Raw genomic sequence first — 57,671 nt, forward strand, 5'->3', positions numbered from 1 at the left:
GAAGGCGGGACCGATGACTGGGGTGAAGTCGTAACAAGGTAGCCGTATCGGAAGGTGCGGCTGGATCACCTCCTTTCTAAGGAAAAAGTAGAGAAAAGAAATGTGTTTTACTGTTTAGCTATCAAGGCAACTGAATAATGATATTTCTGGTAGCCGATGCGGTTGGGGGACACACCCGTTCCCATCCCGAACACGACGGTTAAGACCCAAGCGGCCGATGGTACTGCACTGGAGACGGTGTGGGAGAGCAGGTGGGCTGCCAGATCAAATGGAGATGTAGCTCAGTTGGGAGAGCACCTGCCTTGCAAGCAGGGGATCGAGAGTTCGAATCTCTTCATCTCCATGAAATCGCAAGATTTCAAGATGGGCTTATAGCTCAGCTGGTTAGAGCGCACGCCTGATAAGCGTGAGGTCGGTGGTTCGAGTCTACTTAAGCCCATTGGCTTAGTGATAAAACATCAGTCAGCATTGTACCTTGAAAACTGCATACATGAAATTTGATTAAGTTAATCAAATATCCTTAAACGCAAAGTATTAAGAAATTAATGCAAACGCAAAGATAGGAAGACATCGATTTATCTGTTATGAACAGAGTAATCAAACACATGTCGGAAGATACGAGAGTATCGGTACAGACAGAGAATCAAGAGACCGCATCACCTACGCTAGGGTGATGAAGCGAAAGGTCAAGCAATAAGGGCACAGGGCGGATGCCTTGGCACTAAGAGCCGATGAAAGACGTGATAAGCTGCGAAAAGCTTCGGGGAGGAGCAAATATCCCGTGATCCGGAGATTTCTGAATGGGGAAACCCGCATGAGAAGACCTCATGCATCCATACGCCAATCCATAACGTATGGAAGGGAACCCGGGGAACTGAAACATCTAAGTACCCGGAGGAAAAGAAAGAAACATCGATTCCGTAAGTAGCGGCGAGCGAACGCGGAGGAGCCTAAACCGGTGTGCGTGCATGCCGGGGTCATGGACTGCATTTAAGATTCAGCGAAGTTAACAGAACGGTTTTGGGAAAGCCGGCCACAGAGGGTGAAAGCCCCGTACGTGAAAGCCAAGCTGACTGAGCAGGATCCGGAGTACCACGAGACACGAGGAACCTTGTGGGAAGTAAGGGGGACCACCCCCTAAGGCTAAATACTACTTAGTGACCGATAGCGCATAGTACTGTGAAGGAAAGGTGAAAAGGACCCCGGGAGGGGAGTGAAAGAGAACCTGAAACCCTGTGTCTACAAGCTGTGGAAGTGCTTTATATGCACAACCGCGTACTTTTTGTAGAACGGTCCGGCGAGTTACGCTTACTGGCAAGGTTAAGCACTTCAGGTGTGGAGCCGTAGGGAAACCAAGTCTTAAGAGGGCCAGAGTCAGTAGGAGTAGACCCGAAACCGGGTGATCTATCCATGTCCAGGTTGAAGCTGCCGTAAGAGGTAGTGGAGGACCGAACCCACATCCGTTGAAAAGGGTGGGGATGAGGTGTGGATAGGGGAGAAATTCCAATCGAACCCGGAGATAGCTGGTTCTCCTCGAAATAGCTTTAGGGCTAGCCTCGGTGTGAGTCTTGCGGAGGTAGAGCACTGAATTTCCTAGGGGGCGTCAAAGCCTACCGAAGAATATCAAACTCCGAATGCCGTGTAGATATCACCGGGAGTCAGACTGCACGAGATAAGTTGGGCGGTCAAAAGGGAAAGAGCCCAGACCTACAGTTAAGGTCCCAAAGTGCGCGTTAAGTGGAAAAGGATGTGGGATTTCGAAGACAACCAGGATGTTGGCTCAGAAGCAGCCATACATTCAAAGAGTGCGTAATAGCTCACTGGTCGAGAGGTCCTGCGCCGAAAATGTCCGGGGCTGAAACGCGCCACCGAAACTAAGGAATCCGAAAGGATTGGTAGAGGAGCATTGTATATGGGAAGAAGCAGTACCGTAAGGAGCTGTGGACTGTATAGAAGAGAGAATGCCGGAATGAGTAGCGAGATAGAGGTGGGAATCCTCTAGGCCGAATATCCAAGGTTTCCAGGGTAAAGCTGATCTGCCCTGGGTGAGTCGGGACCTAAGGTGAGGGCGAGAGCCGTAGCCGATGGACAACAGGTTGATATTCCTGTACTGCAGTATAACAGAACTGTGGGGACACGTAAGGAGAGCGGGAGCCGGGAATGGAAAGTCCGGTACAAGCGAGGTACCAGTATGGTAGGAAAATCCGCCATGCAATGGGAAGACGTGATGTGGAGCGAATTTTAGTAGCGAAGCCCGTGAGCCATGCGTCAAGAAAAGCCGCTATTGTTTATACTGTACCCGTACCGTAAACCGACACAGGTGGATGAGGAGAGAATCCTAAGGCCGGCGGAAGAAGTATTGCCAAGGAACTCGGCAAAATGGCCCCGTAACTTAGGGAGAAGGGGTGCCTGCGAGAGCAGGCCGCAGAGAATAGGCTCAAGCAACTGTTTAGCAAAAACACAGGTCTATGCGAAACCGAAAGGTGAGGTATATGGGCTGACGCCTGCCCGGTGCTGGAAGGTTAAGAGGAGAGGTTAGACGTAAGTCGAAGCTTTGAATTTAAGCCCCAGTAAACGGCGGCCGTAACTATAACGGTCCTAAGGTAGCGAAATTCCTTGTCGGGTAAGTTCCGACCCGCACGAAAGGCGTAATGATTTGAGCGCTGTCTCGGCAATACATCCGGTGAAATTGAAGTGCCAGTGAAGATGCTGGCTACCCGCGCCAGGACGGAAAGACCCCATGGAGCTTTACTCCAGTTTGGCACTGGGGTCCGGTGTTGCATGTACAGGATAGGTGGGAGGCTGAGAAACGGTAACGTCAGTTGCCGCGGAGCCGCTGTTGGGATACCACCCTTGTGATATTGGGCTTCTAACCAGCCGCCGTGATCCGGCGGTGGGACAATGCCAGGCGGGGAGTTTGACTGGGGCGGTCGCCTCCGAAAGGGTATCGGAGGCGCCCAAAGGTTCCCTCAGAATGGACGGAAACCATTCGAAGAGTGCAAAGGCAGAAGGGAGCTTGACTGCGACACCGACGGGTGGAGCAGGTACGAAAGTAGGGCTTAGTGATCCGGTGGTATTAAGTGGGAATGCCATCGCTCAACGGATAAAAGCTACCCTGGGGATAACAGGCTTATCACTCCCAAGAGTTCACATCGACGGAGTGGTTTGGCACCTCGATGTCGGCTCATCGCATCCTGGGGCTGTAGTAGGTCCCAAGGGTTGGGCTGTTCGCCCATTAAAGCGGTACGCGAGCTGGGTTCAGAACGTCGTGAGACAGTTCGGTCCCTATCCGGCGTGGGCGTAGGATATCTGAGAGGAGCTGTCCTTAGTACGAGAGGACCGGGATGGACGGACCGCTGGTGGACCGGTTGGCTTGCCAAAGCCATGGCCGGGTAGCCAAGTCCGGAAGGGATAAACGCTGAAGGCATCTAAGCGTGAAGCCCCCCTCAAGATGAGATATCCCATTCTTAAAGAAGTAAACCCCCTTGAAGACGACGAGGTAGATAGGGCAGGGGTGGAAGTGTGGTAACACATGGAGCTGACTGTTACTAATCGGGTGAGGGCTTGACCAAGAAACGCAGGTTAAGAATTGATTCAAAGAGTTTGATTAACGATCAACAAGCATGTATGTAGTTTTTAAGGTACAAACCTTAAAATGGCCCAGTGGCTCAGTTGGTTAGAGCGCCGCCCTGTCACGGCGGAGGTCGAGAGTTCGAGTCTCTTCTGGGTCGTTACAGCTAAGCTGTAATGAATTGAATATGGGATCTTAGCTCAGCTGGGAGAGCATCTGCCTTACAAGCAGAGGGTCATAGGTTCGAGCCCTATAGGTCCCATAGATTATGGATGGATTCCCGAGTGGCCAAAGGGGGCAGACTGTAAATCTGTTGGCACCGCCTTCGAAGGTTCGAATCCTTCTCCATCCACTTAAATGCCGATGTGGCTCAATTGGCAGAGCAGCTGATTTGTAATCAGCAGGTTATCGGTTCGAGTCCGATCATCGGCTTTTAACATTTAATAACGCGGGGTGGAGCAGTCTGGAAGCTCGTCGGGCTCATAACCCGAAGGTCATAGGTTCAAATCCTGTCCCCGCTACTTATGCCCAGATAGCTCAGTTGGTAGAGCAGAGGACTGAAAATCCTCGTGTCGCTGGTTCGATTCCGGCTCTGGGCATGTTTTAATGTAAAGTATACGAACAGCTGGTTAGAAAAAGCCTGAGCATGTTTTAATGTAAAACATACAAACGGCTGGTTAGAAAAAGCCTGAGCATCAATTAATTTAATATGGGGTATTAGCTCAGTCGGTAGAGCACTTGACTTTTAATCAAGTTGTCCGGGGTTCGAATCCCCGATGCCTCACTAATTTTAAGAGCACTGTCAAACTGACAGTGCTTTTTTCATGTCCGGAAAGTCACGTGGAATACCATCCTACACATTGTATGAAAACACCCGTTAAAACTCCACGCTATAGAGTATACAGATTTAAAAAAGTATCTGCTACAATAGAGTCAGTTAAGAAAAAGGCAGCGTGTTTCGGGGGAGTCATAGTTGTACGTTTTGTGGGAAAGAATACTTCAGGAGGTGTAGCAAATGATTATTATTGGCGAAAAGATCAATGGTTCCATTCCTTCTGTGGCAGAGGCCATTGCAAAAAGAGATGCGGAATTTATCAAAGACCGTGCAAGAAAACAGGCAGAGGCCGGAGCAACATTTATCGATTGTTGCGCATCTGTTCCGGAAGAAGAGGAAGTTGAAACACTGAAATGGATGATCGACTGTATTCAGGAAGTAACAGATCTTCCGATTTCTGTGGACAGCCCGAGTGCGGATGTACTTGTACAGGCGTATAAATTCTGTAAGAGACCGGGACTTTTCAATTCTGTATCCGGTGAAGGTGACAAGATTGATAAGATTTTTCCTGTTATGGCACGGGAAGAGAATAAGAAATGGGAAGTTATTGCTCTTCTCAGTGACGATACCGGAATCCCGAAGAATGCAGCAGACAGACTTCGCGTATTCGATAAGATAATGGAGAAAGCTAAGGAATATGGAATCTCCCCATCCAGGATCCATATTGATCCGCTGGTAGAGATGCTTTGTACATCAGAGAATGGAATTGAGACAAATATTGAAGTTATCACTTCTGTTCGTGAGCAGTATCCGTCCATTCATATTACAGCAGCGATCAGCAATATTTCTTTCAACCTGCCGGTTCGTAAGCTGATCAATCTTGGATTCATGGTACTGGCTATGAATGCCGGTCTGGACAGTGGAATCCTTGACCCGACAAACAGAGACATGCTTGGTCTTATTTATGCAACAGAAGCTCTTCTTGGAGAAGATGACTACTGTATGGAATACATCGGAGCATACAGAGACGGTCTGATCGGTCCGGTAAAGAAATAATGAATGTATTTAAGAAACCTGCCGGGTTGCGGAGCCTGACAGAATAATCTTAGATAACATATATGGGAAGCACCAATGTACGAAAAAAGATAGCAGTCCCTAAGAAAAAATTTAATGAGTGCAAAATCAATTTCAGGAGGTAAAGTATTATGAGTAAAATGGATGAAGTTTTTGATCTGGTAGTAAGAGGAAAAGCTAAACTGATCGGCGCAGCAGTTCAGGAAGCACTTGATGAGGGGAATGCAGCACCAGATGTTCTTGATAACATGATCAAGGCTATGGGTGTTGTAGGTGAAAGATTTAAAAATAATGAGATATTCGTTCCTGAGATGCTGGTAGCAGCAAGAGCTATGAAGAAAGGTGTAGATGTTCTGAAACCGCACCTTGCAGGCGGAAGCGCAGGCGTAGCTGGAAAAATGATCATTGGAACAGTAGCAGGCGATCTTCATGATATCGGTAAAAACCTGGTAGCTATGATGATCGAGAGTGCCGGATTCGAAGTAATTGATCTTGGTGTAGATGTTCCGATCGAGAAATTCGTTGAAGCAGTACGTGAGAATCCGGATGTTAAAGTTGTAGGTGTATCTGCACTTCTGACAACAACTATGCCGGCTATGAAAGATACGGTTGAAGCTCTTAATAAAGAAGACTTCCGTAAAGATATCAAGATCATGGTTGGCGGAGCTCCTATCACTCAGGAATTCGCAGATGAGATTGGCGCGGACGCTTACACAGCAGACGCAGCAACAGCAGCTCAGGTTGCAAAACAGCTTGTAGCATAATGTAAATATAGATGAAATAATAGTAACGGTCATAAAAATGATCCGCAGAGACTATGAAAATAAAGATAGTTTCTGCGGATTTTTTATAATTAAGATATGTTCGCAGGGGTTACTGTTCACTGGCAATGTTCCGCGAGGTGTTTTTTGTGAGCGAAGGTCACAGAAAACCCGAGACATACTGCGCGAATTTATGCAATTAGCATAAATTCTGTGCATCGCGAAGCGTGTTACTGAGAACGGAGTGAACAGTAACTCGCAGGGCTTATCAGTAATATCTTGCGACGTGTTTTTATGGGAAAAGGTTGTAGATATATATTGGAAGACGGATGTATAAGTTAAGACTTTACTTAATGAAGACAAATGGTTAAACTGGTAATAGTGAGAAAATCAGAGCAGTAAAGAAAACTAAAACAGTAGAATACCTGTCTGAAAATATGGGTAGAAATATAAAGTACAGGGGTGGCGGATTTGAATACATATAAGGTGTTTTTTACAAAAGAAAAAAAAGAAGTTTCGGTGCAGGAAGGTACAACTGTACTGGAAGCTGAGAGGATAGCAGGGTTATCCCCGGATGCACCATGCGGGGGTGCCGGAAAATGTGGAAAATGTACCGTAAAGATCAACGGCTCTGTGGAAAAAGCCTGCCAGATAAAGATTACGGCAGATCTTGAGGTAGAAACAATTGAGCAGGCATCGGAACACAGGATTCTTGTAAAAGGAACAGAGAGAGCAGTAGCTTTTCAGCCGGAGCTGGAGATCCTGGACATTGAGATACAGTCATGTAAAGTTGGGGAAAACAGCTCAGACTGGAAAAGACTTTGTGAAGCTGTAAATAAGAAACTCCGGGAAAAAGGCAGCAAGGCAGACCGGGTGTTCCAGTCGAAGCTGGAAATACTTCCGGTAATCAGCCATCTTATGAAGGAAAAAGGAGGAATAGCCAGAGCAATTGTAAGCGGTGATGAAATTCTGGAGCTGAAAGAACAGGACGATAAACCGGTACTGATGGCTGCGTTTGATATTGGAACAACAACCGTAGCCGGGTATCTTCTGGATGGAAGAACAGGAGAACAGCTGGCAACAGCAAGTGCTTTGAATGTACAGACAGAATATGGTGCGGATGTTATCATGCGTGCCAATTATTCTCTGGAGCATGGTGCAGAGGAACTTTCTGCGTGTATCAGAGTGCTTTTGAAAAAACTGATCCGTACACTTTGTAAAGAAACGGGAAAAGAGCCGGAGGATATCTATCAGGTCAGTGTTGTGGGAAATACCTGTATGCATCACCTTTTCCTGGGAATCGTTCCGGATTCTCTTGTTCATGCACCATATAATCCGGCGATCAGTCATGGCCTTACATTCCCGGCAGAAAAATTCCGTCTGGGAATCCATCCGGGCGGACAGCTGATCGCGCTGCCTGTCATTGCAGGATTCGTAGGAGCTGATACTGTTGCCTGCCTTCTGGCTGTAAATCTTGAAGAAGAGAAAAAGATGACTCTGATGATCGATATTGGAACAAATGGCGAGATCGTTCTTGGAAATTCAAAACGCCGCATTGCGTGCTCTACTGCGGCAGGTCCGGCTTTTGAGGGAGCAAAGATAGCCTGTGGTATGCGAGGCGCAGAAGGTGCCATTGAGCATGCACATCTTGAAGAAGGAAGACTCGTATGCAAGGTAATTGGAGACGGCAAGCCAACGGGAATCTGCGGCTCCGGACTGATCGATATTATTGCAGGACTTCTGGAAGCAGGAGTGATCGATGAGACAGGAAGACTGATGGAAGGACCGAGAGTTGTTCAGATCGATGACAATACGAAAACAGCATATCTTCTGGCAGGTCCGTCTGAATCAAGTAATGGAAAACCTGTATATTTAAGTCAGAAAGATATACGTGAAGTACAGCTGGCTAAGGGGGCCATTGCTGCGGGAATCGCCCTTCTGGCAGAACAGATGGGAATTACTTTGGAGCAGATCGAGCAGGTTTATATTGCAGGAGCTTTTGGAAACTATATGGATCCGGCAGGAGCATGCAGGATCGGCATGCTTCCGGGAATCCTGAAAGACAGGATCATTCCGGTTGGAAATGCAGCAGGAGAAGGTGCAAAGCTGGCTCTCTTAAATAATGAAGAACTTGAACGCGCGGAGCGTCTTGCCCGCCATACAGAATTTCTGGAGCTGGCAGCACTGCCTGAATTCCAGGATGAATTTGTAGATCAGCTGGAATTTCCGGAAGAATAAGAAAGTCTGTTTTACTCAGTTGGAAACAGATTTTGGCATAGGTTATTAAGTGTAGAATTTATGTGGAGGGAACGATATGGACTTAAAAGAATTACAGCAGCTGGGAAAAGAGATCGGCTTTTTTAAAATAGAGGAAATGGATACCGGGAAGATCAAACTGCTTCCGGAGGTGCGCCAGATGTGCAGCACAGATAAATGCCACATGTATGGACGAAACTGGAGCTGTCCACCTGCATGCGGAACTCTGGAAGAGTGCGGAGAAGATATCTCAGGTTATACAAGAGGCATCATCGTTCAGACAAAAGGCGAGCTGGAAGATGAATTTGACGGAGAAGGCATGATGGAAACAGAGGCACTTCATAAAGAACATTTTGTGGAGATGCACGACAGACTGAAAAAAGAATTTCCAAAGCTTCTTTCTCTTGGAGCAGGATGCTGTACCAGATGCGCCAAATGCAGCTATCCAGACGCACCGTGCCGTTTTCCGGAGAAACGTTTTTCTTCAATGGAGGCATACGGAATGCTGGTGACTCAGGTCTGTCAGGACAGTGGGATAGAATATTATTACGGACCTGGAACGATTACATACACCAGCTGTTTTTTCCTGGAATAAAAAGATTGAAGAGGCATGAACAGGTTAGAGAAATTTTTCGGTTCTATTTCTGCGAAAGGCTGACATAGACTTTTGGTAGCTGTATAGCTGTGGGAAATGCGCATTCCCGGCTTTGTCCATTGCAGATGGCTGCGGTGGGAAGAGCGAACAGTAATCGGAAACCTGAAGTTTTAGTCTTTGGCAGAAAGGCGGTATTTTTATGGGATGTGGAAAATTTCATGAATTTCATGATTGCAGTGAACAGCGTGATCGTATGGAAATGCTGCGGATCTTTCAGGTAGCAGCAGTGTTCTTCGGAATTCTTATGGAAAAAATCTCCCGCGTGCAAACTGCCGGAAGAAAAATGATCGAAAGAGGACAGGCATGGTATGCAGCTGCCTGGGCAGATTGGAGATGTGGGACAGGTTATGGAAGTGTGCGAAATGCGGCAGATGCAGGCACAGGACATAATGGTGTGACTGCATCAGGAACGGAAGTGTGCAGAAATAGATGGGGATATGCCCGCAGGGGACGAAAAACTGTAACGGATAAGGTTGATGTGGGCAATAATCCGAGAGATGGAAATGTGTGTTGGAAGTATTTGAGTAGAGGGCTGTCAAGATGCAAACTGCGGGGAAAAATGCACAGTGATGGCGCAGATCTCGCTGTTTGTTGCAGTTCGCATATTCGGACCCCATATGCCGGCACCTGAGGTGACGATGTTGTGCATGTTTCCCTTTTTCAGGTAGCCGCAGGAATTTTCCCAGACGAGGCCGGTAATGATGTTCAGGGGGAACAGCTGGCCGTCGTGGGTATGACCGCAGAGATCAAGGTCTGCACCTGAAGAAGCTACCTCATCCAGCTCCCCGGGCTGGTGATCCATAAAAATAACAGGGCGTCTCAGATCCAGTGATTTGGTAAGCTGGGAAGGACTCTTACGCGTGTCGTCCATTTTGCGGCAGCGGGAAGGGTCCTTCCGTCCTGTAAGATAAAACCGGTCATCAATAAGAACAGTTTCATCATTGAGAAGCCGGATGTTGGCATCTTTCAGGAACTGTGTCATTCTGGGATCATCGTAGTCCTTATTTGCAGAGCGGAAAGTGAATCCCGCAAGGATCGGTTCATTGAGGTCATGGTTGCCCCAGCAGGCATAAACGCCGTATCTGGACCGGATAGAACGAAGGGTGGAGGCAGTTTTTTCCGGGTTTTTCAGCCCTTCATATTCATTGTCAAAAATATCTCCGGCAATGCACACCAGATCCGGCTTTTGGGCATTAATTGCATTGACAAGAAGTTCAGCATTTTTTTCTCCGATGCTGTAGCCAAAATGAATATCTGCAAGCAGGACGATCTTAAGGGAATCCGTTCCTTCCACCTGCTTATCTACTTTCACATCATAAGTTTTTGTCTTAAGATTCCACTGATTTAAAATTCCATAAACACTGATGCCGATAATAAGAAGTGTGCAAATTGCCCCGGTGAGCACGAAAGTTTTCCGGGTGTAAAGCCAGTCCGGATGCAGCGTATGTTTCAGGATCAGTCTTGCCAGATCTGTTGTGACAATGACGATCAGGATATAAAGAAAAGTGCCCTGAAAATAATTTGCCGTATTTTTCAGAAAACGGTGAAATGCCGGCGGCTTCCGGATCAGAAAGCTGGTGAGCAGTGAGGATGCCAGAAAAATATAAACACCCGCAAAGCACACCCGAAACAGCGGTGTCTGAAACAGATGCGTACAGGCTCCCATCCACAGGATCATCCAGCGGACGATATAAATATTAATGAGAATGTAAAACGGTGCGAGAAAAATAGCAAGCATTAAATTTGGTAAACCTCCGTGATTTTCGTAAATGCAGATGTTCAGGTTGTTACAGAGCAATATCACAGAATGTCTGTGAATACTTGAACTATAGCTACACAAGTATAGCGCAAATAATAATTTTTTGCAAAAGAACATATATTAGGAAAAAGACCGATTATGGTGTTTTTATGAAAAAATATGTGTACTTCCGGTATTTTGTGGTGTTTCTGGTGATCGTCCTGCCGTATTTTATGGGGGCGGTGTTTAATGGGGCTGATATGGTCATGGCGGAGCGCAGGCCGGAAGTGGAGATGTTTCTTCCGATTATTGTGTCTTCCCAGATCGGATCGGATATGAAAAAAGAAACCATAAAAGCGCAGACCGTGATTGCAAGGTCGAATATCCGGAGAATACTCGGGGAAGGGAAAATACTTCCGCAGATACTGCAGGAGAAAACTGACGGCAGAGATTATATTAGAAATATTTTTTCCAAAAAAGACAAAGTCTATCAGCAGGCAGCAGAAGAAACGAGTGGTCAGGTGTTGACGTATCAGGGGGAGCTGAAGTTGCTCCCGTGGCATAAGGTCAGCGGGGGAAAAACACGCAGCGGAAAAGAGGCTTTTCGGGATGAGGCATATACATATCTGAAATCTGTGGACAGCAGTAAGGACAAAAAATCGCCGGATTATATGGAGGTGGTTGAAATTCCCGTGAGTCAGGCCGGGGAGGTGAAGATCCGGGAACGGGACAGTGCGGGCTATGTGACAGAGCTTTCCAGCGGAAAAAATCTCCTGGAGGGAGAGAGTTTTGCTGTGGGTATGGGATTGAAGTCTGCGAATTTCAGTTTGCAGAAAAATGGTGATGTGTACGTTCTGCGGGTGCGGGGCAGCGGTCATGGAGCAGGTTTTTCGCAATTTGGTGGAAATGAGATGGCGAAAGGCGGGAGCAGCGCGGAGGAGATCCTGAAAAAATATTTTCCGGCCATGAAACTGGAAAATTTGTAAAAAGTGAATAGAGAGTCATATTCTGGACACCCTATAGATACAGAAACGATGTACTGGTGAACAGTTATCGGAAATGAACATATCAGACAGAGGTGGAAAGAATATGATGAAAAGTAAAGTTGTGAGAGGAATTATCAACGGCGGAGTTCTGGCAGCAGTGGCAGCTCTTGGGATCACAGTGTATCAGCTGGGAACCAAGCCCCTTACGGAGTCAAAAGATGATTCTGTGCAGATGGAGGAGACAGGACTGGAGGAAGAAATCTCCGATGAGGGAGATGCGGAAGTTTCCGGAAGTGGAAGCACAGAGGAGGCAGATGGTTCGGGAATTGCGGATGGGGATTCGGTGAAGAATGCTGCGGTTGATGCGGACGGCATGGCTGGCAGCAGTGGAACAGGAGATATGGCTGACGGAGGTAGCAGTGCTGAAGGAACTGGTGCGGCAGCTGCAAATGCAAATGAAAGTAACAGTGCTGCGGTTGCCGGTGTGAATGGTTCTGCTGTAAGTAAAGCTGCAGGTAAATTAGCAGATGGTACTGGAGCAGATTCTGCGGAAATTGCATCAGCAGGTAATAATTCAACCGGAAACACCGGAACAGACAGTACTGAAACTTCTGCAGCGGGAATTGCTGCACAGAATCTGAATTTTACCGAGAATTCTCTTATGGAGTGGCCGGTCCGCGGAACGGTTCTGATCGATTATAATATGAACGAAACAGTTTATTATCCAACTCTCGACCAGTACAGGGTAAGTCCGGCGATCGCAGTTCAGGCTGTGGAGGACGCACCGGTTTATGCGGCTGCAGACGGACAGGTGCTTTCTGTTGAGCAGGATGCCTGCACCGGAACGACTGTGACGATGGAACTTGGAAACGGGTATCAGGCTGTGTATGGACAGCTTAAAGATCTTACTGTTGCAGAAGGTGATACAGTAAAAGAAGGTGAAGTGATCGGAAATGTCAGCGAGCCGACAAAATATTATTCCGTGGAAGGCCCGAACCTTTATTTTGCAGTGAAGAAGGATGGAAATCCGGTGGATCCGTTTGAGTATCTGGAGTAAAATTTTTATATGAAAATTATGCGGGATATGGAATCCATCCCGCATAATTGTACTATACCCACATAAAATTTCACGAAGAATCTTTTTTACCGGGATGAAAACGTGTATAATCATAAATATAAATATCTGCACATAACGATAGCATATGACAGACATAAAGGACAGAGGAAGAGGTACATATATATGAATATTAATGAAATAGCCAGACTTGCAGGCGTTTCCAGAGCGACTGTATCCAGATATCTGAATAATGGGTATGTAAGCAGTGAAAAGAAAGCAGTCATCCGGAGAGTGATCGAGGAGACTGGTTATCAGCCGTCCTCCCAGGCACAGACACTTCGTACGAAAAAAACAAGTCTGATCGGTGTCATCCTTCCAAAGATCAATTCCGATACCATAAGCCGTGAAGTTGAAGGAATCAGTGATATTCTTACACGGAGAGGATACCAGCTGATTCTTGCCAATACCAATAATAATGTGGAAGAGGAACTGAAATATCTTTCGCTTTTTAAAGAGCGTCAGGTGGACGGAGTTGTTTTTATTGCCACCATGTTTACAAGGAAGCATAAGCAGATGCTTAAGGATTATAAGGTTCCTATTGTACTTCTGGGACAGCATCTGGACGGATATCCTTGCATTTATCAGGATGATTATAAAGCTGCTTTTCAGGTGACGGAGAAACTTGCGGAGAAAGGCAGCAAGTTTGCCTATATTGGAGTTACAGATAAAGATGTGGCTGTAGGTGCACAGAGAAGAAAAGGATTCGAAGATGCCCTTCGTAAGAAAAAGCTTGAGATTGTGCCTGAGAGGATGAAAGTGGGAAGTTTTACCATGGATTCAGGATATGAGATGGCCAGGGAGCTTTTTGAGGAGGATCCGTCCATTGATTCTCTTGTGTGCGCTACAGATACCATGGCAGTGGGAGCCATGACTTACCTTAAGGAGATAGGACTTCGCATTCCCGAGGATGTGCAGATTGCGGGAATCGGTGATGGAGTTCCGGGCAAGATCGTGGAGCCGAAACTTACTACCATGCATTTTTATTACAAAACAAGTGGGATGGAGGCAGCAGCTATGCTGGCCGACCTTATTGAGAATGATACCGGGATCAGCAAGGAGATCAAGATGGGATGTGAACTTGTGGAACGGGAATCTCACAGATAACAGAATAGTTAAGTCAGGCAGAAGCAGGTTCTTTTTGGAAAGGGATCTGCTTCTTTTTTGTGCCATTGGGGACGGGGATTTTGGTTCTGATATCGGTTCTTATGGAATATGTACAATTTTCAGTATGAAAATTTGTGAGATGTTTCGGATTTACAAATGAGATCGTTGTGGTTATAATACAATCAAGATATGAGAACGATTCCACATTAAAACACAATAAAGAAAATGAAATATATGTGAGAAACTAAATAGAATATTGATAAATGACAAAAAAATATGACAAAAACAATATTTTTAATAGTTAAAAACATATGGAATCAATCTCATAAAAACATAAATAATGGATCACAAAAAAGACAGAGATAACGATCATATCTGAATTATAACGATATGCATCATATGATCCACAAAAAAAGGAAAAGTAAAAAGAGTCTGCTGATTAAAAATCAGACAGCGACGGAAAAGGAGGAAGGACATGGATTACAGAAAGACCGCACAGGAAATCTATGATCATGTAGGAAAGAAAGAAAACATCATTTCTGCAGCCCACTGTGCAACAAGACTTCGTCTGGTCATTGCAGATAATGACAAGGCAGACAAGGAATACGTGGAGAATATCGACGGAGTAAAAGGTGTATTCTTCGCACAGGGACAGATGCAGATCATTCTTGGAACAGGAGTTGTAAACAAGGTTTATGATGAGTTCATCCAGATCGCCGGGGTTTCCGAGAGCAGCAAGGAAGAGCTGAAGCAGGTGGCAGCATCCAAGGCCAATCCAGTACAGAGACTCATTAAGACGCTTGGAGATATTTTTGTCCCGATCATCCCGGCTATCGTAGCCAGCGGATTCCTGATGGGAATCATGGAAGCTTTGAACTTCATGGTAAACAATGGCTTCCTGAACATTAATACCAACGGTTCCATTTATGTATTTGCACAGCTTTTCAGTAATACAGCATACACATTCCTGCCGATCCTCATCGCTTACAGTGGTGCAAAAGTATTCGGCGCCAACCCTTACCTTGGTGCGGTTATCGGTATGATCATGATTCATCCGAATCTGCAGAACGCCTGGACAGTTGCCACGGAAGGCGTACAGGCCACACAGAAAGTATGGTTCGGACTTTACTCCATTGACATGGTTGGATATCAGGGACATGTAATCCCGGTTATCATTGCAGTCTGGGTACTGGCACAGATTGAGAAGAGACTTCATAAAGTCGTACCTGCAATGTTCGATCTTTTTGTAACACCGCTTGTCAGCGTTTTTGTAACCGGCTATCTTACACTTTCCATTATCGGACCGATCTTCGTAACAGTTGAGAACGGACTTCTGGATGGAATCCAGTGGCTGATCGCTCTGCCATTCGGAATCGGAAGCTTTATCATGGGTGCTTTTTATGCACCGACAGTTGTTGCAGGTGTTCATCATATGTACACCATCATTGACCTTGGACAGCTCGCTAAATTCGGCGTTACCTACTGGCTGCCGCTTGCATCTGCAGCCAATATTGCACAGGGTGGTGCGGCTCTTGCCGTAGGCCTGAAATCAAAGAACCAGAAGGTCAAATCCATGGCTGTTCCGTCTGCATTAAGCGCATGTATGGGAATCACAGAGCCGGCTATCTTCGGTGTAAATCTTCGCTTTGGAAAGCCGTTTATCATGGGCTGCCTGGGTGGTGCATGCGGAGCCCTTTTTGCTTCCATCACCAGTCTTGGTGCTACAGGAACAGGCGTTACCGGTATCTTCGGAATCCTGCTGTGCCTGAATAATCCGGTTTCTTATATACTCATGTTTGCCATCGCATTTGGTGTGGCTTTTGTACTCACATGGATGTTCGGATATAAGGACGAGGTACAGGAAACAGCTGAGAAAAATATTGAAACAGAGAAAAAGGCAGGTGCTCCGGCAGAGAATGCTGAGATGAAATCTGCGGAGGAAAAAACAGCTGAGAGCGGTGTGCAGACTCTCTACAGCCCGCTTGAGGGAACTGCGATCCCGCTTTCAGAAGTAAAAGATGCGACCTTTGCATCAGAAGTCCTTGGAAAGGGCATGGCAGTGATTCCGTCCAAAGGTGAGGTGAAAGCACCTTGCGACGCAACAGTTTCTACAATTTTTGACACAAAACATGCGATCGGCCTTGCAACAGACAGCGGTCTGGAACTGCTGATCCATATCGGAGTTGATACCGTTGAGCTTGGCGGTAAATTCTACACAGCACATGTAAAAGACGGCGACCAGGTCAAAAAAGGCCAGACACTGATCACTTTTGACATGGAGGAGATCAGGAAGGCTGGTTACGATGTGACCACACCGCTGATCGTAACAAATACAGATGATTACGAAGAAGTAAAAATGCTTACAGAAGGAACAGTAAACAACGGTTCTGAGGTACTGGAGGTAAAATAATGAGTTCTCTGACAAAAGTGCTTGCGGAGGAAGTAAGAAAAATCGAGAAAACGGCAGCAGTAGGAATGGCGATGCAGAAGAGCCGCCTGACACATCATCTGATGCCGCCGACCGGATGGCTGAACGATCCAAATGGATTATGCTGGTATAAGGGAAGATATCACGTGTTTTTTCAGTATTCTCCTTTTGAAGCCAACGGCGGCCTGAAATTCTGGGGACATTATTCCAGTGAGGACATGATCAACTGGAGATATGAGGGTGTTCCGCTTCTGCCTGACAGTGTTTATGACTGTCATGGTGTTTACTCAGGCTCTGCACTTGCAGAGGAGGATAAACTTCATCTTTTTTATACAGGGAATGTGAAGATGGATGGAGATTATGATTACATTAACAACGGACGTTGTTCCAGCACTCTCCACGTGGAGAGTGAGGACGGCATCCGTTTTGGAACAAAAGAAGAGGCTATTTCCTGGACGGATTATCCGGAGAATTACACCTGCCATATCCGCGACCCGAAGGTGTGGAAGGACGGAGAAGAGTACCATATGATTCTGGGAGGCCGCCAGAAAGGCGACAAAGGTGCAGTTCTTTTTTATAAATCTGAGGATCTGAAGAACTGGACATTTGATCGTGACCTTACTACAGAGAATACATTCGGATACATGTGGGAATGCCCGGATTTCTTTATTCTGGGTGACCAGGAGGTGCTTTCAGTTTCTCCCCAGGGACTGACAAGAGAGGAGTACCGTTTCCAGAATATTTACCAGTCCGGATATTTTATCCTGAAGGATGGTAAGCCGGAGGAAAAAGATTTCCGGGAATGGGATTATGGCTTTGATTTCTATGCACCACAGACATTCCAGGATGGAAAAGGCAGAAGGATCATCATCGGCTGGATGGGAATGCCGGATGCTGATGAAGAGTATGTGAATCCAACTGCTGAGACAGAAGGCTGGCAGCATTGTCTTACTGTTCCGCGGGAAGTTACTTATAAGAATGCAATGCTTTATCAGTATCCGGTGGAAGAACTGAACGGACTTAGAATGGATGGGATTTCTGTCAGAGGTTCTGATGTGGAGCTTCCGGTTAATGGACCATTTGATCTGGATATTAAGGTCAAAGGTGAGCAGGGCAAGATAAGCCTTGGGGAAAACCTTTTCCTGAATTATCAGGACGGAAATATTTCATTAGCTCTCTCCGAAAAAGCTGGCGCAGGGCGAAAAGTGCGTAAGGCGCATATTCCATCCGGTAAGGTTGAAGCTCTCAGAATCCTTGCAGATACCACAGCAGTAGAGATCTATGTGAATGGCGGAGAAATTGTTTTTTCTACCAGATATTATCCGGAGACGGATGAGCAGACTGTGAAGGTGGAAGCTGCGGAAGTTGACGGAGAGATTTATAAACTGAAGAATTGTGTGATGGAGTAGGTTCTTTTGTTTCACAATTCATATTCACAGAAATAAAAAATGAACGTATAATAAAGCAGGTGGGAAAATCCGCAGCCGGAATCCCAGCCTGCTTTATCTTTGTTATAAGTGAAATACATGAATTGTGCCGGCTGCTTGAGTATAGAAGGATGGCTGCTGAAGAAATGCTGGCGGCTGTCTTTACATAGAATATTTTCACAAAAGAGGAGACTGCTATGAACTACACATACATCGTGCAGTGTGCAGACGGCACGCTCTACACCGGCTGGACAAACTGCCTTGCCAGGCGGATGAAAGCGCACAATGAAGGCAAGGCAGGTGCCAAATATACCCGGGCCAAGAGACCGGTGAAGCTGGTGTACTACGAAGGCTTTGCCACAAAGGAAGAGGCTATGAGCAGGGAGTACCGGATCAAGCAGCTGACCAGGGAGAAGAAGCTGGAGCTGATGAGGTTTTGAATTTTGATAAACATTTTGATATTTTAAAAGACTTCAAATGTGTGGAGCATTATGCAGCGTAATTGAAAGATAAGGATATCTTTTTTTGATGTTTTGTGGTTGAAGGGTTTTTGCAGAATTTGTCGAAATGTTTTGAGTGCATATTTGCCCATATTGTGCTAAGGTAAAAAAAACATTTCATTTCTATTCTGTTCAGCGACAGGAATGAACTGCTGAAGCTTTACAATTGAAAGCTGTTATGTTGAATATCAATAAAGGCCATAACCGGAAACTGATGGAAACCTGCAGAACGCTTCACGACTACGCAGAATACACTTCCCGGGTACGTGAATATGCTGCGAGGATGCCACTGGATGAAGCTGTGGAGCGGGCGATCACGGAGTGTATAAGTGAGGGGATACTGGCAGATTTTCTGAGAAAGAATCGTGCGGAGGCGAAAAAAGTGAGTATATACGAATATGATGAAGAGAGGCATATGAGACAGACGAGAGAAGAGGGCGTTGAGGAAGGCTATGCCAATGGACTGCCCCAGGGAATTGAGCAAACAGCGGTTAATTTGATTAAAACGAGACTTCTTACAGATGAACAAATTAAAGAAGTGACCGGTTTAAGCCAGTCTCAGATAGACACTTTGCGAAAAAACGAAAATACTCAATAATCACATCATTGTATAAAACCAACCATATAGCTAAAAAATACATCAAAAAACAATCACATCAAAAAAATCTCTTCCAGAGCGCTTAACCATTTAAATTCCTGCCATACAGCGAATATAAATGTCTAAGCTACCTCTGGAAGAGATCGCATCTTTACATTTCTGATCAATGAATCCCCATTCCGGCAACAAAGAAATACATTACAACGAAATGGCACATACTTCCCAGCATTACGAAAATATGAAATACCTCATGAGATCCAAAATTTTTATGTCTGGCATTGAAGATTGGCAGCTTCAGTGCGTAGATGACACCTCCGATGGTATAGATGATGCCACCGGCCAGGAGCCAGCCGAACCCTGCGCGGGGCAGGTTGTGGAAGATCGGGACGAAGGCCAGAACACAGAGCCAGCCCATTCCGATGTAGATCACAGAAGAGAGCCATTTCGGGCAGTTGATCCAACAGCCCTTAAGGATCATTCCGATGATGGCAACAGTCCATACAAGTGCACAGAGGATATAGCCGGTACGGCCGTGAAGGACGATTAAGCATACCGGGGTATAGCTGCCTGCGATCATGACGAAGATCATCATGTGATCCATTTTTTTCAGGCGGCGGTTTACTTTAGCGGTGGAGTCTACGGAATGATAAAGAGTGCTTGCCAGATAAAGAAGGATCATGGTCAGGATGAAAACACTCACTGCAAAAACATGAAGCATATCAGCGCTTCTGGCAGCTTTCACGATCAGCGGAGTGGCTCCGGCAGCTGCAAGAAGCATGGCGATTCCGTGTGTAATCGCGCTTCCCGGGTCTTTTAATTTAAATTTCATGATATAACACCTCCTGGATACAGAAAAATAATGTAGAAATCGATAAAACAACATATAGTATTCAAAACTACATAGCAAGTATACGAATACTATACCACTCTTGTTCGAAAATGCAACCCCTTTTTCGTAAAATTTTATATGGATTTAACGTAAGCTTGCCTTGAAGTAAACATTCAGCCAGTATACTTATTCAGGATAATCCATTGTGCGAACGGCTGACCTTTGCATCTATTTATCAGAGTAATCTGGATGAGTTTTATATGGTAAGAGTAGGTTCGCTGGTCGATCAGATGTTTCTTTCCAAGGATATTCGTGAAAATAAAACAAATATGACACCAAAGGAACAGCTGGAAGCGGTCCTCTCAGGAACCAGAAAATTAAATCGAAAAAGAGATGTGATTTATGAGGAGATTATGGACAGCCTGAAGGAATATGGCGTTCAGATGTTTAATTTCCATAAGATTGGAAATGTGGAATATTATACGCAGATCGGAACCGGAAACTACAATGAGAAAACGGCCCGTCTGTATACAGATCTTTCTCTGATGACTGCTGATCCGAAAATCGGAACAGAAGCAGCGCAGGTATTCCAGGCTCTGGCCATGGGAGAAACTGTTGAAGATATGGATCATCTGCTTGTGGCACCGAAATGCCTGCAGAATAAGGTGCTGGCAATGATCGATGCAGAAATCGAGCATACAAAGGCCGGAGAACCGTCTTATATCGGACTGAAGATGAATTCCCAGGAGGTGTTTTTGCAGCAGGCATATGCGAATACAGCAGCCGAAGGAAAAGAGCAGTGATAACCAGGCAGAAAATTGCAAAATCCACTCCTGACGGAATACAGGTTTTCTTTGATAATATAACTGTCATGTGATAAGATAAAAGCAGTATTTTGTATAAAAACAGTTACCGGTCACAAATATTAACTGGAAACATGTGAACTGGAAGGGAGTAGTTTATGGCACACAAAAGAGTAGTGCTCTGTTTGTTAGGAACTGTTTTGGCAGCATCCATGTTGAGTGGATGTACCGGAAAGAAGTCAGACCCTGTTACAATTACCGTATGGACATATTATAATGGAGATCAGCTTGACACATTTAATAATCTGACAGAGAAATTTAATGAAACAGTTGGTAAGAAACAGGGAATTACGGTAGATAGCAAGAGCCTTGGAACGGTAGAAGACCTGGAAAAAAATGTTCTGGCAGCAGCAGACGGAGAGGTTGGAGCTTCCGAAGTTCCGAATATTTTTTCTGCATATGCTGATACAGCATATACCATGGATCAGAAGGATATGCTGGTAGATATTTCTGATTATCTTACAGATAAGGAAAAAGAACAATATGTAGAGGGGTATCTGAAAGAAGGAGACTTCTCAGATGATGGAAGTATTAAGATATTTCCGGTCGCGAAATCGACAGAGCTGCTTTTTCTCAATGATACAGACTGGCAGAAATTTGCGGCAGATACAGGTGCGGAATATGATGATCTGAAGTCAATAGAAGGACTTGTTGAAACTGCAGAGAAATATTACAAATGGACAGATGAACAGACTCCTGATCATCCAAACGACGGAAAGGCGCTGTTTGGCCGTGATGCAATGGCCAATTACATTCTGGTAGGAGCCCAGGAACTTGGCTGTGATATTTTTGAAGTCAAAGATGAAAAAATGACTCTGAATTTTGACAAGGATGTAATCCGTACTTTGTGGGATAATTATTATGTTCCATATATCAGGGGATATTTTTCCGCGTCAGGACGTTTCCGCAGTGATGATGTAAAAACCGGAAATGTACTTGGCTATGTTGGTTCAACATCCAGTGCCACATTCTTCCCGACGGAAGTAACAAATGACAGTGGAGATTCTTATGATATTTCACTGAAAGTACTTCCAAGTCCTAAATTTAAGGACGGCGATGATTACGCTGTACAGCAGGGGGCCGGGATGGTTGTGACCAGGGGCTCTGATGAAGAGATTAAAGCCAGCGTGGAATTTCTGAAGTGGTTCACAAAACCGGAGAACAATATTGATTTTTCCGTTGGTTCCGGCTATCTTCCGGTAACAAATGAAGCCAACAGCATTGATAAGATCAAATCTGTTGAGTCTGATATCAGCAGCTCTATGGAAGAGATCCTTACGAAATCTGTAGATGAGATCAATAATAACAACCTGTATTATATGCATGCATTCGAGAATGGAAATGATGCAAGAACTGTCCTTCAGGAAGCGTTCGAAGATGTTGCACAGCAGGATCGCGCAACGGTAGAAGAACGTCTGGCAGAAGGACAGAGTGCACAGGAGGCAGAAGCTGAGTTTCTGTCGGATGATTATTTTGAAAACTGGTATCAGAATGTCCTTTCAGAGCTTCAGGCGTATGAAGGCTAACGCAGACTGAAGTCTCAGGAAGGAGGAACTGCTGATCATGAAAAAAAAGGAGAAATCCATTTTTCGTACGATCCTGACAGCTATGTTGATGGTTCTGGGAATCGAGATACTGCTTCTGGTGGCTGCTTTAGGCATCAGTCATGTGAGCAGTCAGCTGGATCAGAATGCAGTTGATATTCTGAAAAAACAGGTGGATAACAGAAGCAGTTATCTGGAGAGCATTCTGTCTTCAGATCAGAATCTTTCAAATCTTTCAGAACGGATCAATGAAGTGACGGAGGAGCTGATTGATTCCGGTGAGATAGATATTCAGAATATCGGAACAAATAAAGAAGATTATCTGCCGTTGATGAAGTGTATTAATGATTCAATGATCAGTACTATGAGGCGGAGAGCAGTTACAGGAATTTTTGTAGCCTTTAACACAGAGGATCTGGACGAAAAAGGCCAGAAAGATGTGATTCCTGCTTTGTATATAAGAGATCTGGATCCGGATTCCCTGCCAGCGCGGAGGAATACAGATCTTCTGATGGAGAGATCGCCGGTTGAGCTGGTTAAGACGATGGGAATCTCCACGGATAAGGGATGGAAATCGAATCTGGCTCTTTCGGATGAAAGTACGAAAAGGATCATGTATCCTGTTTTTCAGGCTGCATATAAAGACCATGGTCAGCTTGAGGCATCAGATTATGGACACTGGTCAACAGAAGAATATACACTGGATGGAGATAACCGTCCAGCGATCGCTTACTCTGTTCCACTGATCCTTTCGGATGGAACTGTTTATGGCGTTCTTGGAGTTGAGCTTCTCTCGGAATATCTGAATACACAGATACCTTATGAGGAACTGCAGAATGAAGGAGAAGGCACTTATATTCTGGCGTATACGAAGTCATCATTAAAAGATGACGGGATCGTTATCTCAGGAATCGGAGGAATCAATGGAAAAAATCTTTCCGATGAAGAAGTATTGAGAAACAGTGAATTGACATTGCACAAAAACAGCTACGGAGAGTATCAGCTGGATCTGACGGGAAAAAGATATTATATATCCATGAAACCGATCCAGCTGTACAATCGGAACGCTCCTTTTTCAGATGAGCAGTGGGTTCTGCTGGGGGTTGTAGAAAACAGTCAGCTGTTCTCTTTCTCAAGACATGTGCTTCGGATACTGATTTTTACCGTTTTAATGACTGTAGTGGTGGGTGTTCTCAGCAGCCTGATCGTCAGTCTCCGTCTGGCACGGCCTGTGCGGAAGCTCTCTTCGGAAGTTGAAGAAGCACAGAAAAATAACAGTACATCGCTGAAGTTTTCCAATACGGGAATCCGGGAGCTGGATCAGTTTGCAGGTGCGATCACGCAGCTGAACAAAGATATGGTAACAGTATCTACGAAATTCCTGCGCATTATGGAAATGGCCAGTGTGGAGCTTGGCGGATTTGAGGTCCGTACCGATACCAAGAGCGTTTATGTGACAGATAATTTCTTTTCCATGCTTGGAATGGAACGTGATCCAGACGAAATTCTTGATGCGGACAGCTTTGTGAAGATCGTGAAAAATTTTGAAAGTGAATGTTCTTATATAACGGGCAGCGATAACGCAAAAGTATATTGTGTGAAGTATGATGACGGAGACGTCCGTTATGTCCGAATGGAGATCAACAAAGAAATGAACCGGTGTATCGGTCTTGTGGAAGATGTGACGAAAGTTACCAGAGAGCGTATGAGCATTGAATATGAGAGAGATTATGATACGCTGACCGGACTTTACAACAGACGTGCTTTCCAGAGAGAAAGTGAGAAGTTGTTCCGCGAGCATCCGGAGAAGCTGAAACATGCGGCGTTTGTGATGATTGATATGGATAATCTGAAATATACGAATGATAATTTCGGACATGATTTTGGTGACAGATACATTTACGAGGCTGGAAAAGGCTTTGCAGATTATACACCACAGGGAACTATTTGTTCCAGAATCTCCGGCGATGAGTTCAATCTTCTTTTCTATGGTTACGACAGTCAGGATGAGATCCGCAAGGTGATCGCTGAAGTAAAAGCTGCTATTGACAGAAAATGTATAATGCTTCCAAGCGGAAGAAAACTTAAGTTAAGCATTTCAGGCGGCATTTGCTGGTATCCGGAGAACACAAAAGATCTGAAACTGATGAAGAAATATGCAGATTTTGCAATGTATCAGGTTAAGCGCTCTGCGAAAGGCAATATTCAGGAGTTTGATCCGGATGTTTATAACAGGAATGCCAGTGAGGAACAGCAGAGGAAACAGTTCCGGCAGCTGATCCGAAGAGAGGAACTTCGGTATTACTATCAGCCAATTGTATCTGCAGTTACCGGAAAGGTCTATGCACTGGAAGCACTGATGCATATTGATCTGCCAGCACTGAAATCACCGGAAGATGTAGTAAAACTTGCCAGAGAAGAGAAATGTCTCCATGAGCTTGAGCGAATTACGTTTTTCCGGGCAGCAGAAGGTTATGTTCAGCTGAGAGAGAATGGTGATGTAAGAGGCGATGAACTTCTGTTTATCAACTCTATTGCCAGTGAGTGCATGAGCAATGATGAATGCAGGGAATTTAACCGGAAATATGGCGATCTTCAGCCACAGCTGGTTCTGGAGATCACAGAGCAGGAATCCTTGAATAAGAAAGGAAATATGCCGGGCTTCCTTGGTGCGATTGCATTGGATGATTATGGAAGTGGCTACAACAGCGAGAAGAGTCTGCTTACTATTTCACCGCAGTATATTAAGGTGGATATGGCAATCATCCGCGATATTGATACAGATCCGGATAAACAGCAGATCGTAGTAAATATTGTAAATTATGCGCATCAGCGAGGAATGTATATCGTAGCAGAAGGCATTGAAACTCCGGCAGAGCTTGAGAAGGTTCTGGAGCTTGGAGTGGATCTGCTTCAGGGCTATTATCTGGCAAGGCCGGCAGCAGTGCCGGGAGAGATCAATTCCGAAGCAATAAAAATTATTAAGAACAGAAGTCGGGAAGTGTGATACTTCCCGGCTTTTTTTATCTGTTTGACAATACATATTTCTCCCATTTTTTCACATAATAACCATACAGATAAACAAACGGCTGCGGCAAATATAAAATTACTGTACAGCAGCGATCAGATAAGAAAAATGCAGGAGGAAAAAGACAAGATGAAAGCAACAGGAATTGTTCGTCGGATCGACGACCTGGGCCGGGTGGTGATCCCGAAGGAGATACGAAAGACACTTAAGATCAAAGAAGGAACACCTCTGGAGATCTTTACAGACAGGGAGGGGCAGATCATTCTGAAAAAATATTCACCTATTGGTGAGCTGAATAATTTTGCAGAAGAATATGCGGAGGCACTGGTGCAGACAACCGGGCTGACAGCCTGTATTACAGACAGGGATGTAGTGGTGGCAGCGGCAGGAAGCGGAAGCAGGGAGCTTGATGGAAAAGAAATCAGCATGGAGCTGGACGAGGTGATCTCCGGGAGGGAGACACGTCTTATTAATGGAAGCAGCCGTGAAGATGTGTCGGTAACTCTCGGGCACAAGGACAGCTTTACCGGAAAAATGATCCAGCCGATCTTATGTGCAAGTGATGCCATAGGATCTGTGATACTTCTTGGAAAATCTGATAAGAATGTACTGGGCGAAAAAGAACGTGCGCTGGTAAAGACAGCTGCGAGTTTCCTGGGAAGACAGATGGAACAGTGAAATTCTTATGGCGGCGGAGTACACCTCTGGGGAAAGTTATGATATTCTTCCAGAGTCAGGTTAGTGATCGTCAGCCAGGACGCCAGCGGTTTTGTCACATAGCGGATGTGCCAGGGTTCGTAAGGCATGCCGGTGATCTCTTCTTTATTTTCAGGATACCGGAGAATAAAGCCATAGAGAGAAGCATTACGCTTCAGCCATCGCCCTTCTCCGGTGGAAGCGAATTTTTCGCACAGTTCCATATGGAGGGACGGACAGGAAACGTCAAGGGCCAGTCCGCTCTGGTGCTCGCTTGCACCTGGAACAGCTACAAATCTGCTCCCTGTAAAAAGCTCCTTTTGTCTTTGAAAAGAGCGGTAGCCGGAGACTGCCCACAGATTCAGGCCGGACTTATGGCAGGCATGGAAGAGCTGGGAAGCCGCCTTTGCAGCCTGGTATTCCAGAAGACGTTTCGGATCTCCCGGTGCAGCCTCAAAAGGCAGCCCGATATCAATAAGATGCTCCGGCACAAAAGCTTCCGGCAGCGGATGTTCCCTGCTGATCAGCCGGGTATAAAAATCTCTGTGCATAAAAAACCCCCTTTCCTTATCCATAAGCTTATGATAAGAAAAGGGGGTTTATGATTATTTTATCTTAGAGAGCTTTCTCACTCATTTCTTCCAGAAGAGCTTTTTTCATGTCGTAAAGTGACTGGGAAAGATCTACATATACTTTCTGCGGATTTACAAAACGTCTGGATTCATCCCAAAGAGTATTCTGCTCTTTCTTGCAGTAGTCACGGAGTTCCATGACAGATGGAGATGTGTAAACGCTCTTTCCACCTTTGATAACCGGAACAAGAAGCTCGCGGAGTTCGTAGGTTCCGCCGAGAACTTTAGTTTTCTTCCAGGTGTCAACCGGGTCGAAGATGACCATGGTCTCTTCAGGATCAAATTCTTCATCTGCAAGGCAGATCAGGTCAGCTTTGATCTTGCCGGTTTTCTTGCTGTAGATACGGTATACAGTTTTGTTGCCGGGGTTGGTAACTTTCTCTGTGTTCTCGGAAAGTTTGATCTTCGGTACGAAGGTATCGCTGTCAGCGTCCTTTACTGCGGCAAGCTTGTATACGCCGCCGAAAGCAGGATTGTCGTCTGCTGTGATCAGTTTCGTTCCAACACCCCAGGAATTGATCTTGGCATCCTGAGCTTTCAGGCTCTCGATCAGATACTCGTCAAGATCGCTGGATGCGGAAATGGTAGCATCATCAAAACCTGCAGCTGCAAGCATCTTATAAGCTTTCTTGGAAAGGTATGCCAGGTCTCCGCTGTCGATGCGGATTCCGTAATTCTTCAGCTGGATGCCTTCCTCACGCATCTCCTCGAATACGCGGATCGCATTTGGAACACCGGATTTCAGCACATCGTAGGTGTCTACCAGAAGTGTGCAGGAATTCGGATAAAGTTTCGCATATGTCTTGAATGCTGTGTACTCATCCGGGAAGCTCATGATCCAGGAATGAGCATGTGTTCCAAGTACCGGAACATTAAACATCTGGCCTGTCAGTACATTGGAAGTACCGGCACATCCGCCGATTATTGCGGCTCTGGCACCAAAGATACCGGCATCAGGACCCTGTGCACGACGAAGACCGAATTCCATGATCGGCTCACCCTTGGCTGCGTGGCATACACGTGCGGCTTTGGTAGCGATCAGGCTCTGGTGGTTCATGATGTTTAAGATAGCAGTCTCAACAAGCTGGGCCTCCATGATCGGCGCGATAACCTTGACCATAGGCTCTCTCGGAAAGATCACGGTTCCTTCCGGGATCGCGTAGATATCACCGGTAAACTTGAAGCTGCTTAAATACTCAAGAAAATCTTCTTCAAAAATCCCAAGGCTTCGCAGATAGGTAATGTCTTCTTCTGTAAAACGAAGGTTTTCGATATATTCGATCATCTGTTCCAGTCCGGCACAGATGGCGAAACCGCCGCCGTTTGGATTATTGCGGTAAAACATATCGAAGATTACGGTCTGGTTGGTCGGGTTTTTGAAATATCCCTGCATCATGGTAAGCTCATAGAGGTCCGTGAGCAGGGTAAGGTTATTTGCTCGCATATTATTCTCCTTTGGATGCCTCCGGATATTGTGACCGGAGGGGAATACACGGTAGTTTCCGTTCTTTTTAATTATAAGGCTTATTATACCACAAAGGAGTGGATTGTAAAATTTTTTTTAAGTCAGAGGGGGTATTTTAAATTCCGGAAAGCCGCATAAAATAAGGCTTTCCGGCACTTTGGAAAAGTTTTTTTGAGAAAAAATAAAAAAAATTGAAAAAAGGGGTTGCAATTTTAAAAAACCTGTTATATAATATCATTCGTCGCAAGCGATAAGGCAAGCGAAAAACAAACACATAGGGCTATCGCCAAACGGTAAGGCAACGGACTCTGACTCCGTCAGTTCAAGGTTCGAATCCTTGTAGCCCTGCTTCTTAAGCACCTCGATTGAGAGGTGCTTTTTTGTGCTATGGGAAATTAATTTACAATGTTTCATGATACAAAAAAGCCCTTCGGGCAGAAAAAACAAGTGCGTTTCCCCATGTCAAGTGGTACAATAAAAACGGGTAATTGTAAAATGATTATCTGTTTTCATAAGTATACAGTAAAGCGGAATGCGAATATCCGCTCTATGTTACGGACATTGCAACTGGAGGAATGAAAGAAAACAATATGAGTTACAGTTTTGAAAGTCGTGTAAGGTTCAGCGAGATCGGAGAAAATGGCTGCCTGGATCTGCCTGGTGTTCTGGATTATTTTCAGGACTGCTGTACATTTGAGTCTGAAAAGACAGGGCTTGGGATGGAAGTATTAAAGGTACAGAAACGTGCCTGGGTGCTTTCTGCGTGGCAGGTAGTAGTGAAGAGATATCCGAAGCTTGGTGAAAATATAAAAGTAATAACTATTCCCTATGGGTTCCGTGGCTTTATCGGGATGCGTAATTTTATCCTGGAGACAGCAGGGGGTGAGAAGCTGGCCTGGGCGAATTCCTACTGGTCTTTTATCAATACAGAAACAGGAGTTCCTGAGAAGCTGACACCGGCAGATACAGAGCCCTATGATCTGGGAGATAAAATCGATATGGATTACGCACCGAGGAAGATCGCACTTCCCAAAGAACGGGAGAAACAGGAAGCTTTTGCAGTGCAGAAGCATCATCTGGATACCAATCATCATGTAAACAACTGTCAGTATATCCGTATGGCAGCTGATTATCTGCCGGAAGCTTTCAGAGTCAGCCAGCTTCGAGTGGAATATAAGAGACAGGCTGTTCTGGGAAATGTGATCGTGCCGGAAGTGTATGCAGCAGATGGGAAAGTGGCAGTTATCCTGAATGCAGAAGATAACGAACCATATGCAGTTGTAGAATTTACGGAATAAGATATGCGTTGCTGTATGGTTATTGTTATGTATTATTTGAAGATACTTTTATTTGATCGATAAAGTAAATTGCGAAGCAGATTTAGAATTTCTGGCTTCTTAAAGGAGGAAACGTTACTATGCTGGAAAAATTAAAAGAGGAAGTTTACAAAGCGAATATGGATCTGCCGAAATACGGGCTTGTAACTTTTACATGGGGAAATGTCAGCGGTATTGACAGAGAGAAAGGTCTTTTTGTTATTAAACCAAGTGGTGTTGAGTACGACAAGCTGACACCGGATGATATGGTTGTTGTAGACCTGGAAGGAAATAAGGTTGAGGGTAAATATAACCCGTCTTCCGATACAGCAACTCACGTAGTTCTCTACCGTGCATTCCCGAATATCGGCGGTATTGTGCATACTCATTCATCATGGGCTACAAGCTGGGCGCAGGCAGGAAGATCGATTCCGTGCTACGGAACTACCCATGCAGATTATATCTACGGTGAAGTTCCATGTGTGCGCAATCTGACCAAGCGTGAGATCGAAGAAGCTTACGAGAAGAATACAGGTGTTCTTATTGCAGATTATTTCAAAAACAGAGATTACGAGGCAGTACCGGCAGTTCTCTGCAAGAACCACGGACCTTTCACCTGGGGAAAAGATGCTCATGAGGCTGTCCACAATGCTGTTGTTCTCGAGGAAGTTGCCAAGATGGCATCCCGCTGTGAGCTGATCAATCCAGATGTGAAGCCTGCACCGCAGGAACTTCAGGACAAGCACTATTACAGAAAACATGGTGCAAATGCTTACTACGGGCAGATCAATAACGAGGATTGACCGACAAAATAATAAAATTTTCAGGAATGCCGCGGATAAAACAGCGGCATTTTTTACTGTCTGTCTCTAATTCTAGCGAATTTTGTCGAAAAATGCCGAAAAAACTGTATTTGCTGACCTTTAACACCGAAAATGTTGAAATATGTGCTAATGTCAAGAATAATGCGCGTTATTAACACATTTTGGAAAAGGTATCGGTATGAAGATTTACGCTTATCATGGGAAGAAAAACGTATCCGGCGAAAAAATACGCCAGGTGAGACATATGAAAAGAATGTCCCAGTCTGCGCTGGCGGCTAAGATGCAGGTAGAGGGAGTTTTGCTGGAGCGTGACAGCATCAGCCGGATCGAAAGCGGAGAGCGTTTTGTGGCAGATTATGAACTGCGGGTGTTTGCGAAGGTTCTGGGAGTGGATGTAAAGTGGCTTTTAAATGAGAATTAACTTGAGAAATAATTAACGCTTGCTATTTATGTCGGAAACTGCTACAGTATAAAGAAAAAAGACGGCTGTTGCTTTTTGCGGAAAGAACAGCCACGGATAAGAAGATAGAGGCGCGGATTTTATCAGTACTTACGGACATGAAGCCCTGGCAGGCTGTCCATGAAGAAAGGAAAATCCGCCGAAGTGCTCTGAACAGCCAGAGGTCAGGGTGCTGGGACGACGCAGAATATGCGGCGTACTGTCACGGGTGTGGAGCGCTATCTAATAAGTTAAATAAGGATTATTTAACAGGAGGTGTTCTAAGAAGAGACAGCCTCCGTTTTTTTGTCCCCGAAAAAGGGAGGAGAAAAATGAGTAAAAAAGCAGGAACAGCATTGTCTCTCATGGCAATGGTATTCATGGGCGCGCTGGCAAGTCCCCTGAATGTGCTGGCAGCGGATGCGGAGGAGACTTATCAGCCTGCTCTGTATGCAACGATCTGGGCACTGCTTCCACCTCTGGTAGCGATCATCCTTGCGCTGATCACAAAAGAGGTATACAGCTCTCTGTTTGTGGGAATTGTAGTAGGAGCATTGCTTTATTCCGGATTTAAATTCGAAGGAACTGTAACACAGATTTTTGAGGGAGGAATCATCAAGGTTCTTTCTGACAGTTACAATGTAGGTATTCTGATCTTTTTGGTAATCCTGGGATCAGTGGTGTGTATGATGAACAAGGCCGGCGGCTCCGCCGCATTCGGAAGATGGGCCAGCCAGAAGATCCATACACGTGTAGGTGCCGAGCTGGCAGCGATTATTCTTGGTATCCTGATCTTTATTGATGACTATTTCAACTGCCTGACAGTAGGAAGCGTTATGCGTCCTGTGACAGACAGACATCACGTATCCAGAGCGAAATTCGCATACCTGATTGATGCAACAGCTGCTCCGGTATGTATTATCGCACCGATCTCATCCTGGGCTGCTGCAGTCAGCGGATTCGTAGAAGGACAGGACGGACTTGCGATTTTTGTAAGAACGATCCCGTATAACTTTTATGCGATTCTTACTATTGTAATGATGGTGGGCATGGTACTGATGAAAACAGAATTCGGTGCTATGAAAACACATGAGATCAACGCTCTGAACGGAGATCTTTATACAACAGCTGCAAGACCTTATGAGAATGCAACAGATGATGAAGCACCAAATCCCCGTGGAAAAGTGATCGATCTTGTGGTTCCGATCGTTGTGCTTGTTATCTGCTGTGTCATCAGCATGATCTATACAGGAGGATTTTTCAGCGGAACAGATTTTGTCACTGCATTTTCACAGAGTGATGCTTCCACAGGTCTTGCAATGGGAAGTGCTTTTGGACTTGTGTTTGCGATCATTTTCTACATGGTTCGCCGTGTGATCAATTTCAGAGACTGTATGGCCTGTATCCCGGATGGTTTCAAAGCCATGGTACCGGCTATCATGATCCTGACTTTTGCATGGACATTGAAAGCTATGACAGATTCACTTGGCGCAGCAGTATTCGTAGAAGAGTCTATGCGTTCTGTTGCCGGTGGTATCGAGGTTATCCTTCCGGCGATCATCTTCCTGGTTGGATGCGGACTTGCTTTTGCAACAGGTACTTCCTGGGGAACATTCGGAATCCTTATCCCGATCGTTGTTGCAGTATTTGAGAAATCCAGTCCTGAGATGATGATCATTTCCATGTCAGCCTGCATGGCAGGTGCAGTTTGCGGAGATCACTGCTCACCGATTTCCGATACAACGATCATGGCTTCCGCCGGAGCTCAGTGTGATCATGTGACACATGTTTCCACACAGCTTCCATATGCGATCGTGGCTGCAGCAGTATCTTTTGTGACTTATATTGTTGCCGGTTTTGTAAAAACTGCATGGATCGCACTTCCGGTCGGAATCGTGCTGATGCTTGTTGTGCTTTTTGTTATTAAGATGATGAATCCTATGCCGATCGAGAAACCGACAGAGTAACAGATATAATAATTTTACGGATATAAGGCAGTAACGGAAAGAAATTTCCGGAGCTGCCTTTTTTGTGCTTTCTATAATATTTTTCTTATGTTATAATGCAGGACAGACAGCAAGTAACAAATAATCATATATAGAATTAAAAAGAACAGGAGAGAGAATGATAGAATTAGGAAAAAAACAGAAACTGCTGGTTGTAAAAACCGTAGATTTCGGAATATATCTTGGAGAAGACAGAAATGCTCCTCAGAACGAGAGAGTGCTTCTTCCGTCCAAACAGGTGCCGGAGGGAACCAAGGCGGGCGATGAGCTGGAAGTTTTTATTTATAAAGATTCCCAGGACAGACTGATCGCCACAACAAGAGAGCCGATGCTCCAGGTTGGACAGACAGCTGTTCTCAAGGTGAAACAGGTCACAAGAATCGGAGCATTCCTCGACTGGGGACTGGAGAAGGATCTTCTTCTTCCGTACCATGAGCAGACCAACAGGGTTCGCGAGGGTGAGGAGTGTCTGGTGGCTCTTTATGTTGATAAGAGCAGCAGACTTTGTGCTACTATGAAAGTGTACCATTATCTTTCTACAAGAACTCCATATGGACCTGGAGATATGGTGAAGGGCCGTGTCTATGAGATCAGTGGAAACTTTGGCGTTTTTGTTGCGATAGATGATAAATATTCCGCACTGATCCCTGCAAGAGAGGCAACCGGTAAATACAGACCGGGAACAGTTCTTGATCTTCGTGTTACTGAAGTGAAGGAAGATGGTAAGATGAATGTCAGCGACCGCCAGAAGGCTTACATCCAGATCAACGAGGATGCAGAGAGCGTACTCAGTGTGATCGAGGAATTTGCAGGCGTGCTTCCTTTTGATGACCATGCTTCACCGGAAGTTATCAAGAGAGAGTTTGGCCTGAGCAAGAATGCGTTCAAGCGCGCAGTTGGCCATCTGATGAAAGAAGGCAAGGTAGAGATCCGCGACAAGAGGATCTATATTAAAAAATAACAAGGTGTTGACCGGCTCCGGATCAGACACGCTCCGGCACGTTCCGAGATAAAGTGCAGGGCGGGTAGGATGCGGAGCTTTTTTTCACAATAAGGAGAGAAAATTTGGAGTTTACACATTTGCATGTCCATACAGAATACAGTCTTCTGGATGGCTCCAACAAAATTAAAGAATACGTGGCCAGGGTGAAGGAACTGGGAATGGACAGCGCGGCGATCACAGACCACGGCGTTATGTATGGTGTGATCGATTTTTACAGGGCTGCCAGAGAAGCCGGAATCAATCCGATCCTGGGCTGCGAGGTTTATGTGGCTCCCGGATCACGTTTTGACAGGGAGGTAGGAAGCGGAGATGACCGTTATTACCATCTTGTGCTTCTGGCTGAGAACAACCAGGGCTACAGTAACCTGATGAAGATCGTATCCAGGGCATTTGTGGAAGGTTTTTATTATAAGCCTCGTGTAGATCTTGAGCTTCTGGAAAAATATCACGAGGGAATCATTGCATTAAGTGCCTGCCTGGCCGGAGAAGTAGCCCGTTACCTTGCACGGGGTATGTACGAGGATGCGAAGGTCGCAGCCCTGCGTTATCAGGATATTTTTGGAAAAGGGAATTTTTTTCTGGAGCTGCAGGATCATGGAATTCCGGAGCAGCAGACTGTAAACCAGCAGCTTCTCCGCATGCACAGAGAGACAGGCATTGATCTGGTTGCTACCAATGATGTGCATTACACCATGGCTGAGGATGCGGAGCCCCATGACGTGCTTCTTTGCCTGCAGACACAGAAGAAACTTACAGATGAGAACAGAATGCGCTATGAGGGCGGTCAGTATTACGTGAAATCTCCGGAAGAGATGGCAAGACTTTTTCCATATGCTCTGGAAGCTCTGGAAAATACTCATAAGATAGCCGAGAGATGTCATGTGGAGATCGAATTCGGTGTGACCAAGCTGCCGAAATATGATGTGCCGGACGGGCTTACTTCCTGGGAATATCTGAACAAGCTTTGCCATGAGGGACTGGAACAACGGTACCATCCGGTAACAGAGGAACTGAAGAAGCGTCTGGATTATGAGCTCACTACCATTAAAAATATGGGATATGTGGATTATTTTCTCATTGTGTGGGATTTCATTAAATATGCCCGGGATAATGACATTATGGTTGGCCCTGGCCGAGGCTCTGCCGCAGGAAGCCTGGTTGCCTACACACTTGGGATTACTCAGCTGGATCCTATCCGTTATGACCTGCTGTTTGAGCGTTTTCTGAATCCGGAACGAGTATCCATGCCTGATATTGATGTTGACTTCTGCTTCGAACGAAGACAGGAGGTTATCGATTATGTAAGACGGAAATACGGCGATGACTGCGTGGTTCAGATCGTTACTTTTGGTACGCTGGCAGCGAGAGGTGTTATCCGCGATGTCGGCCGTGTTCTGGATATGCCTTATGCACAGGTGGATACCATTGCAAAGATGATCCCGCAGGAGCTTAATATCACGATAGATAAGGCGCTGGGGATGAATCCGGAATTTCGTAAAGCTTATGAGGAACAGGAAGATATCCATCGTCTGATCGATCTTGCAAAGCGGCTGGAGGGTCTTCCAAGGCATACTTCCATGCATGCGGCGGGTGTTGTGATCAGCCAGAAGGATGTTTCTGAATATGTGCCGCTTTCCAGGGCACAGGACGGTTCCATTGTCACTCAGTTTACCATGACAACTTTGGAAGAGCTTGGTCTTCTGAAAATGGATTTTCTGGGTCTCCGGACACTGACAGTTATCCAGAATGCAGTAAAAATGGTGGAAAAAGACACGGGTACTCTTCTGGATATGCAGAAGATCGATTATAACGACAAAAAAGTACTGGATTCCCTTGGAACCGGACGTTCTGACGGTGTGTTCCAGCTTGAGAGTGCGGGTATGAAAAACTTCATGAAGGAGCTGAAACCCCAGAGTCTTGAGGATGTGATCGCAGGAATTTCGCTGTACCGTCCGGGGCCTATGGATTTTATTCCTCAGTATATCAGAGGAAAGAACCGCCCGGATACCATCCGTTACGATTGTCCGCAGATGGAGCCGATCCTGAAGCCGACTTATGGATGTATTGTGTATCAGGAGCAGGTTATGCAGATCGTTCGAGAGCTTGCCGGATATACGCTTGGACGAAGTGACCTTGTGCGCCGTGCCATGTCCAAGAAAAAAGCTTCTGTCATGGCAAAAGAGCGTCAGAATTTTGTTTACGGTAATGAAGAAGAAGGGGTTCCGGGATGTATTGCAAACGGAATTTCAGAGGAAATCGCAAACAAGATCTACGATGAGATGACGGATTTTGCAAAGTATGCGTTTAACAAGTCTCATGCTGCAGCTTATGCAGTGGTTTCTTATCAGACTGCGTATCTGAAATATTATTATCCTGTGGAATTCATGGCTGCGCTGATGACATCCGTTGTGGAAATGCCGAACAAGGTTGCAGAGTATATTTCTGTGTGCCGCCAGATGGGAATCCAGATCCTGCCACCGGATATTAACCGTGGTATGTATGGATTTTCTGTTGATAAAGGAGCTATCCGCTATGCACTTTCTGCCATTAAGAGTATTGGCCGTCCGGTTATTGAAGGAATCGTGAGAGAAAGGGAAGAACATGGAGAATATACTTCCCTGAAGACTTTTGTGGAGCGTAATATTAATCAGATCAACAAAAGAGTTGTGGAAAATCTGATCAAGGCTGGAGCACTGGATTGTCTGGAAGGAAACCGAAAGCAGAAGATGTTCGTTTATCCGCAAATCATCGACAGTATTAACCAGGATAAGAAACATTCAATGGCAGGGCAGATGAGTCTTTTTGATATTGTATCAGAAGAAGATAAGAAAGAATTCGAGATCCGTATGCCGCAAATCGCTGAGTATACGAACGATGTGATTCTCGCCTTCGAAAAGGATGTTCTTGGGATTTACCTGAGCGGACATCCTCTGGAACAGTACCGCAGCATGATGGAAAAAATGATTTCCGCAAAAACCTCGGATTTCCAGCCGGATGATGAGACAGGAATTCCGGAGGTTTATGATAACCAGAAGGTTATTGTCGGTGGAATGATCACGGATAAAACGATAAAATATACAAAGAATAATAAGGTAATGGCATTCCTTACACTGGAAGATCTGGTAGGAACTGTGGAGATCGTAGTTTTCCCGCGTGACTACGAAAAATGTCAGATGTTTATCAATGAAGAGGCGAAGCTTTTTATTCAGGGAAGAGTATCTGCCGAGGACGACAAAGCCAGCAAGCTTATTCTGGAAAAAGTCCGCTCTTTTGATGATATGCCGCGTGAATTGTGGATCCAGTTTGACAGCAGGGAAGACTACGCAAAAGCAGAAACCGACCTGGTGGATGATCTGATGGAATCAAAAGGAAACAGCACAGTAGTCATCTATCTGAAGGATGTCAAGGCCATGAAGAAACTTCCTCCTGCATATCAGGTTCATATCGAGGATTCCTGGCTCGATAAAATGTGTGAAAAATATGGAAGTTCCAATGTTAAAATTGTGGAGAGAGTATTGAAAAACTTATAAAAATGCTATAAACTATATCCGAATATGTGTATCACAATAGGTTGTTTCATAAGATGGAGGATAACAATATGGCAGAGAACAAAATCAAAACGATCGGCGTTTTGACCAGTGGCGGTGACGCACCTGGAATGAATGCTGCAATCCGTGCTGTTGTCAGAAGAGGATTAAGCAGCGGACTGAACGTAAAGGGAATCTATAAAGGATACAGCGGTCTCTTAAATGAAGAGATCAGGGACATGACAGCAAAAGATGTTTCCGATACGATTGAACGAGGCGGAACAATTCTTTACACTGCCAGATGTGCAGAGATGAGAACAGAGGAAGGACAGCAGCAGGCTGCAGAAATCTGCAGAAAACATGGAATCGACGGCCTTGTTGTTATCGGTGGAGACGGTTCCTTCGCAGGTGCTCAGAAACTTGCGAACCTTGGAATCAATACCATTGGACTGCCGGGAACTATTGACCTTGATATCGCATGTACTGAGTATACGATCGGTTTCGATACAGCTGTAAACACAGCTATGGAAGCTATTGATAAGGTACGTGATACATCTACATCCCATGAGAGATGCAGTATCATTGAGGTTATGGGACGTAACGCCGGATACCTTGCTGTATGGTGCGGTATCGCCAACGGTGCTGAGGACGTTTTGATCCCGGAGAAATATGATTATGACGAGCAGAAGCTTATTGACAATATCGTTGAGAGCCGTAAGAAAGGCAAGAAACACCACATTATCGTAAATGCTGAGGGTATCGGACATTCCGAAGCCATGGCGAAACGTATCGAGGCTGCAACAGGTATCGAGACACGTGCTACTATCCTCGGACATATGCAGCGTGGTGGAAACCCGACATGTAAGGACCGTGTATATGCGTCTATGATGGGTGCTCTTGCAGTAGATCTTCTTGTTGCCGGAAAACGCAGCCGTGTAGTTGGATACCGTCATGGTGAGTTTGTTGATTTTGACATCAATGAGGCTCTTGCAATGCAGAAGAATGTAGACTCCTACATGTGGGAGGTCTGCAATTCACTTTCTCATAATTACAGAAAATAATATTTATGAACTTAAAAAAAGTTTCAGACGGATTGCATAAACTGAATACGTCACAAATAATTGCCCTCGGCTTTGCGGGGGTGATTTTTGTAGGTGGACTTATTTTGTGGCTGCCGTTCTGCAGTGCACCCGGGCAGGCTGTTACCTTCCCGGATGCTGTTTTTACGGCGGCAACCAGTGTATGTGTGACAGGACTTTCCACAGTTGTTATGGCGACACGGTGGAGTAACATCGGAAAAATCGTCATACTGTGCCTGATACAGATCGGAGGCATTGGCCTGATCGCTCTTGCAAATATGATCTTTATCAGCTTTCGCAGGAAAATTTCCCTCAAAAACCGTCGGATCATCAAAGAATCCTATAACCTGGATCAGATGGGCGGCGTGGTTCCGGTCATGCGGAGTGTAGTAAAATGTGTATTCCTGGCAGAAGGAGTCGGTGCGGTTCTGTATGCAATCTGCTTTGTGCCGGAATTCGGATGGAAAAAAGGTATGACTCATGCTGTGTTTCTGGCAATATCTGCATTCTGCAATGCAGGAATCGACCTTTTCGGGGAAACAAGTCTTGCTGCTTATGTGAGCAGCCCACTGGTGAATCTTACGACAATCGGACTGATCATTGTTTCAGGACTTGGATTTATTGTATGGTGGGATCTCTGGGATAAATTTCGTAAGATCATAAAGAAAGAACTTTCCCCGGGGAGATTTTTTCGGGTGTTGCGTCTTCAGAGCAAACTGGTCCTTACCATGACTGGGATACTGGTATTTGCAGGCGCACTGCTTGTATTTATCTTTGAATCCGGAAATCCGCTTACACTGGCAGACAAGCCACTTGGAACAAAGATCATGGCATCTTTTTTCCAGTCAGTGACAACACGTACAGCTGGATTTTATACGATAGATCAGTCACAGCTGTCCACATCGACAGTGATCATCTCTCTGCTTTGGATGTTTACCGGTGGTTCTCCTATGGGAACAGCCGGTGGTGTGAAGACAACGACTATCGCGGTTCTGATCCTTTCCATTGTAGCGTACCTTCAGGGAAAAAAAGATGTGGAAGTTTACGGTCGGAGGATTCGCGAGAGCTATCTCCGTTCAGCAATGGTTGTTGCCGGAACCAGTTTGCTGATACTTTTTACTATGTCGGTTCTTTTATCAGCAGCAATGCCGGAAGCAGATCTGGCAGATATTTTGTATGAAATCACTTCCGCAGTGGCAACAGTAGGACTTTCCAGAGGACTGACACCGCAGTTAAATGTGACAGGTAAATGGATCGTGATCCTCACTATGTATCTGGGACGTATTGGGCCGCTGACTCTGGGAACAGCAGTTGTGGCAAAAGTACGCAACATGCCGGGAAGTACCACTCATCTGGGTGAAGAGGATATTATGATCGGTTAAACAGGAGAAAAGAATGAAGAATAAATCATTTGCTGTGATAGGTCTGGGACAGTTCGGAATGACTCTTGCAGTGACACTTGCTGAGTCAGACTGTGACGTTCTTGCCATTGACGACAAAGAAGAAAATATTGAAGAAATTTCCGAAAAAGTAACCTACGCGGTGAAAGCGGATGTACGTGAGCCGGGGATCCTCAAGGCACTGGGTGTTCAGAACGTGGATGTGGCGATCATTGCAGTTGCGGAAAATCTGGAGGCCAGCATTTCCGCGACCATGCAGGCCAAGGATCTGGGAGTTCCTTTTGTAGTAGCGAAGAGCATGAATTCCCTTCATGGACGTATTCTTGACAAAATCGGTGCAGATAAAATCATCTATCCGGAACAGTCAATGGGGCTGCGTGTAGCCAGAAATCTTATGTCCGGCGGATATCTGGATGTGTTTGAACTTTCCTCGGAATTCAGCATAGCAGAGTTTGCCATTCCGGAATCCTGGATCGGAAAAAGCCTCGTAGAGCTTAATGTCAGGGAGTGTTTTCATATCAATATCATCGGTATCAAGCAGGGTGAGAATGTTACTGTGGATCTGAAACCTTCCGAACCGCTTCCGGAGCATTGTTCCGTAATCGCCATTGGAAAGAATAAAGATCTGAACGCAAGCTCTGAGGGACTGCGTTCGTAAGCAGGCAGCAAAATGAAATGTGAAAATCTGCTTTGCCCGGAATCGGCATTTATGCAGGAAAAACGGATAAGCAGAAATGGAGAAATAAAAACATGATAACCAGCGTATCAAATGCAAAAATAAAAAATGTCATGCAGCTGAACCAGAAAGCGAAAGCCAGAAGAGAGCAGGGACTTTTTGCGGCAGAAGGCAGAAAGATGTTTCTGGAAGCACCGGAAGAATGGGTTTCACAGGTGTTTGTCTCAGAGAGCTTTTCCCAGGATGGGGAGCTGATGGCACAGGTGGAGAAATATCCGTACGAGATCGTAAAGGATTCAGTATTCCGTCAGATGTGTGACACCAAGACACCACAGGGAATTCTGACAGTTCTGAAGCTTCCGGCCTGGAGCGAGGACGATGTACTTGCAGGCGAAAATCCACTTGTGATGGTTCTCGAAGATCTGCAGGATCCGGGAAATGCAGGAACCATTCTTCGAACCGGTGAAGGCGCAGGAGTCAGCGGGGTTTTTCTCACAAAAACATGCGTGGATATCACCAATCCAAAAGTGATTCGTTCCACTATGGGATCCATTTACAGAATGCCTTTTCTATATGTGAAAGATGTGGTATCATTAGAAAAGAAGCTGAAAGAAAATGGAATCCGCAGTTTTGCAGCTCATTTGAAAGGTGAGAATTCCTACGATCAGGAATCCTATAAAGGCGGCACAGCGTTTTTTATCGGAAACGAGGGAAAAGGTCTGACAGACCAGGCGGCAGAAGCAGCAGACTGTCTCATCCGGATTCCGATGTGCGGCAAGGTAGAATCCCTGAATGCTGCCATGGCATCAGGAATCCTGATGTATGAAGCTGCAAGACAGAGAAGAGAATAATTTTTTCAAAAAAGAGAGGAGGGGTTTTATGACACCTTTAGTCTGGCTTGGAATACTGGCAATTTTACTGGTAATTGAGGCGATCACAGTAGGACTTACCACTGTCTGGTTTGCAGGCGGTGCTCTTATTGCGTGCGTTGCGTCGTGGCTTGGGCTTGGGATCGTTGTACAGCTCCTTTTATTTTTCGGAGTTTCCGTGGTGCTTCTGATCTTTACCAGACCTCTGGCGGTCCGCTACATGAACAAGGGCGTGGAGAAGACCAATGCAGAGAGCCTTCTGGGAAAAAGAGCTGTAGTCATACAGCAGATCAACAACCTGGCCCAGACCGGGCAGGTACGGATCAATGATATCGAATGGACTGCCCGTGCGACTGATGATTCAGTTCAGATCCCGGCAGGTGCAGTTGTCGAGATCGAAGAGATCCGCGGCGTGAAGCTGATCGTAAAAGAACTTAGCAAGGAGGGCTAAAATTATGGGTGGAATTATTGTTTTGCTTGTAGTCATTGTTCTTGTTCTGTGGATACTGGCATCCTGCATCCGTATCGTACCGCAGGCCTACGCAGTGGTACTGGAAAGACTGGGTGCTTACAAGGCTACATGGGGAACAGGTATCCATTTCAAGGTTCCGTTTATTGAGCGTGTTGCAAGAAGAGTGAACCTGAAAGAGCAGGTTGTGGATTTCCCACCGCAGCCGGTGATCACAAAAGATAATGTAACCATGCAGATTGACACTGTAGTATTTTTCCAGATTACAGATCCGAAGCTTTATGCATATGGCGTTGAGAATCCGATCATGGCCATCGAGAATCTTTCCGCTACCACACTTCGTAACATCATCGGTGATATGGAGCTGGATGAGACACTGACATCCCGTGAGGTAATCAATACCAGAATGAGAGCTTCCCTTGATGAAGCTACAGATCCATGGGGAATCAAGGTCAACCGTGTTGAGCTTAAGAACATCATTCCTCCGGCAGCGATCCAGGATGCCATGGAGAAACAGATGAAAGCTGAGCGTGAGAGACGAGAGGCTATCCTGAAAGCAGAAGGTGAGAAGCGTTCTACTATCCTTGTGGCAGAAGGAAAGAAACAGTCTGCGATCCTTGACGCGGAGGCTGAGAAACAGGCGGCTATCCTTCATGCTGAAGCACAGAAAGAGCGTATGATAAAAGAAGCAGAAGGTCAGGCACAGGCAGTTCTCAAAGTACAGCAGGCAACTGCAGAGGGACTCCGCATGATAAAAGAAGCAGGTGCAGATGAGTCTGTTCTTACACTGAAAAGCCTGGAGGCACTTACAAAAGTTGCCGACGGCAAAGCAACGAAGATCATCATTCCGTCCGAGATACAGGGCATCGCAGGGTTGGCAACATCCCTGAAGGAAATTATGACAGATAAACCGGCAGAGCAGAAATAAATCTGCAGCCGTGAGGAGGATATATTATGAATCTTAAAGGGAGAAATTTCCTGACACTGAAAGACTTTACACCGGAAGAGATCCTTTACATGATAGATCTTGCAGAAAATCTTAAAGCCAAGAAAAAGGCCGGAGAGCTTCATGAGTATTACAGAGGCAGGAACATTGCCCTGATTTTTGAAAAAACAAGTACGAGAACACGCTGTTCTTTCGAGGTGGCTGCTCATGATCTTGGAATGGGTTCCACTTACCTTGATCCGACAGGTTCCCAGATCGGAAAAAAAGAGAGCATCGCTGACACAGCAAGAGTTCTTGGAAGAATGTACGAGGGAATCGAGTACCGCGGATTCGGCCAGGATATCGTTGAGGAACTTGCAAAACATGCAGGTGTTCCGGTATGGAATGGTCTGACAAATGAGTATCATCCGACACAGATGCTTGCAGATATGCTGACAGTACGTGAGCATTTCGGCAAACTGAAAGGTCTGAAACTTGTATACATGGGTGATGCCCGCTACAACATGGGTAATTCCCTGATGATCGTATGCTCCAAACTTGGTCTTGATTTCGTGGCATGTACCAACAAAAAATACTTCCCGAATGACGAGCTTGTAGCTCAGTGCCAGCAGTGGGCAAAAGAAGCAGGTTCTACTATCACTCTTACAGAAGATGTTGAGGCCGGAACAAAAGATGCAGATATTGTTTACACAGATGTATGGGTATCCATGGGCGAGCCTGACGAAGTATGGACAGAGCGTATCCATGACCTGACACCGTACAAAGTTACCAGACATGTAATGGAGAACGCAGGCGAGAAAGCAATCTTCCTTCACTGTCTGCCGGCATTCCATGACCTTAAGACAAAGATCGGCAAAGAGATGGGCGAGCGTTTCAACCTCACAGATATGGAAGTTACAGATGAGGTATTCGAGTCTCAGCAGTCTAAGGTATTTGACGAAGCTGAGAATCGTATGCACACGATCAAAGCTGTGATCGTTGCAACATTGGGAGAGCCGGAGAAATAATGTCAGATTTATTTAATGAAGAAATAATTTCACAGGCAACACATACAAAATGGGCGGGCAAAACCGTCCATTTTGCAAGAGAAATTGATTCCACCAATCTCTGGGGAAAACGTGTCTGGAAAGAAGAAGGCGCAAAACACGGCGAACTTTTTGTAGCTGAATATCAGTCGGCAGGACGCGGACGTTTCACAAGACGCTGGAGTGCACCGCCGGACAGTGCAATAACCATGAGCATTCTCATCTGTCCGGAATTTTCCCCGATGAAAGCTCCGATGCTGACCCTTGTTATGGGACTTTCCGTTGCGCAGGCAGTGGCAGATCTCGGGCTTGATGTGGGAATTAAATGGCCCAATGACGTAGTTGTTTCCCGCAAAAAGATCTGCGGTATCTTAACAGAGATGACCATGAAGCAGGACAAGATCGGCTGTGCTGTCATTGGTGTCGGGATCAATGTAAATATGGACAGCTTTCCGGAGGAGATGGCTGACAAAGCTACTTCGCTGTATCTGGAAAGCGGACATGTTTTTGACAGGGCTGAAGTAGTCGGGCTTGTGATGAAGCATTTCGAAGAAAATTACGAGAGATTTGTACAGACAGAAGATCTGTCAGGGATGAAGACAGATTATGAAAAGCTGCTGGCAAACCTGAACCAGCCGGTACGTGTACTGAATCAGAATGATCCATATGAGGGAATTGCACGGGGAATCAACGCAGGTGGCGAGCTTCTTGTGGAACGTGCAGATGGAAGCATTGAGGAAGTAAATTCCGGAGAAGTTTCTGTGCGCGGCTTGTACAGCTATGTATAAAACCGGATTATAATGCAGATGAGAGATGCAGGACTGTGCAGAGTGATATTGAAATTGCTGTCAGTTACAGCTTCATCAGAAACTGCAGACAGCTGTGTTCGGAGTGACAGAAGTAAACGCTTTCGGACAGTAATTGTATTTAATGTGTAGAGGAGATTTTATGTATCAGGATAATATTGTGCTTTGCGGAGCAAGCTCTTATGAGCAGAAATACTATTTTAACCAGGATTTTGCATCCCTTCCGGACGCAGTAAAACAGGAGCTGCAGATTATGTGTGTGCTTTTTACAGAGGATGTAGGCGGAATCCTGACACTGGAATATGATGAGAACGGAAATCTGCAGTTTAAGACAGAGGCACTGGAGGCAGACGGCCGTTTTGATGAGATCGGAAGCGCACTGAAGATCAAAGAGATCCAGCGCAATAAGAAAGATCTTCTGGAATCCCTGGAAATGTATTATAAAGTATTTTTCCTCGGGGATATCCCGGATGAGGAACTTAAGAAAAAAGCAGATGCAGTTGAGGACTGATCCATGAAGATGCAGTGGAAGATCGGAAATGTGGAGATGGAGAATCCTTTTGTGCTTGCACCAATGGCAGGGGTGACAGATCTGGCATTCCGAAAACTTTGCAAGGAGCAGGGAGCAGGCCTGATCTGCATGGAAATGGTCAGTGCAAAAGCCATTTCCTATCATAATAAAAATACAGAAGCACTGATGGAAATCGACCCCGGAGAACATCCGGTGTCCATGCAGCTTTTTGGCAGTGAGCCGGAGCTGATGGCTGAAGTGGCAAAAAGCATTGAGGATCGTCCTTTTGACATTCTTGATATCAATATGGGATGCCCGGTTCCGAAGGTAGTAAACAATGGCGAGGGCTCCGCACTTCTGAAAAATCCAAGGCTCATTGAACAGATCGTACGAAGTGTTTCCGGAGCAGTTTCCAAACCTGTGACTGTGAAGGTGCGGATCGGTTTTGACGAGAATACACCTGTTGATGTGGTAGAGATCGCCAAGCGTGTGGAAGATGCCGGAGCAGCGGCCATTGCAGTTCATGGAAGAACAAGGCAGCAGTACTATTCCGGGCAGGCTGACTGGGATGCCATCCGTCGTGTGAAAGAGGCTGTGACGATTCCTGTGATCGGGAACGGAGATATCGTGTCCCCGGAAGCGGCAGAAGAAATGTTTAAAGAGACTGGCTGTGATGCAGTGATGATCGGCCGCGCAGTCCGTGGAAATCCGTGGATATTCCGGGAGCTGAACCACTACTTCCGGACTGGCGAAAAGCTGCCGAAACCCTCTGTGGAGGAAGTCTGTGAGATGATTTTGCGTCATGCGCGAAACCAGATTGAGATCAAGGGAGAATATATCGGGATCCGGGAGATGCGTAAACATGTGGCCTGGTACACAGCAGGTATGCGCCACAGTGCCGGGATTCGGAGAGAATCCAATAATATTGCAAGCTATGAGGAGCTGAAAAAGCTTACAGATATGCTTTTGGAACGATAAGAAAAATGCTTGGAAGAACCGTGTGGAAATCTGGAATTTCCTGCGGTTTTTTCTGCGTTTTCAGAGCTCTTTTTTCGACGTGGAATGCTTGACAATACTGGGGCTTTTCGGTATAATACAGGAATTGTGAATATCCTGAGATTTTTACGCCCTTTTTTAGAAAAAAGAGCTCTTGGGAATGGTAGCAACAGAAATATCCGAAGCTGTATTTTTTCAGAAAAATAGCACGGTTTTGAAAGGAAGTAAGGCAAAATGGAAGAAGCAAAGAAGAACTTACTCACATACGCAGGACTTAGAAAACTGGAAGACGAGCTGCACGATCTGAAAGTTGTTAAGAGAAAAGAAGTTGCAGGAAAGATTAAAGAGGCCAGAGAGCAGGGAGACCTTTCTGAGAACGCTGAGTACGATGCAGCAAAAGATGAGCAGAGAGATATCGAGGCACGTATTGAGGAGATTGAGAAGATCCTTAAGAATGCCGAGGTTGTAGTAGAGGACGAAGTTGATCTTGACAGAATCAGCGTAGGCTGCAAGGTTAAGGTTCATGATTATGAGTTTGAGGAAGACATGGAGCTGAAGATCGTAGGTTCTACAGAGGCTAACAGCCTTGAGGGCAAGATCTCCAACGAGTCTCCGGTAGGCAAGGCACTGATCGGTGCACACACCAACGATATCGTTGAGGTTGAGATGCCGTCCGGAATTATGAAATACAAAGTTCTTGAGATCCAGAGAAACGTATAATATAACTGTGAAACAGTTATTTAATTATGAGCAAGTAGCGAATGTGGATTGCAAATATCCGCTAAACGATTGGTAGATTAAGGAGGCCGACAAGTGGCAGAGCAGAAGAAGCAGGATGTAAACCAGCTGCTTAAGGTACGTCGTGATAAACTGGCAGACCTTCAGGCAAATGGCAGGGACCCGTTTCAGATCACAAAATTTGATCAGACACATCATTCCCTTGAGGTAAAGAATCTCTATGAAGAACATGAGGCAGAGCTTCTCAGAGACCGCAAGGAGCTTGATGTAACAGGTCTTGATGAAGAGCAGGCAAAAGAGGCTCAGAAGAAGGATTATGAAGAAAGAAGAAGCATCATGGATGCAAGCCCGATCCACGTATCGATCGCAGGACGTATGATGTTCAAGCGTGTAATGGGAAAAGCTTCTTTCTGTAATATCCAGGATTTACAGGGTAATATTCAGGTTTATGTGGCAAGAGACGCCATTGGAACTGATTCCTATGCAGATTTTAAGAAATCTGATATCGGTGATATTTTTGGTCTGGAGGGATTTGCTTTCAGAACAAGAACAGGTGAGATCTCCATTCATGCAGAGAAGATGACCCTTCTTTCCAAGAGCTTACAGATCCTTCCTGAGAAATTCCACGGACTGACAGATACAGATACCCGTTATCGTCAGAGATATGTGGATCTTATCATGAACCAGGACAGCAAGAATGTATTCATCAAACGTTCCCAGATCCTTAAGGAAATCCGTAACTTCCTTGCAGGACGTGACTTCATGGAAGTGGAGACACCAATGCTGGTTTCCAACGCAGGTGGTGCCGCTGCAAGACCCTTTGAGACACATTACAATGCACTGAACGAAGACGTTAAGCTTCGTATTTCCCTGGAGCTTTATCTTAAGAGACTGATCGTGGGCGGACTTGAGAGAGTCTACGAGATCGGTCGTGTATTCCGTAACGAGGGTGTTGATACTCGTCACAATCCGGAGTTCACTCTGATGGAGCTTTATCAGGCATATACTGACTATGAGGGAATGATGGAGCTGACAGAGTCCATGTTCCGTTATCTTGCAGAGAAGGTCTGCGGTTCCACAAAGATCTCCTACAACGGTATTGAGATCGACCTTGGAAAGCCGTTCGCACGTCTGACCATGAACGATGCCATCAAGAAATATACAGGAATTGATTTTGACGAAGTAGCAGATGATGAGGCAGCTAAGAAACTTGCGGATGAGCATCATATCGAATATGAGGATCGTCACAAGAAAGGTGATATCATCAACCTCTTCTTTGAGGAATACTGTGAGAAAGAGCTGATCCAGCCGACATTTATCATGGATCATCCGATCGAGATCTCTCCGCTGACCAAGAAGAAACCTTCCGATCCGAACAAGGTAGAGCGTTTCGAGCTCTTTATCAATACATGGGAAATGTGTAACGCATATTCCGAGCTCAACGACCCGATCGATCAGAGAGAGCGTTTCAAAGCACAGGATGCTCTTGCAGACGCAGGTGATGAGGAAGCAAACCATACAGATGAAGACTTCCTGAACGCACTGGAGATCGGTATGCCGCCAACAGGTGGTATCGGATACGGAATCGACCGTCTCGTTATGCTTCTGACAGACAGCCAGGCAATCAGAGACGTACTGCTGTTCCCGACAATGAAGTCACTGGACGCTGATAAGAAAGCTTCCAAGCCAGCAAACAGCACTTCTGAAGCAGCACCGGAGAAAGAAGAAGTAATTGATTTCTCCAAGGTAAAAGTGGAGCCGTTATTTGAGGAATTCGTAGATTTCGATACTTTCAGCAAATCAGATTTCAGAGCTGTAAAGGTAAAAGCATGTGAAGCTGTTAAGAAATCCAAGAAGCTGTTACAGTTCACTCTGGATGACGGAACAGGCACAGATCGTACCATTTTAAGCGGTATTCACGCTTATTACGAGCCAGAAGAACTGGTTGGTAAGACACTGATCGCTATCACAAATCTGCCTCCAAGAGCTATGATGGGAATTGAATCCTGTGGTATGCTGTTATCTGCAATTCATGAGGAAGAGGGAGAAGAAAAACTTCATCTTCTGATGGTTGATAACCATATTCCGGCAGGTGCAAAGCTGTACTAAAATTAAATATTAAATGTCTAAAACCATGATGTCAGACTGCGTTTGACAACAATTTGACAACAAAATTTGGGATAATAATGAATCGTTATGAAGCATGACGAATTTCAGGTGGAAAGACACAGGTTTGAGAATGAAATCAAAATTGATTCACTGGATCAATGATTGATATGCATGACAACAAGAGCACTTCTTAGAGTTTAATCTGAGAGGTGCTTTTTTTCGTACTCAAAAATATATCCCGGCAGTCAACTTCTGTAAAACAGTGAATCTAATTTTGGAGGAAAATATCATGGATAAAAATTATAAACCAATCACAAGTATGAAGGAAGTACCAGAGCAGCTTAGAAAATTACGCCGACAGTATCTACGTTATCAACAGGCAGAGATTATTTACAGTATTTCTCATAAGAAACTTTTTAAACTCGCCAGTGATGCAGGTGCGATTTACAGAATAGATGGAACCGTATTGATCAAGCAATGCAGTGTAGTGGATCATAAAATGAGCAATGATACGTTCACGTTTCTTCTGGAAAACAGGGCGTGCTGACTTTGTGTAAGAAGTACATTTGATAAAACGTGTTACATCATGAGGATCTTATTTATAAGTTTCTGGATCTAAATAAATGGAGAGAAAAGAAAACACGTGGTGAAAAATGATGTTTCGGTGAAACACATGAAATAAAAATGAAACAAATGAAATAGGGTTGACATTTTATACATTGATTCTTATAATTTCAAATATAAAATTGGTAAAAAGATACAACAAACAATGCGAGAATAGCAAAAAAGAATGTGAAATACGTTGAAAAAGGAGGTGATGATATGGGGCAACAATAAGAGATGTTGCAAAAAGAGCAGGAGTATCACCAGCTACGGTTTCAAGATATTTTCATGGGAAAAATGTTGTAACAACGGAAACCTCCAAGAGAATTGAAAAAGCAGTTCGAGAACTTTCATATAAACCTGTATATAAACAAAAGAATCCCGGTGTAATTGCTGTTTTAATTCCAAATCTTAAGCTGGCATATTTCAGTGAGGTTCTAAAGAATTTCCTAGATGCGGTTCCGAAATATGGTTGCAGAATGATATTTATTCCTGTTGTGGGTCAAGATGAGTCTTATAAACAATATTTTAAAGAACTGGATATCACGGGCGTAATTTATCTGGAGGAAAATACAAATCAGGATATGCTCAATTATATAGCGGCTAAGAGTATTAAAATGGTGATGTTTGGTGCAATCAGTGAGGATCAGCGATGCAAAATGATTCATATCAATGATTTGGCAGCAGCACATGAAGGCGCAAGATATCTTCTTGAACTTAAGCATGAGAGAATCTTGATTATATCGGATTATCCTAAGAGTATCAGCTCCGGATTTCAGCGTATTGCAGGATGCAAAAGAGCTTTCGAGGAATATGGATTGGAATTCGATGCAGATCGAGTGAAATATGGTGAGTTGACATATAATAGTGGGTATCGTATAACCACGCAGGCACTTCAACAGGGAATTTCTTTTACAGCAGTATTTGCATTCAGTGATGAAGCCGCATTGGGGGTTATCAGTGCTCTGGCTGAGAGAGGGTTAAGAGTTCCGGAGGATGTTTCCGTTATGGGATTTGACGGGATTAGTTTATCTAGGCAGGTAACTCCCAAGCTAACAACTATCCGTCAGCCTATCAAAAAAATGATAGAGCAGACATTGGATACTTTTCAGAACCAGAAAAGGGAAGAAAACATAGAAATTACATTACCCTACAAACTGGAAGAAGGAGAAACCTGCATTCTCAATCAGAAAATATTAAAAGAATAGAAACAGTTAATAATGATAAAAAAGTACAAATTTGGAGGGAAAACATGAAAAAAAGAATTTGTAAAATGCTGACACTTGTAATGACTGGTTCAATGGTCTTAGGAGTAACTTCACCGGTGTATGCAGAGAAAAAAGATGATGTTACTAAAATTTCTTTTGCAATTTGGGATGAGGTTCAGAAGCCGGTATTTGATGAGATTATTGAGAAATTTGAAACAGAGAATCCTGATATTGATGTAGATTTACAGTTAACTCCTTGGTCACAGTATTGGACAAAGTTGGATGCTGCAATGGGATCAAATAGTGCGGCAGATGTATTTTGGATGAATACATATCTTCCTAAATATGCAGAGGCTGGTGTTTTGGAACCGCTTGATGAATATATTGAAAAAGATGAAATTAATATGGATGATTACGTAAGTGTTTTGAAAGACTCTTATAATTATAAGGATGTTCAATACTGTATACCAAAGGGAATGGACACGGTACAGGTATTTTTCAATAAAGCTATTTTTGAAAAATATGGGGTAGAAGAGCCTCAGACCGGATGGACATGGGAGGATATGACAGATATTGCAAAACAGTTAAAGACTAAAATTACAGAAGCAGGATCTGATGAATATCCGATACTAATGGAACTGGATGCCCAGCCTTCTTTTTTCAACTTTATCAATCAATCAGGAGGCTTTGTGCTCAGTGAAGATATGAAAACAGCAGGTTTTGATCAGAAAGGAACGGTGAAAGCGTTTAGTGATATGGTATCACTTATGGATGAAGGTCTGATGCCAGGAAGCGAAGTGCTTTCGGATACAAAGGGAACAGATTTGTTTCTGTCTCAGAAGGGAGCCATTCTTTTCATGGGATCCTGGAAAACATCTGTTATTGATGAAGCGAGTTTCGCTGATCAGATAGGAACTATTGCTATGCCCGCAAAAGAAGCAGGAAATCAGAGCGTTATTGGCGGATTGGGCTATGCAATCAATGCTAACAGTGAAAACAAGGATGCGTCGTGGAAACTTGTAAAATATCTTTCAGGGGAAGAGGCTAATAAAATGCAGGCAGAAGCGAAGGTAGATGTTCCGGCACTGATTAGTGCCCAGCAGTATTATAAAGCAGATCACATAGATGTAAGTGTAATTTTCGAAGCAGCAGAAACTGGATTTCCATTTCCGACATCTACAAGCGTTGCAGAATGGCTTCCTGCTGTAACTGAGATTTCAGCAAAGATATTTGCAAAAGAATTAACTCCGGAAGAGGGATGTTCACAGATGCAGGAAGTAACACAGAGTGCTTTGGACAGCGAATCATAAGATGGATTGGAAGTGTTGCTAATAATGAAATGAGCAACACTTCCTTTTTTTCAACGAATAAGCTGCAAAAAAGCTGTTCAATTATGAATAAAATAGCGAAGGCAGATTTCGAATCTATGCTTAATTGACAGGAGAGAATATTTGATGAAAAAAAATAAAGTGGATTCACTAAGGCATCGGGAAATAAGGACAGGTTATCTAATGATTGCGCCATTGATGTCAGGAGTCATCGTATTTTTTATCTGGGCATTTTTTCAGAATGTTTATTATAGTTTTACAAATAAGTCAAGCTTTGGTATTCCCAAATTTGTTGGACTTGAGAACTATGTAAAGCTTTTTCATGATGAAGCGTTTTATCAGGCATTTATTAATACGATATTATATGTAGTTATTTGTGTACCGGCAGTTGTGATTCTGGCGATTTTGCTGGCTGTATTATTGAATTCTAAGGTAAAGGGAATTGGTTTTTTCAGAGTATGCATCTTTCTTCCGGCAGTTACTTTACCGGCCGCAATTGGACTTTTGTGGAAATGGTTGATGAATTATAAATTTGGTATTTTCAATGAAATTCTTGGAAAGTTTGGAGTGAATCCAATTGCATGGCTTTCTGATCCTAGAATAGTGTTGTTTTCTATTTCTATTGTATTTATCTGGGCAAGTGTTGCATATCAAGTAATTGTATTGTTAGCCGGATTACAGGGGATTCCGGTGTGTTACAAGGAGGCTGCTGAAATTGATGGAGCGAATGGGATTCAGCGTTTTTTTAAGATTACATTACCGCTGTTATCGCCATCTATATTTTTTGTATGTGTAACAACTGTTATTAATGTATTCCAGATTTTTGATTTTATTTATCTGATGATTCCACAGGGAAGCAGTGGAACTGCAGCATCCAGATCGCTGGTTACATATTTTTTTGAACAATCTTTTGTAAAATTTCATAAGGGATATGGTGCAGCAATCAGTCTGGTGCTGTTTTTTCTGATTTTAGTGATTACAGCAATTCAGATGATCTGTCAGAAGAAATTGGTATTTTATGATGATTAATGAGGATCAGGACGTAGAAAGGAGATTATATAATGAAAAAAAGAAAGTGGCAGGTATATCTGTTACTTGTTCTATGTGCTGCTGTGACAGTATGTCCATTTATATGGATGATTTTGACATCTTTCAAATCCTATGAAGAAAGTATTCAGATACCACCAACAATTTTACCGAAAATTTTTACAGTGGAAAGCTACCAGGAGATTGTAGCCAAGTTTCCGTTTCTTAGTTTTTACATCAATACATTTTTGGTCTTGATTTTTACAATTGTGATTGAGTTACTGATATGTTCTATGGCTGCATATGCGTTTGCCAGATTGAATTTTCCGGGAAGGGATGTAATTTTTATCGTCCTTTTGGCATTACTGATGGTTCCAGGACAGATTTTCCTAGTTCCCAATTATGAGATCATGGTAAAGCTACATTTGGCAGATACGGTAACAGCATTATGGATTCCTAAAATATTCAGTGCTTTTGGTACATTTATGTTATGTGAATTTTTTAAAGGACTTCCGAAGAGTTTAGATGAAGCAGCTATGTTAGATGGATGTGGATTTTTTCAGATTTATTATAAGATTTTATTGCCGTTATTAAAACCTGCATTGTCTTCTTTAGCAATTTTGACAGCAATATCTACATTTAAAGATTTGATGTGGCCGTTAATTGTAAATAATTCTATGGAGAAAATGACATTATCTGCTGGTCTTGCAATGCTTATCGGAGAGCATACAACCTATTATCCGCAGGTCATGGCGGGAGGCATTATTGCGATTCTTCCGATGATAGTACTATTTTTCTTTTTCCAGAAACAGTTCGTAGAAGGAATTGCAACCACAGGAGTAAAACAGTAGTAAGGGGAATGGATTATGGTTGATATTTTAGCAGTTTGTGCACATCCAGATGATTTGGAAGTCTGTGCTGCAGGAATGTTTGCAAAAGCAAAAAAAGAAGGATTAAAAACAGGGCTTGTAATTTTTACCAGAGGGGAAGCGGGAGGTTATGCGGAGCAGAGGGAAAGAGAAGCAGAGGCAAAAAAAGCCGCAGAAATTTTAAAGCTAGATTATTTTGAAATGCTAAATTTTCCGGATGCAGGCGTCTATTTCTGTAAGGAAGCAGTGGATGCTTTGATTCCACATTTGCGAAAGTGTTCTCCAAAATTTGTTTTAACACTTTTGGAGGATGATTATCATCCGGATCATACAGCTGTATCAAGAATTACAAGAGCGGCTTGTTTTACGGCTGGATTGAAAAAGTATTCAGATGATGATACTGACTGGCATTATGATGCGCTGATCTATTTTGGCGCAGATAATAGAAGTAATCGTCGCAGACCAGATATCTACGTAGACATTTCAGACGTAATAGAAATAAAGAAAAATGCTTGCCTGGCACATACATCTCAGAATATTCTTCCATATGCAATGAGTTTATCAGAGGAATATGGAAGAGATGCAAAAACAGAGTTTGCTGAGGGAATTTATTTAGGACATAGCATCACCATTGATAGTATTGCAGATCTTTTGAGAGACTGCAAAAAGATGTAAATAAGATTTTGGGGGAGGGATTAAGAGTGAAAGTTGATTTTTACCAAAAAGCCAAAGAGGCGGAGGAAGAAATTAAAAGATATTATATCCATCTCCATAAGCACCCGGAGTTGTCCGGGCAGGAATATCAGACACAGGAATGGATTCTTAGTCAATTGAAACAATGGGGAGTGGAATGCAGGACATGTGCTGATACGGGTGTATATGCAATAATTCGAAGCGGAAAACCTGGTTATACGATTGCTTTTCGTGCAGATATGGACGCACTTCCAATTCAAGAACAGACAGGACTTTCATGGAGCTCGGAAGAAAATGGTGTTATGCATGCGTGTGGACATGATGCGCATATGACAGTGCTGCTTGGCTGTATTCGGATTTTACATGAAAATCGGGAGCAGCTATATGGAAATATAGTATTTTTATTCCAGCCGTCTGAGGAACATCAGGGTGGTGCTGCCCGTATGATTGTAGATGGAGCAATGAAAACTCCGAAGCCGGATTTGATAGTTGCTTTTCATGTATGGCCACAAAGAGCAGGTACTATTACCTGCATGTCAGGACCTGTAATGGCACAACCGGATGCGTTTTCTATTGAACTAATAGGGAAAGGTGGACATGGAGCAACACCTCACATTTGTAGGAATCCGATTCCAGCAATGGCGGCGTTGATCAATGCAATCGGAAATATTACAGCAAATGATATATCAGCGCAGGAAACAGCAGTTGTAAACATTTGCCGGATTCGATGTGGCGAAAAATATAATATTATTGCAGAAAAAGGATATCTGGAAGGAACAATTCGAACTTATGATACAAAAGTGCGGGAAGAGATTATTCGACGTCTGAAAAAACTGACCACATCTATTGCAGATGCCTGGGAAATAGAGGGATCCTATTATATGGATTCAGGATATCCGGCAACGATCAATAATAAAACGGCAGCTTGCTGGGCAGCTGAGATTTTGAAAAAGGAGATTCCGGAAGTGGAGATTTTAACAGAAGGAGAACCATCTATGCTAGGAGAAGATTTTTCATGTTATGGAACAGTATGTCCATCTCTGTTTCTGAGACTAGGCTGTTGGAAAGAGGATGAAAAACGGCATTTTCCACTACATAGTAGTTGTTTTGAGATTGAAGAATCAATATTGTTGGATGGAATTGCAGCCTTTTGTATTCTGGCATCTGCATTTTCGGAAAAGGGGTTTGAGAGGATAAATGAAAAATACTGAAAGGATGTATAGGGGTAGCAGCAAAAATTGTCAAAAAACGTTTGAAGATTTAAAGGATGGTAGAGAGAGAATAGAAAAAATCTGTCGAGAGTTGTTAAAAAATGAAATTATCGTAGCCCTTGGATGTACAGAACCGGGAACGATTGCTTATGCAGCGGCGTGTGCGAAGGAGATTTTAGGTGCGATTCCGAATCATATGGAGATTTATGTGAGTGGTAATATTTTGAAAAATGTGAAAAGTGTAGTTATTCCAAACACTCAAAATCTTAAAGGGATAGCGGAAGCTGCTTTTTGCGGAATTGTAGGAGGCAATCCGAAACGAAAGTTGGAAGTTTTGAATACTTTGACTATGGCAGACGTTGAAATGGTACGAAAGCTTGTAGCGGAAGAAAATATGTACGATGTGCATCTTTCGAGAGTACAAGAGCCCCTATATGTACGAGTTGAATTGATTAGAGGAGAGCATACCTCTCTGGTGGAAATTCAGAAAAGTCATCTTAATATAACAAAGGTACAAAAAGATGGGAAAGATATTACAAGGCAATATCAATACAGAGAATGTGTTGGAGAGTTTAATGGCAGTGAATATAAGCTGAAATTGAAAGATATTTACAATTTTGCATATGAAACAGAAATTGGCGATTTGGAGAATCTCATGAAATTGCAGATCACCCACAATGGGAGAATAGCAGAAGAAGGAATGAAAAATGATTATGGAGCGAAGGTAGGGAAGAATTACCTGAAATTGCATGAGAAAGAAAAAACAGCCGTATTAGCGGCATACGCAGCAGCAGGAAGTGATGCCAGAATGGGAGGAAGTATTCTTCCGGTAGTTGCTAACAGCGGCAGTGGAAATCAGGGAATTACTATTGCGGTGCCTATAGCTATTTATGCCCAGAAAGAAAATAAAAGTAACGAGATGCTGTATAGAGCATTGATATTTGCAAATTTGCTTTCAATTTATATTAAAAGAGGTATAGGAAAGTTGTCGGCATATTGTGGTGCAGTTAATGCGGGATGTGCTGCGGTTTGTGGAATTGCATATTTGGATCAACAGCCATTATCAGTAATTGAAGACATTATCACAAATACATTGGCAACGATATCAGGAATGTTATGTGACGGAGCAAAGCCATCTTGTGCTGCAAAAATAGCTATGTCAATTGAGACAGGTCTTTTATCCTATGAAATGGCAAAAAATCAATGCCGTTTTATAAGTGGGGAAGGAATTGTTGGAAAAAATGCGGATAAAACTATTGAATATGTTGGCATAATTGGGAAAGATGGCATGAAAGAGATGGATAGTAAAATTCTGGAAATTATGATGGGAAATTAAAGGAGATGATGTTATGAAATTAACAGTTATTGGTGGATGTGGTTCACGAAGCTTGATGTTGGCAAAATGTTTGGCACAGCATGCGGAAGACCTTGACATTACAGATGTTGTATTTATGGATATAGATAAAGAAAGAGTCCGGGTGTTTGGCTCTATGGTGAGAGAGGTATTTTCCAGAATTGCACCTTATGTTCAGTATCTCTGTACAACAAATGAGAAAGAGGCTGTAATGGAGGCAGATTTTGTTATTACAACTATTCGTGCGGGAAAAGAAGAAAGCCGTATTATTGATGAACGGGTAGCACTAAAGAATGGGGTAATAGGGCAGGAAACGACAGGCGTTGGTGGCTTTGCTATGGCACTTCGTTCTATTCCAACATTAACTTATTATTGTAGGTTGATTGGTGAGTATTCTAATCCAAACGTTATGGTATTTAATTTTACAAATCCAGCTGGTCTTGTAACGCAGGCATTAAGAAATCAGGGATATTCGTTTGTGTATGGTATTTGTGATGCACCGTCTGGATTTTTAAGACAGGTAGCAGCTTTGTATGACTTGGAATATTCTGATTTAAAGGTGCAGCTTATAGGATTGAACCATTTATCTTATT

Annotated in this window: 46 protein-coding genes, 10 tRNA genes, 3 rRNA genes, 2 pseudogenes and 1 riboswitch (1 of these 62 running past the window's edge); of the genes and pseudogenes, 57 read left to right on the forward strand and 4 right to left on the reverse strand. The window is 44.3% G+C overall.

Features of this window, described 5'->3' with window-relative positions; all coding sequences use genetic code 11:
• From AC04Q4_RS12685 to AC04Q4_RS12765, 17 genes are all read left to right on the forward strand, one after another.
• Positions 1 to 76: ribosomal RNA gene (locus AC04Q4_RS12685) — 16S ribosomal RNA — on the forward strand; the annotation flags it as partial.
• 69 nt (positions 77 to 145) lie between these two features.
• Positions 146 to 265 (forward strand): 5S ribosomal RNA (gene rrf, locus AC04Q4_RS12690).
• A gap of 5 nt (positions 266 to 270) precedes the next feature.
• Positions 271 to 343, forward strand: a tRNA-Ala gene (locus AC04Q4_RS12695).
• Between the two features lie 22 nt (positions 344 to 365).
• Positions 366 to 439 (forward strand) — tRNA-Ile (locus AC04Q4_RS12700).
• 245 nt (positions 440 to 684) lie between these two features.
• A 23S ribosomal RNA gene (locus AC04Q4_RS12705) occupies positions 685 to 3,572 on the forward strand.
• An 85-nt stretch (positions 3,573 to 3,657) separates the two neighbouring features.
• Positions 3,658 to 3,731: transfer RNA gene (locus AC04Q4_RS12710), tRNA-Asp, on the forward strand.
• Positions 3,732 to 3,760: 29 nt separating this feature from the next.
• Positions 3,761 to 3,833 (forward strand) — tRNA-Val (locus AC04Q4_RS12715).
• Between the two features lie 8 nt (positions 3,834 to 3,841).
• Positions 3,842 to 3,923: transfer RNA gene (locus tag AC04Q4_RS12720), tRNA-Tyr, on the forward strand.
• Between the two features lie 7 nt (positions 3,924 to 3,930).
• Positions 3,931 to 4,003: transfer RNA gene (locus AC04Q4_RS12725), tRNA-Thr, on the forward strand.
• 15 nt (positions 4,004 to 4,018) lie between these two features.
• Positions 4,019 to 4,092: transfer RNA gene (locus AC04Q4_RS12730), tRNA-Met, on the forward strand.
• A gap of 5 nt (positions 4,093 to 4,097) precedes the next feature.
• A tRNA-Phe gene (locus tag AC04Q4_RS12735) sits at positions 4,098 to 4,170 on the forward strand.
• Positions 4,171 to 4,282: 112 nt separating this feature from the next.
• Positions 4,283 to 4,355: transfer RNA gene (locus AC04Q4_RS12740), tRNA-Lys, on the forward strand.
• 231 nt (positions 4,356 to 4,586) lie between these two features.
• The gene (locus tag AC04Q4_RS12745; protein WP_476389098.1) at positions 4,587 to 5,402 is read left to right on the forward strand and encodes a dihydropteroate synthase; all 816 of its coding nucleotides are present in this window, start codon (positions 4,587 to 4,589) and stop codon (positions 5,400 to 5,402) included.
• A 149-nt stretch (positions 5,403 to 5,551) separates the two neighbouring features.
• Positions 5,552 to 6,184, forward strand: a complete 633-nt coding sequence (locus tag AC04Q4_RS12750) for a corrinoid protein (protein ID WP_119240974.1) — start codon at positions 5,552 to 5,554, stop codon at positions 6,182 to 6,184.
• Between the two features lie 468 nt (positions 6,185 to 6,652).
• The gene (locus AC04Q4_RS12755; protein ID WP_476389099.1) at positions 6,653 to 8,419 is read left to right on the forward strand and encodes an ASKHA domain-containing protein; all 1,767 of its coding nucleotides are present in this window, start codon (positions 6,653 to 6,655) and stop codon (positions 8,417 to 8,419) included.
• Between the two features lie 76 nt (positions 8,420 to 8,495).
• Positions 8,496 to 9,032: a DUF2284 domain-containing protein gene (locus tag AC04Q4_RS12760; RefSeq protein ID WP_173757219.1), complete on the forward strand. Its 537-nt coding sequence runs from the start codon at positions 8,496 to 8,498 to the stop codon at positions 9,030 to 9,032.
• 199 nt (positions 9,033 to 9,231) lie between these two features.
• Positions 9,232 to 9,723, forward strand: coding sequence for a hypothetical protein (locus AC04Q4_RS12765; RefSeq protein WP_476389100.1), 492 nt, complete (start codon positions 9,232 to 9,234; stop codon positions 9,721 to 9,723).
• On the opposite strand, the gene AC04Q4_RS12770 is transcribed toward AC04Q4_RS12765, so the two are convergent.
• Complete coding sequence (locus AC04Q4_RS12770) at positions 9,628 to 10,830, reverse strand: metallophosphoesterase (protein WP_476389101.1); 1,203 nt, start codon at positions 10,828 to 10,830, stop codon at positions 9,628 to 9,630. The two genes, AC04Q4_RS12765 and AC04Q4_RS12770, sit on opposite strands and share 96 nt — an antisense overlap.
• A 170-nt stretch (positions 10,831 to 11,000) precedes the next feature.
• Here AC04Q4_RS12770 and AC04Q4_RS12775 point away from each other — a divergent pair, with 170 nt between their 5' ends.
• From AC04Q4_RS12775 to AC04Q4_RS12805, 7 genes are all read left to right on the forward strand, one after another.
• A complete protein-coding gene (locus tag AC04Q4_RS12775) occupies positions 11,001 to 11,816 on the forward strand; it encodes a SpoIID/LytB domain-containing protein (RefSeq protein ID WP_173738128.1) in 816 nt (271 codons plus the stop codon).
• 103 nt (positions 11,817 to 11,919) lie between these two features.
• Positions 11,920 to 12,873, forward strand: a complete 954-nt coding sequence (locus AC04Q4_RS12780; protein WP_476389102.1) for a peptidoglycan DD-metalloendopeptidase family protein — start codon at positions 11,920 to 11,922, stop codon at positions 12,871 to 12,873.
• A gap of 183 nt (positions 12,874 to 13,056) precedes the next feature.
• Positions 13,057 to 14,037, forward strand: a complete 981-nt coding sequence (locus tag AC04Q4_RS12785; protein WP_173738126.1) for a LacI family DNA-binding transcriptional regulator — start codon at positions 13,057 to 13,059, stop codon at positions 14,035 to 14,037.
• 475 nt (positions 14,038 to 14,512) lie between these two features.
• Positions 14,513 to 16,447, forward strand: a complete 1,935-nt coding sequence (locus AC04Q4_RS12790; protein ID WP_476389103.1) for a glucose PTS transporter subunit IIA — start codon at positions 14,513 to 14,515, stop codon at positions 16,445 to 16,447.
• A complete protein-coding gene (locus tag AC04Q4_RS12795; protein WP_476389104.1) occupies positions 16,447 to 17,874 on the forward strand; it encodes a sucrose-6-phosphate hydrolase in 1,428 nt (475 codons plus the stop codon). Before AC04Q4_RS12790 ends, AC04Q4_RS12795 begins: the two co-directional genes overlap by 1 nt.
• Positions 17,875 to 18,089: 215 nt before the next feature.
• On the forward strand, positions 18,090 to 18,332 hold the full coding sequence (locus tag AC04Q4_RS12800) for a GIY-YIG nuclease family protein (RefSeq protein WP_118626573.1): 243 nt from the start codon (positions 18,090 to 18,092) through the stop codon (positions 18,330 to 18,332).
• A 238-nt stretch (positions 18,333 to 18,570) separates the two neighbouring features.
• Positions 18,571 to 18,990: a hypothetical protein gene (locus AC04Q4_RS12805; protein WP_476389105.1), complete on the forward strand. Its 420-nt coding sequence runs from the start codon at positions 18,571 to 18,573 to the stop codon at positions 18,988 to 18,990.
• A gap of 163 nt (positions 18,991 to 19,153) precedes the next feature.
• Here AC04Q4_RS12805 and trhA read toward each other — a convergent pair whose 3' ends face one another.
• A complete protein-coding gene (gene trhA, locus AC04Q4_RS12810; protein WP_476389106.1) occupies positions 19,154 to 19,819 on the reverse strand; it encodes a PAQR family membrane homeostasis protein TrhA in 666 nt (221 codons plus the stop codon).
• A 203-nt stretch (positions 19,820 to 20,022) separates the two neighbouring features.
• On the opposite strand from trhA, the pseudogene AC04Q4_RS12815 reads away from it, so the two are divergent.
• From AC04Q4_RS12815 to AC04Q4_RS12835, 5 genes and pseudogenes are all read left to right on the forward strand, one after another.
• Positions 20,023 to 20,253 (forward strand): annotated as a pseudogene (locus tag AC04Q4_RS12815) (polyphosphate kinase 1); the annotation flags it as partial.
• A 30-nt stretch (positions 20,254 to 20,283) separates the two neighbouring features.
• Positions 20,284 to 20,562 (forward strand): annotated as a pseudogene (locus tag AC04Q4_RS12820) (polyphosphate kinase 1); the annotation flags it as partial.
• Between the two features lie 218 nt (positions 20,563 to 20,780).
• Entirely contained in the window at positions 20,781 to 22,208 is a 1,428-nt protein-coding gene (locus AC04Q4_RS12825) for an extracellular solute-binding protein (RefSeq protein ID WP_476389107.1), read from the forward strand.
• 37 nt (positions 22,209 to 22,245) lie between these two features.
• The gene (locus AC04Q4_RS12830) at positions 22,246 to 25,233 is read left to right on the forward strand and encodes an EAL domain-containing protein (protein ID WP_476389108.1); all 2,988 of its coding nucleotides are present in this window, start codon (positions 22,246 to 22,248) and stop codon (positions 25,231 to 25,233) included.
• Between the two features lie 150 nt (positions 25,234 to 25,383).
• The gene (locus AC04Q4_RS12835; RefSeq protein ID WP_173738119.1) at positions 25,384 to 25,932 is read left to right on the forward strand and encodes a stage V sporulation T C-terminal domain-containing protein; all 549 of its coding nucleotides are present in this window, start codon (positions 25,384 to 25,386) and stop codon (positions 25,930 to 25,932) included.
• A gap of 5 nt (positions 25,933 to 25,937) precedes the next feature.
• Here the strand turns inward: AC04Q4_RS12835 and AC04Q4_RS12840 are convergent, their stop codons facing one another.
• On the reverse strand, positions 25,938 to 26,501 hold the full coding sequence (locus AC04Q4_RS12840) for a M15 family metallopeptidase (RefSeq protein WP_173738118.1): 564 nt from the start codon (positions 26,499 to 26,501) through the stop codon (positions 25,938 to 25,940).
• A gap of 64 nt (positions 26,502 to 26,565) precedes the next feature.
• Entirely contained in the window at positions 26,566 to 28,026 is a 1,461-nt protein-coding gene (locus tag AC04Q4_RS12845) for a nicotinate phosphoribosyltransferase (protein ID WP_173757237.1), read from the reverse strand.
• 297 nt (positions 28,027 to 28,323) lie between these two features.
• On the opposite strand from AC04Q4_RS12845, the gene AC04Q4_RS12850 reads away from it, so the two are divergent.
• From AC04Q4_RS12850 to AC04Q4_RS12985, 28 genes are all read left to right on the forward strand, one after another.
• Positions 28,324 to 28,395 (forward strand) — tRNA-Gln (locus tag AC04Q4_RS12850).
• Positions 28,396 to 28,637: 242 nt separating this feature from the next.
• Complete coding sequence (locus AC04Q4_RS12855; RefSeq protein ID WP_173738139.1) at positions 28,638 to 29,345, forward strand: acyl-[acyl-carrier-protein] thioesterase; 708 nt, start codon at positions 28,638 to 28,640, stop codon at positions 29,343 to 29,345.
• Between the two features lie 119 nt (positions 29,346 to 29,464).
• On the forward strand, positions 29,465 to 30,166 hold the full coding sequence (gene araD / locus AC04Q4_RS12860) for an L-ribulose-5-phosphate 4-epimerase (RefSeq protein ID WP_274602644.1): 702 nt from the start codon (positions 29,465 to 29,467) through the stop codon (positions 30,164 to 30,166).
• Between the two features lie 199 nt (positions 30,167 to 30,365).
• Complete coding sequence (locus AC04Q4_RS12865) at positions 30,366 to 30,608, forward strand: helix-turn-helix domain-containing protein (RefSeq protein WP_173738116.1); 243 nt, start codon at positions 30,366 to 30,368, stop codon at positions 30,606 to 30,608.
• A 97-nt stretch (positions 30,609 to 30,705) separates the two neighbouring features.
• Positions 30,706 to 30,876, forward strand: a riboswitch (Lysine riboswitch).
• A 130-nt stretch (positions 30,877 to 31,006) separates the two neighbouring features.
• Positions 31,007 to 32,593 carry a Na+/H+ antiporter NhaC family protein gene (locus AC04Q4_RS12870; RefSeq protein ID WP_476389213.1) on the forward strand — a complete coding sequence of 529 codons (1,587 nt, stop codon included), beginning with the start codon at positions 31,007 to 31,009 and terminating at the stop codon, positions 32,591 to 32,593.
• 157 nt (positions 32,594 to 32,750) lie between these two features.
• Entirely contained in the window at positions 32,751 to 33,593 is an 843-nt protein-coding gene (locus tag AC04Q4_RS12875) for a CvfB family protein (RefSeq protein WP_173738114.1), read from the forward strand.
• A gap of 104 nt (positions 33,594 to 33,697) precedes the next feature.
• Positions 33,698 to 37,165: a DNA polymerase III subunit alpha gene (locus tag AC04Q4_RS12880; protein ID WP_173757241.1), complete on the forward strand. Its 3,468-nt coding sequence runs from the start codon at positions 33,698 to 33,700 to the stop codon at positions 37,163 to 37,165.
• A gap of 68 nt (positions 37,166 to 37,233) precedes the next feature.
• Positions 37,234 to 38,223: a 6-phosphofructokinase gene (gene pfkA, locus AC04Q4_RS12885; RefSeq protein ID WP_173738112.1), complete on the forward strand. Its 990-nt coding sequence runs from the start codon at positions 37,234 to 37,236 to the stop codon at positions 38,221 to 38,223.
• Between the two features lie 5 nt (positions 38,224 to 38,228).
• On the forward strand, positions 38,229 to 39,623 hold the full coding sequence (locus tag AC04Q4_RS12890) for a TrkH family potassium uptake protein (protein ID WP_243251527.1): 1,395 nt from the start codon (positions 38,229 to 38,231) through the stop codon (positions 39,621 to 39,623).
• A gap of 13 nt (positions 39,624 to 39,636) precedes the next feature.
• Entirely contained in the window at positions 39,637 to 40,299 is a 663-nt protein-coding gene (locus tag AC04Q4_RS12895; protein WP_173757243.1) for a potassium channel family protein, read from the forward strand.
• A 92-nt stretch (positions 40,300 to 40,391) separates the two neighbouring features.
• Positions 40,392 to 41,168: a TrmH family RNA methyltransferase gene (locus AC04Q4_RS12900; protein ID WP_476389109.1), complete on the forward strand. Its 777-nt coding sequence runs from the start codon at positions 40,392 to 40,394 to the stop codon at positions 41,166 to 41,168.
• 28 nt (positions 41,169 to 41,196) lie between these two features.
• Positions 41,197 to 41,637, forward strand: a complete 441-nt coding sequence (locus tag AC04Q4_RS12905) for an NfeD family protein (RefSeq protein ID WP_173738109.1) — start codon at positions 41,197 to 41,199, stop codon at positions 41,635 to 41,637.
• 4 nt (positions 41,638 to 41,641) lie between these two features.
• The gene (locus AC04Q4_RS12910) at positions 41,642 to 42,583 is read left to right on the forward strand and encodes an SPFH domain-containing protein (protein WP_173738108.1); all 942 of its coding nucleotides are present in this window, start codon (positions 41,642 to 41,644) and stop codon (positions 42,581 to 42,583) included.
• Between the two features lie 26 nt (positions 42,584 to 42,609).
• On the forward strand, positions 42,610 to 43,608 hold the full coding sequence (gene argF, locus AC04Q4_RS12915) for an ornithine carbamoyltransferase (RefSeq protein ID WP_173738107.1): 999 nt from the start codon (positions 42,610 to 42,612) through the stop codon (positions 43,606 to 43,608).
• On the forward strand, positions 43,608 to 44,414 hold the full coding sequence (locus tag AC04Q4_RS12920; RefSeq protein ID WP_173738106.1) for a biotin--[acetyl-CoA-carboxylase] ligase: 807 nt from the start codon (positions 43,608 to 43,610) through the stop codon (positions 44,412 to 44,414). Before argF ends, AC04Q4_RS12920 begins: the two co-directional genes overlap by 1 nt.
• Positions 44,415 to 44,574: 160 nt before the next feature.
• Positions 44,575 to 44,943, forward strand: a complete 369-nt coding sequence (locus AC04Q4_RS12925; protein WP_119239784.1) for a DUF6145 family protein — start codon at positions 44,575 to 44,577, stop codon at positions 44,941 to 44,943.
• Between the two features lie 9 nt (positions 44,944 to 44,952).
• Positions 44,953 to 45,921, forward strand: coding sequence for a tRNA dihydrouridine synthase DusB (gene dusB, locus AC04Q4_RS12930; RefSeq protein ID WP_334297457.1), 969 nt, complete (start codon positions 44,953 to 44,955; stop codon positions 45,919 to 45,921).
• Between the two features lie 252 nt (positions 45,922 to 46,173).
• On the forward strand, positions 46,174 to 46,659 hold the full coding sequence (gene greA / locus AC04Q4_RS12935) for a transcription elongation factor GreA (protein WP_015526720.1): 486 nt from the start codon (positions 46,174 to 46,176) through the stop codon (positions 46,657 to 46,659).
• A gap of 93 nt (positions 46,660 to 46,752) precedes the next feature.
• Positions 46,753 to 48,786, forward strand: coding sequence for a lysine--tRNA ligase (gene lysS, locus AC04Q4_RS12940; RefSeq protein ID WP_476389110.1), 2,034 nt, complete (start codon positions 46,753 to 46,755; stop codon positions 48,784 to 48,786).
• Positions 48,787 to 49,075: 289 nt separating this feature from the next.
• Entirely contained in the window at positions 49,076 to 49,333 is a 258-nt protein-coding gene (locus tag AC04Q4_RS12945; protein ID WP_243121599.1) for a DUF6462 family protein, read from the forward strand.
• A gap of 286 nt (positions 49,334 to 49,619) precedes the next feature.
• Entirely contained in the window at positions 49,620 to 50,597 is a 978-nt protein-coding gene (locus AC04Q4_RS12950; RefSeq protein ID WP_173738136.1) for a LacI family DNA-binding transcriptional regulator, read from the forward strand.
• Between the two features lie 44 nt (positions 50,598 to 50,641).
• A complete protein-coding gene (locus tag AC04Q4_RS12955) occupies positions 50,642 to 51,907 on the forward strand; it encodes an ABC transporter substrate-binding protein (protein WP_144092911.1) in 1,266 nt (421 codons plus the stop codon).
• A 144-nt stretch (positions 51,908 to 52,051) separates the two neighbouring features.
• Entirely contained in the window at positions 52,052 to 52,954 is a 903-nt protein-coding gene (locus AC04Q4_RS12960) for a carbohydrate ABC transporter permease (protein ID WP_138276800.1), read from the forward strand.
• A gap of 32 nt (positions 52,955 to 52,986) precedes the next feature.
• Positions 52,987 to 53,802, forward strand: a complete 816-nt coding sequence (locus AC04Q4_RS12965; protein WP_173738103.1) for a carbohydrate ABC transporter permease — start codon at positions 52,987 to 52,989, stop codon at positions 53,800 to 53,802.
• A gap of 15 nt (positions 53,803 to 53,817) precedes the next feature.
• A complete protein-coding gene (locus tag AC04Q4_RS12970; protein WP_138276798.1) occupies positions 53,818 to 54,495 on the forward strand; it encodes a PIG-L family deacetylase in 678 nt (225 codons plus the stop codon).
• A gap of 26 nt (positions 54,496 to 54,521) precedes the next feature.
• Positions 54,522 to 55,724, forward strand: coding sequence for a M20 metallopeptidase family protein (locus tag AC04Q4_RS12975; RefSeq protein WP_173738102.1), 1,203 nt, complete (start codon positions 54,522 to 54,524; stop codon positions 55,722 to 55,724).
• The gene (locus AC04Q4_RS12980; RefSeq protein WP_173738101.1) at positions 55,711 to 57,060 is read left to right on the forward strand and encodes an L-cysteine desulfidase family protein; all 1,350 of its coding nucleotides are present in this window, start codon (positions 55,711 to 55,713) and stop codon (positions 57,058 to 57,060) included. The genes AC04Q4_RS12975 and AC04Q4_RS12980 overlap by 14 nt, the downstream gene beginning before the upstream one ends.
• Positions 57,061 to 57,073: 13 nt before the next feature.
• A protein-coding gene (locus tag AC04Q4_RS12985) for a family 4 glycosyl hydrolase (protein ID WP_173738100.1) crosses the window boundary here: on the forward strand, positions 57,074 to 57,671 show its start. It continues 779 nt past the right edge of the window; 598 of the gene's 1,377 nt are visible here — the first part of the coding sequence; the start codon lies at positions 57,074 to 57,076; the stop codon falls past the right edge of the window.

This window comes from Blautia sp. HA8986, from assembly GCF_056504635.1.

Excerpts from the sequence above, each read along its gene's own strand:
- AC04Q4_RS12870 (WP_476389213.1), top strand. The coding sequence starts at position 31,007 with ATGGGCGCGCTGGCAAGTCCCCTGAATGTGCTGGCAGCGGATGCGGAG.
- AC04Q4_RS12785 (WP_173738126.1), top strand. The coding sequence starts at position 13,057 with ATGAATATTAATGAAATAGCCAGACTTGCAGGCGTTTCCAGAGCGACT.
- AC04Q4_RS12745 (WP_476389098.1), top strand. The coding sequence starts at position 4,587 with ATGATTATTATTGGCGAAAAGATCAATGGTTCCATTCCTTCTGTGGCA.
- dusB (WP_334297457.1), top strand. The coding sequence starts at position 44,953 with ATGCAGTGGAAGATCGGAAATGTGGAGATGGAGAATCCTTTTGTGCTT.
- AC04Q4_RS12770 (WP_476389101.1), bottom strand. The coding sequence starts at position 10,830 with ATGCTTGCTATTTTTCTCGCACCGTTTTACATTCTCATTAATATTTAT.
- AC04Q4_RS12800 (WP_118626573.1), top strand. The coding sequence starts at position 18,090 with ATGAACTACACATACATCGTGCAGTGTGCAGACGGCACGCTCTACACC.
- araD (WP_274602644.1), top strand. The coding sequence starts at position 29,465 with ATGCTGGAAAAATTAAAAGAGGAAGTTTACAAAGCGAATATGGATCTG.
- AC04Q4_RS12835 (WP_173738119.1), top strand. The coding sequence starts at position 25,384 with ATGAAAGCAACAGGAATTGTTCGTCGGATCGACGACCTGGGCCGGGTG.
- AC04Q4_RS12765 (WP_476389100.1), top strand. The coding sequence starts at position 9,232 with ATGGGATGTGGAAAATTTCATGAATTTCATGATTGCAGTGAACAGCGT.
- AC04Q4_RS12890 (WP_243251527.1), top strand. The coding sequence starts at position 38,229 with ATGAACTTAAAAAAAGTTTCAGACGGATTGCATAAACTGAATACGTCA.
- AC04Q4_RS12875 (WP_173738114.1), top strand. The coding sequence starts at position 32,751 with ATGATAGAATTAGGAAAAAAACAGAAACTGCTGGTTGTAAAAACCGTA.
- AC04Q4_RS12830 (WP_476389108.1), top strand. The coding sequence starts at position 22,246 with ATGAAAAAAAAGGAGAAATCCATTTTTCGTACGATCCTGACAGCTATG.
- AC04Q4_RS12775 (WP_173738128.1), top strand. The coding sequence starts at position 11,001 with ATGAAAAAATATGTGTACTTCCGGTATTTTGTGGTGTTTCTGGTGATC.
- AC04Q4_RS12855 (WP_173738139.1), top strand. The coding sequence starts at position 28,638 with ATGAGTTACAGTTTTGAAAGTCGTGTAAGGTTCAGCGAGATCGGAGAA.
- AC04Q4_RS12845 (WP_173757237.1), bottom strand. The coding sequence starts at position 28,026 with ATGCGAGCAAATAACCTTACCCTGCTCACGGACCTCTATGAGCTTACC.
- pfkA (WP_173738112.1), top strand. The coding sequence starts at position 37,234 with ATGGCAGAGAACAAAATCAAAACGATCGGCGTTTTGACCAGTGGCGGT.
- AC04Q4_RS12910 (WP_173738108.1), top strand. The coding sequence starts at position 41,642 with ATGGGTGGAATTATTGTTTTGCTTGTAGTCATTGTTCTTGTTCTGTGG.
- AC04Q4_RS12980 (WP_173738101.1), top strand. The coding sequence starts at position 55,711 with ATGAAAAATACTGAAAGGATGTATAGGGGTAGCAGCAAAAATTGTCAA.
- AC04Q4_RS12960 (WP_138276800.1), top strand. The coding sequence starts at position 52,052 with ATGAAAAAAAATAAAGTGGATTCACTAAGGCATCGGGAAATAAGGACA.
- trhA (WP_476389106.1), bottom strand. The coding sequence starts at position 19,819 with ATGAAATTTAAATTAAAAGACCCGGGAAGCGCGATTACACACGGAATC.
- AC04Q4_RS12955 (WP_144092911.1), top strand. The coding sequence starts at position 50,642 with ATGAAAAAAAGAATTTGTAAAATGCTGACACTTGTAATGACTGGTTCA.
- AC04Q4_RS12840 (WP_173738118.1), bottom strand. The coding sequence starts at position 26,501 with ATGCACAGAGATTTTTATACCCGGCTGATCAGCAGGGAACATCCGCTG.
- AC04Q4_RS12945 (WP_243121599.1), top strand. The coding sequence starts at position 49,076 with ATGGATAAAAATTATAAACCAATCACAAGTATGAAGGAAGTACCAGAG.
- AC04Q4_RS12750 (WP_119240974.1), top strand. The coding sequence starts at position 5,552 with ATGAGTAAAATGGATGAAGTTTTTGATCTGGTAGTAAGAGGAAAAGCT.
- AC04Q4_RS12760 (WP_173757219.1), top strand. The coding sequence starts at position 8,496 with ATGGACTTAAAAGAATTACAGCAGCTGGGAAAAGAGATCGGCTTTTTT.
- AC04Q4_RS12965 (WP_173738103.1), top strand. The coding sequence starts at position 52,987 with ATGAAAAAAAGAAAGTGGCAGGTATATCTGTTACTTGTTCTATGTGCT.
- AC04Q4_RS12895 (WP_173757243.1), top strand. The coding sequence starts at position 39,637 with ATGAAGAATAAATCATTTGCTGTGATAGGTCTGGGACAGTTCGGAATG.
- AC04Q4_RS12790 (WP_476389103.1), top strand. The coding sequence starts at position 14,513 with ATGGATTACAGAAAGACCGCACAGGAAATCTATGATCATGTAGGAAAG.
- AC04Q4_RS12900 (WP_476389109.1), top strand. The coding sequence starts at position 40,392 with ATGATAACCAGCGTATCAAATGCAAAAATAAAAAATGTCATGCAGCTG.
- AC04Q4_RS12805 (WP_476389105.1), top strand. The coding sequence starts at position 18,571 with ATGTTGAATATCAATAAAGGCCATAACCGGAAACTGATGGAAACCTGC.
- AC04Q4_RS12865 (WP_173738116.1), top strand. The coding sequence starts at position 30,366 with ATGAAGATTTACGCTTATCATGGGAAGAAAAACGTATCCGGCGAAAAA.
- AC04Q4_RS12905 (WP_173738109.1), top strand. The coding sequence starts at position 41,197 with ATGACACCTTTAGTCTGGCTTGGAATACTGGCAATTTTACTGGTAATT.
- argF (WP_173738107.1), top strand. The coding sequence starts at position 42,610 with ATGAATCTTAAAGGGAGAAATTTCCTGACACTGAAAGACTTTACACCG.
- AC04Q4_RS12970 (WP_138276798.1), top strand. The coding sequence starts at position 53,818 with ATGGTTGATATTTTAGCAGTTTGTGCACATCCAGATGATTTGGAAGTC.
- AC04Q4_RS12925 (WP_119239784.1), top strand. The coding sequence starts at position 44,575 with ATGTATCAGGATAATATTGTGCTTTGCGGAGCAAGCTCTTATGAGCAG.
- AC04Q4_RS12920 (WP_173738106.1), top strand. The coding sequence starts at position 43,608 with ATGTCAGATTTATTTAATGAAGAAATAATTTCACAGGCAACACATACA.
- greA (WP_015526720.1), top strand. The coding sequence starts at position 46,174 with ATGGAAGAAGCAAAGAAGAACTTACTCACATACGCAGGACTTAGAAAA.
- AC04Q4_RS12825 (WP_476389107.1), top strand. The coding sequence starts at position 20,781 with ATGGCACACAAAAGAGTAGTGCTCTGTTTGTTAGGAACTGTTTTGGCA.
- AC04Q4_RS12795 (WP_476389104.1), top strand. The coding sequence starts at position 16,447 with ATGAGTTCTCTGACAAAAGTGCTTGCGGAGGAAGTAAGAAAAATCGAG.
- AC04Q4_RS12780 (WP_476389102.1), top strand. The coding sequence starts at position 11,920 with ATGATGAAAAGTAAAGTTGTGAGAGGAATTATCAACGGCGGAGTTCTG.